55 protein-coding genes and 1 tRNA gene (2 of these 56 running past the window's edge) are annotated in these 57671 nt (G+C 39.1%); 37 read left to right on the top strand and 19 right to left on the bottom strand.

Annotated elements, in window-relative coordinates; all coding sequences use genetic code 11:
• The 16 genes in view from B4B65_RS02470 to B4B65_RS02395 are tightly spaced (at most 48 nt apart) and all read left to right on the top strand, a layout consistent with a single transcriptional unit that may run on beyond the window.
• Positions 1–93 carry the final stretch of a hypothetical protein gene (locus B4B65_RS02470; RefSeq protein WP_293913102.1) on the top strand. Its footprint begins 333 nt before the window's first position, so only the last 93 of its 426 coding nucleotides appear in the window; its start codon lies off the left edge, out of view; its stop codon occupies positions 91–93.
• A gap of 12 nt (positions 94–105) precedes the next feature.
• Positions 106–462: a hypothetical protein gene (locus tag B4B65_RS02465; protein ID WP_293913100.1), complete on the top strand. Its 357-nt coding sequence runs from the start codon at positions 106–108 to the stop codon at positions 460–462.
• A 26-nt stretch (positions 463–488) separates the two neighbouring features.
• Positions 489–632 (top strand): hypothetical protein, encoded by a 144-nt coding sequence (locus B4B65_RS02460; protein ID WP_293913098.1) that lies wholly within the window; start codon positions 489–491, stop codon positions 630–632.
• Positions 619–1254 carry a DUF6046 domain-containing protein gene (locus B4B65_RS02455; RefSeq protein ID WP_293913096.1) on the top strand — a complete coding sequence of 212 codons (636 nt, stop codon included), beginning with the start codon at positions 619–621 and terminating at the stop codon, positions 1252–1254. The genes B4B65_RS02460 and B4B65_RS02455 overlap by 14 nt, the downstream gene beginning before the upstream one ends.
• Entirely contained in the window at positions 1251–1550 is a 300-nt protein-coding gene (locus B4B65_RS02450) for a hypothetical protein (RefSeq protein WP_293913094.1), read from the top strand. Before B4B65_RS02455 ends, B4B65_RS02450 begins: the two co-directional genes overlap by 4 nt.
• The gene (locus B4B65_RS02445) at positions 1547–2134 is read left to right on the top strand and encodes a collagen-like protein (protein ID WP_293913092.1); all 588 of its coding nucleotides are present in this window, start codon (positions 1547–1549) and stop codon (positions 2132–2134) included. The genes B4B65_RS02450 and B4B65_RS02445 overlap by 4 nt, the downstream gene beginning before the upstream one ends.
• A 20-nt stretch (positions 2135–2154) precedes the next feature.
• Positions 2155–4923: a hypothetical protein gene (locus B4B65_RS02440; RefSeq protein ID WP_293913090.1), complete on the top strand. Its 2769-nt coding sequence runs from the start codon at positions 2155–2157 to the stop codon at positions 4921–4923.
• Positions 4923–5225 carry a hypothetical protein gene (locus B4B65_RS02435; RefSeq protein ID WP_293913088.1) on the top strand — a complete coding sequence of 101 codons (303 nt, stop codon included), beginning with the start codon at positions 4923–4925 and terminating at the stop codon, positions 5223–5225. Before B4B65_RS02440 ends, B4B65_RS02435 begins: the two co-directional genes overlap by 1 nt.
• Entirely contained in the window at positions 5225–6196 is a 972-nt protein-coding gene (locus B4B65_RS02430) for a hypothetical protein (protein ID WP_293913086.1), read from the top strand. Before B4B65_RS02435 ends, B4B65_RS02430 begins: the two co-directional genes overlap by 1 nt.
• A gap of 1 nt (position 6197) precedes the next feature.
• Complete coding sequence (locus B4B65_RS02425; protein ID WP_293913084.1) at positions 6198–6656, top strand: hypothetical protein; 459 nt, start codon at positions 6198–6200, stop codon at positions 6654–6656.
• Positions 6657–6659: 3 nt separating this feature from the next.
• Positions 6660–6875, top strand: coding sequence for a hypothetical protein (locus B4B65_RS02420; RefSeq protein ID WP_293913082.1), 216 nt, complete (start codon positions 6660–6662; stop codon positions 6873–6875).
• The gene (locus B4B65_RS02415; RefSeq protein ID WP_293913080.1) at positions 6875–7180 is read left to right on the top strand and encodes a hypothetical protein; all 306 of its coding nucleotides are present in this window, start codon (positions 6875–6877) and stop codon (positions 7178–7180) included. Before B4B65_RS02420 ends, B4B65_RS02415 begins: the two co-directional genes overlap by 1 nt.
• Positions 7180–7986, top strand: coding sequence for a hypothetical protein (locus B4B65_RS02410; RefSeq protein ID WP_293913078.1), 807 nt, complete (start codon positions 7180–7182; stop codon positions 7984–7986). The genes B4B65_RS02415 and B4B65_RS02410 overlap by 1 nt, the downstream gene beginning before the upstream one ends.
• The gene (locus B4B65_RS02405) at positions 7983–8468 is read left to right on the top strand and encodes a hypothetical protein (RefSeq protein WP_293913076.1); all 486 of its coding nucleotides are present in this window, start codon (positions 7983–7985) and stop codon (positions 8466–8468) included. The genes B4B65_RS02410 and B4B65_RS02405 overlap by 4 nt, the downstream gene beginning before the upstream one ends.
• Position 8469: 1 nt before the next feature.
• On the top strand, positions 8470–9348 hold the full coding sequence (locus B4B65_RS02400) for a hypothetical protein (RefSeq protein ID WP_293913074.1): 879 nt from the start codon (positions 8470–8472) through the stop codon (positions 9346–9348).
• A gap of 48 nt (positions 9349–9396) precedes the next feature.
• Positions 9397–9603 carry a hypothetical protein gene (locus tag B4B65_RS02395; RefSeq protein WP_293913072.1) on the top strand — a complete coding sequence of 69 codons (207 nt, stop codon included), beginning with the start codon at positions 9397–9399 and terminating at the stop codon, positions 9601–9603.
• 215 nt (positions 9604–9818) lie between these two features.
• On the opposite strand, the gene B4B65_RS02390 is transcribed toward B4B65_RS02395, so the two are convergent.
• Entirely contained in the window at positions 9819–10184 is a 366-nt protein-coding gene (locus tag B4B65_RS02390) for a hypothetical protein (protein ID WP_293913070.1), read from the bottom strand.
• Positions 10185–10714: 530 nt separating this feature from the next.
• Positions 10715–12391, bottom strand: a complete 1677-nt coding sequence (locus tag B4B65_RS02385) for a SusC/RagA family TonB-linked outer membrane protein (RefSeq protein WP_293913068.1) — start codon at positions 12389–12391, stop codon at positions 10715–10717.
• A 338-nt stretch (positions 12392–12729) separates the two neighbouring features.
• Between B4B65_RS02385 and ggt the strand changes: the two genes are divergently transcribed.
• Positions 12730–14418, top strand: a complete 1689-nt coding sequence (gene ggt, locus B4B65_RS02380) for a gamma-glutamyltransferase (protein ID WP_293913066.1) — start codon at positions 12730–12732, stop codon at positions 14416–14418.
• Positions 14419–14483: 65 nt separating this feature from the next.
• Here the strand turns inward: ggt and rmuC are convergent, their stop codons facing one another.
• Positions 14484–15812, bottom strand: a complete 1329-nt coding sequence (rmuC, locus tag B4B65_RS02375) for a DNA recombination protein RmuC (RefSeq protein WP_293913064.1) — start codon at positions 15810–15812, stop codon at positions 14484–14486.
• A 66-nt stretch (positions 15813–15878) separates the two neighbouring features.
• The gene (locus tag B4B65_RS02370) at positions 15879–17063 is read right to left on the bottom strand and encodes a formimidoylglutamase (protein WP_293913062.1); all 1185 of its coding nucleotides are present in this window, start codon (positions 17061–17063) and stop codon (positions 15879–15881) included.
• Between the two features lie 120 nt (positions 17064–17183).
• On the opposite strand from B4B65_RS02370, the gene B4B65_RS02365 reads away from it, so the two are divergent.
• Positions 17184–18161 carry an SDR family NAD(P)-dependent oxidoreductase gene (locus B4B65_RS02365; protein ID WP_293913060.1) on the top strand — a complete coding sequence of 326 codons (978 nt, stop codon included), beginning with the start codon at positions 17184–17186 and terminating at the stop codon, positions 18159–18161.
• Between the two features lie 3 nt (positions 18162–18164).
• Entirely contained in the window at positions 18165–19457 is a 1293-nt protein-coding gene (locus B4B65_RS02360) for an HAD-IB family phosphatase (protein ID WP_201681367.1), read from the top strand.
• 97 nt (positions 19458–19554) lie between these two features.
• Here the strand turns inward: B4B65_RS02360 and B4B65_RS02355 are convergent, their stop codons facing one another.
• The 7 genes from B4B65_RS02355 to B4B65_RS02325 all read right to left on the bottom strand — a co-directional run bounded on the left by B4B65_RS02355 (position 19555) and on the right by B4B65_RS02325 (position 26136).
• Complete coding sequence (locus tag B4B65_RS02355) at positions 19555–20136, bottom strand: 5-formyltetrahydrofolate cyclo-ligase (protein WP_293913057.1); 582 nt, start codon at positions 20134–20136, stop codon at positions 19555–19557.
• 80 nt (positions 20137–20216) lie between these two features.
• On the bottom strand, positions 20217–20777 hold the full coding sequence (efp, locus tag B4B65_RS02350; RefSeq protein WP_293913055.1) for an elongation factor P: 561 nt from the start codon (positions 20775–20777) through the stop codon (positions 20217–20219).
• Positions 20778–20926: 149 nt separating this feature from the next.
• Positions 20927–21556 carry an ABC transporter ATP-binding protein gene (locus B4B65_RS02345; RefSeq protein WP_293913053.1) on the bottom strand — a complete coding sequence of 210 codons (630 nt, stop codon included), beginning with the start codon at positions 21554–21556 and terminating at the stop codon, positions 20927–20929.
• Positions 21557–21581: 25 nt separating this feature from the next.
• The gene (gene lpxA / locus B4B65_RS02340; RefSeq protein WP_201681363.1) at positions 21582–22376 is read right to left on the bottom strand and encodes an acyl-ACP--UDP-N-acetylglucosamine O-acyltransferase; all 795 of its coding nucleotides are present in this window, start codon (positions 22374–22376) and stop codon (positions 21582–21584) included.
• A gap of 1 nt (position 22377) precedes the next feature.
• Positions 22378–23772 (bottom strand): bifunctional UDP-3-O-[3-hydroxymyristoyl] N-acetylglucosamine deacetylase/3-hydroxyacyl-ACP dehydratase, encoded by a 1395-nt coding sequence (locus B4B65_RS02335; protein WP_201681362.1) that lies wholly within the window; start codon positions 23770–23772, stop codon positions 22378–22380.
• Positions 23773–23815: 43 nt separating this feature from the next.
• Positions 23816–24853 (bottom strand): UDP-3-O-(3-hydroxymyristoyl)glucosamine N-acyltransferase, encoded by a 1038-nt coding sequence (gene lpxD / locus B4B65_RS02330; RefSeq protein ID WP_293913050.1) that lies wholly within the window; start codon positions 24851–24853, stop codon positions 23816–23818.
• A 41-nt stretch (positions 24854–24894) separates the two neighbouring features.
• Positions 24895–26136 carry an HD domain-containing protein gene (locus B4B65_RS02325; RefSeq protein WP_293913048.1) on the bottom strand — a complete coding sequence of 414 codons (1242 nt, stop codon included), beginning with the start codon at positions 26134–26136 and terminating at the stop codon, positions 24895–24897.
• A gap of 311 nt (positions 26137–26447) precedes the next feature.
• Between B4B65_RS02325 and B4B65_RS21730 the strand changes: the two genes are divergently transcribed.
• The 6 genes from B4B65_RS21730 (at position 26448) to B4B65_RS02295 (ending at position 31764) form a co-directional block, all read left to right on the top strand.
• The gene (locus B4B65_RS21730) at positions 26448–28001 is read left to right on the top strand and encodes a PglZ domain-containing protein (protein WP_201681359.1); all 1554 of its coding nucleotides are present in this window, start codon (positions 26448–26450) and stop codon (positions 27999–28001) included.
• Positions 28002–28014: 13 nt separating this feature from the next.
• A complete protein-coding gene (gene tsaE / locus B4B65_RS02315) occupies positions 28015–28425 on the top strand; it encodes a tRNA (adenosine(37)-N6)-threonylcarbamoyltransferase complex ATPase subunit type 1 TsaE (RefSeq protein WP_293913045.1) in 411 nt (136 codons plus the stop codon).
• 105 nt (positions 28426–28530) lie between these two features.
• The gene (locus tag B4B65_RS02310) at positions 28531–29076 is read left to right on the top strand and encodes an RNA polymerase sigma factor (RefSeq protein WP_293913043.1); all 546 of its coding nucleotides are present in this window, start codon (positions 28531–28533) and stop codon (positions 29074–29076) included.
• Positions 29073–29822 (top strand): anti-sigma factor, encoded by a 750-nt coding sequence (locus tag B4B65_RS02305; protein WP_293913041.1) that lies wholly within the window; start codon positions 29073–29075, stop codon positions 29820–29822. Before B4B65_RS02310 ends, B4B65_RS02305 begins: the two co-directional genes overlap by 4 nt.
• A 28-nt stretch (positions 29823–29850) precedes the next feature.
• The gene (locus B4B65_RS02300) at positions 29851–30654 is read left to right on the top strand and encodes an outer membrane beta-barrel protein (RefSeq protein ID WP_293913039.1); all 804 of its coding nucleotides are present in this window, start codon (positions 29851–29853) and stop codon (positions 30652–30654) included.
• Between the two features lie 69 nt (positions 30655–30723).
• Positions 30724–31764, top strand: a complete 1041-nt coding sequence (locus B4B65_RS02295; protein ID WP_293913037.1) for an ABC transporter ATP-binding protein — start codon at positions 30724–30726, stop codon at positions 31762–31764.
• Positions 31765–32527: 763 nt separating this feature from the next.
• Here the strand turns inward: B4B65_RS02295 and B4B65_RS02290 are convergent.
• The 4 genes from B4B65_RS02290 to B4B65_RS02275 all read right to left on the bottom strand — a co-directional run bounded on the left by B4B65_RS02290 (position 32528) and on the right by B4B65_RS02275 (position 36545).
• Complete coding sequence (locus B4B65_RS02290; protein WP_293913036.1) at positions 32528–33292, bottom strand: hypothetical protein; 765 nt, start codon at positions 33290–33292, stop codon at positions 32528–32530.
• A gap of 668 nt (positions 33293–33960) precedes the next feature.
• Positions 33961–34461 (bottom strand): TlpA family protein disulfide reductase, encoded by a 501-nt coding sequence (locus B4B65_RS02285; RefSeq protein ID WP_293913034.1) that lies wholly within the window; start codon positions 34459–34461, stop codon positions 33961–33963.
• A gap of 1 nt (position 34462) precedes the next feature.
• On the bottom strand, positions 34463–35329 hold the full coding sequence (locus tag B4B65_RS02280) for an alpha/beta hydrolase (protein WP_293913032.1): 867 nt from the start codon (positions 35327–35329) through the stop codon (positions 34463–34465).
• A gap of 4 nt (positions 35330–35333) precedes the next feature.
• Positions 35334–36545, bottom strand: coding sequence for an alanine dehydrogenase (locus B4B65_RS02275; protein WP_002997700.1), 1212 nt, complete (start codon positions 36543–36545; stop codon positions 35334–35336).
• Positions 36546–36704: 159 nt separating this feature from the next.
• Between B4B65_RS02275 and B4B65_RS02270 the strand changes: the two genes are divergently transcribed.
• The 5 genes from B4B65_RS02270 (at position 36705) to ytxJ (ending at position 41287) form a co-directional block, all read left to right on the top strand.
• On the top strand, positions 36705–38621 hold the full coding sequence (locus tag B4B65_RS02270; RefSeq protein ID WP_201681352.1) for a polysaccharide biosynthesis protein: 1917 nt from the start codon (positions 36705–36707) through the stop codon (positions 38619–38621).
• Positions 38622–38710: 89 nt separating this feature from the next.
• Positions 38711–39391 carry a tetratricopeptide repeat protein gene (locus B4B65_RS02265; RefSeq protein ID WP_201681351.1) on the top strand — a complete coding sequence of 227 codons (681 nt, stop codon included), beginning with the start codon at positions 38711–38713 and terminating at the stop codon, positions 39389–39391.
• A 72-nt stretch (positions 39392–39463) separates the two neighbouring features.
• Positions 39464–39955 carry a 6,7-dimethyl-8-ribityllumazine synthase gene (ribH, locus tag B4B65_RS02260; RefSeq protein WP_201681350.1) on the top strand — a complete coding sequence of 164 codons (492 nt, stop codon included), beginning with the start codon at positions 39464–39466 and terminating at the stop codon, positions 39953–39955.
• A 228-nt stretch (positions 39956–40183) separates the two neighbouring features.
• Positions 40184–40942 (top strand): hypothetical protein, encoded by a 759-nt coding sequence (locus B4B65_RS02255; protein ID WP_293913028.1) that lies wholly within the window; start codon positions 40184–40186, stop codon positions 40940–40942.
• Between the two features lie 12 nt (positions 40943–40954).
• A complete protein-coding gene (gene ytxJ / locus B4B65_RS02250; RefSeq protein WP_293913026.1) occupies positions 40955–41287 on the top strand; it encodes a bacillithiol system redox-active protein YtxJ in 333 nt (110 codons plus the stop codon).
• 38 nt (positions 41288–41325) lie between these two features.
• Here ytxJ and B4B65_RS02245 read toward each other — a convergent pair whose 3' ends face one another.
• Positions 41326–43824, bottom strand: a complete 2499-nt coding sequence (locus tag B4B65_RS02245; protein ID WP_293913024.1) for a family 20 glycosylhydrolase — start codon at positions 43822–43824, stop codon at positions 41326–41328.
• Positions 43825–43976: 152 nt separating this feature from the next.
• Between B4B65_RS02245 and B4B65_RS02240 the strand changes: the two genes are divergently transcribed.
• From B4B65_RS02240 to B4B65_RS02225, 4 genes are all read left to right on the top strand, one after another.
• A tRNA-Glu gene (locus B4B65_RS02240) sits at positions 43977–44048 on the top strand.
• 265 nt (positions 44049–44313) lie between these two features.
• The gene (locus B4B65_RS02235) at positions 44314–46473 is read left to right on the top strand and encodes a TonB-dependent siderophore receptor (RefSeq protein WP_293913022.1); all 2160 of its coding nucleotides are present in this window, start codon (positions 44314–44316) and stop codon (positions 46471–46473) included.
• A 4-nt stretch (positions 46474–46477) separates the two neighbouring features.
• Positions 46478–47506 carry an ABC transporter substrate-binding protein gene (locus B4B65_RS02230; protein WP_293913020.1) on the top strand — a complete coding sequence of 343 codons (1029 nt, stop codon included), beginning with the start codon at positions 46478–46480 and terminating at the stop codon, positions 47504–47506.
• A gap of 2 nt (positions 47507–47508) precedes the next feature.
• Positions 47509–48207, top strand: coding sequence for a class I SAM-dependent methyltransferase (locus B4B65_RS02225; protein ID WP_293913018.1), 699 nt, complete (start codon positions 47509–47511; stop codon positions 48205–48207).
• 137 nt (positions 48208–48344) lie between these two features.
• Here the strand turns inward: B4B65_RS02225 and B4B65_RS02220 are convergent, their stop codons facing one another.
• Both B4B65_RS02220 and B4B65_RS02215 read right to left on the bottom strand, forming a co-directional pair.
• On the bottom strand, positions 48345–49091 hold the full coding sequence (locus B4B65_RS02220) for a LytR/AlgR family response regulator transcription factor (RefSeq protein WP_201681344.1): 747 nt from the start codon (positions 49089–49091) through the stop codon (positions 48345–48347).
• A gap of 18 nt (positions 49092–49109) precedes the next feature.
• Positions 49110–51023 carry a histidine kinase gene (locus tag B4B65_RS02215; protein WP_293913015.1) on the bottom strand — a complete coding sequence of 638 codons (1914 nt, stop codon included), beginning with the start codon at positions 51021–51023 and terminating at the stop codon, positions 49110–49112.
• A gap of 288 nt (positions 51024–51311) precedes the next feature.
• On the opposite strand from B4B65_RS02215, the gene B4B65_RS02210 reads away from it, so the two are divergent.
• The 3 genes from B4B65_RS02210 (at position 51312) to B4B65_RS02200 (ending at position 54429) form a co-directional block, all read left to right on the top strand.
• On the top strand, positions 51312–52601 hold the full coding sequence (locus B4B65_RS02210) for a tetratricopeptide repeat protein (RefSeq protein WP_293913013.1): 1290 nt from the start codon (positions 51312–51314) through the stop codon (positions 52599–52601).
• 7 nt (positions 52602–52608) lie between these two features.
• Entirely contained in the window at positions 52609–53511 is a 903-nt protein-coding gene (locus B4B65_RS02205) for a hypothetical protein (protein WP_293913011.1), read from the top strand.
• Between the two features lie 87 nt (positions 53512–53598).
• The gene (locus B4B65_RS02200) at positions 53599–54429 is read left to right on the top strand and encodes a hypothetical protein (protein ID WP_293913009.1); all 831 of its coding nucleotides are present in this window, start codon (positions 53599–53601) and stop codon (positions 54427–54429) included.
• A 7-nt stretch (positions 54430–54436) separates the two neighbouring features.
• Here B4B65_RS02200 and B4B65_RS02195 read toward each other — a convergent pair whose 3' ends face one another.
• Positions 54437–57671 carry the 3' portion of a hybrid sensor histidine kinase/response regulator transcription factor gene (locus B4B65_RS02195; protein ID WP_293913007.1) on the bottom strand. 749 nt of this gene lie beyond the right edge of the window, so only the last 3235 of its 3984 coding nucleotides appear in the window; the start codon falls outside the window, past its right edge — the gene reads right to left on this strand; the stop codon is at positions 54437–54439.

Here is a 57671-nt window from a genome sequence, read left to right as displayed (position 1 = left end):
GAATTCCTGGAAGCAGGAATCGAGACGGAACAAGGATCAACTAACATTCTGGTAACGCTTCCATTACTGCCAGGAGACATTAAAGGGCTTTAACAAATAAATATAATGGCAAAAACTAAAGAAAATCAAACATCCACAAATGTGATTGTATTAGGTGAGGTTTCGAAAGAGCAAATCGAAGCCTGGAAAAAAGAACATGGCGTTGTCATAGCCATTAAGGTTAAGAATGACGATGGTTCAATTTCTATCTGTTACTTGAAAGTTGCTGACAGAAATACGGCATCACTTGCTATGTCACACGTTGCAAACAAACGTACTATTGAAGCAGGGGCCGTTTTTTTGAGTAACTGCTGGTTGGCAGGTGACGAAACTATTAAAACAGTAGATAAGAAATATTTGGCTGCATGTCATCAGGCATATGACTGTTTGGATTTCGCTGAAGCGAGTTCGGAAAAGTTGTAGTCTATCCCATTAATGAACGGGAAGGGATGGACCAGATAAGAAAATGGAATGCCTTACTGGCATTCCATTTTAATATACCGTTCCCCGAAAAGCTTCCGAATGATGTCTATTATGAAAAAGTAGCACAGCTAAATTGGGTACTAAAGAATAACAAAAATGGCCATTATTAACATATCTGATATTTACCAAAAGGCTTTTAATATAATGCCACGTTATCTGATTCCTAATTATTCGGACGTTGATATCCTTCCCCCGGAGTATTCAGGAATTCAGGTTTGGCAGGAAGAAGAGTATGCAGAACTTTCCGAGCTTGGTACGCCAATTTTGGAAAAGATAATCCTGCGCCCTGGATCATACACAGATTTTGAAATCGTTGAAGGTTTGCCAAAAAAACGCACCATTAATTTTGATGGGTATACGTTTCCGATTTGGCCAATGGTAGACGTTTCGCAGAATAAAGTTATTGTCAAAACTGCTATTAATGGCCGTCCCAATACAGTTAAAGAATACATCTATACCGATGATCACCAGGTAACGATCAGAGGGATTATAACAGGCATAGGAAACGAATATCCACATCAGGAGAAACGCCAAATGTATAACATGTTTGCCGTGAATAGCAGTTATGAAGTGGAAGCCAGAGGATTAAACGACATTGGTGTACAATCCTTAGTTATTGAAAATATAGACTTCGGAGACATAGAAGGGTATAACAACGTATGCACGTTCACCATATCTGCAGTAAGTGATATCGGGGTTTTATTGTCAATTAAAGAAATCGCAAAATCATGAGAAATGTAATTGTTGAAAGTGGTCAGCACCTTGTAGATGTGGCCGTTCAGGAATTTGGATCTGCAGACGGATTGAAGATTATCTGCGAGTTGAACAATATGGAATATGACGATGATCTGCATCCGGGGCAATCCCTTATCCTTCCGGATCTGGATCCGGACAATCGTATTCAGGAATATTTCAATACCAAAAACATAGGGGTTAATAGTCATATCGAAGATAGCAGCCTTCAGGTTTTATCTACAAATGACGATCAGCCTATAGTTAATAATGATAATGAAGGGATTGGCGTATGAGTTTAGAGCTAAAAAAAATACATCAGTTACCTGCAGCTGATCAGATTAATAATGGTGATGAATTGCCTGTGTCCCAGGGACAGCAATCCGGAGAAACCCGGAAGATGTCACTGGCCATGATTACACAATTTATAATCTCTGCAGTACAGGACCTGATCAATCAGATCGCCAAAGGTCCCCAAGGTGATAAAGGCGTAAAGGGTGACAAAGGAGATAAGGGCGACAAAGGTGATAAGGGTGATAAGGGCGACAAAGGTGATGCAGGCTTAAAAGGCGACAACGGGCCAAAAGGTGACCAGGGAATTCAGGGACCAAAGGGCGATAAAGGTGATAAAGGCAATCAGGGAGACCAGGGAATTCAAGGAGGAAAAGGAGACCAGGGCGACAAAGGAGATCAGGGAGATCCCGGAGGATTATTAATTCGCCAGGACGATGATTTAAGTTTTGGTCTTACATCTGCGGATTTGAATGTAAGATATCCGGATGCACAATCAGGCGAAGTTTTTTTTAGTGAAATAAACGGTGTAGAGTACACCAAAATGAATGAAACAAAGTGGAAATTTCAAATTATAGAAATAGTATGATACGGTTTATCTTAACAACTATGATGCTGTGCGCAGTAGCGTTTGCACAGACACAACCAAACTTACCTACGGGATCAACTCCCTATTCAAGTAATTTATTTAGATCGCCGGACGGTTCTATATGGACAGGAAAATCCGGTAATTATACTGCATTGGCGACAAAAGCAAAGCTTGATAGCTTGTATAACCTGGGGTACACAAAAGCCCAGGTTGATGTACTAATCACCGGAGCAAAAAACAGATCTAATCACACCGGTACACAGTCAATCAGTACGATTGAGGATTTGCAAACCTTTTTAGATAGCAAAATCCCGGCTACTCAAAAAGGAGCTTCAAACGGAGTTGCTACTTTGGACGCAAATGCTAAAATCCCAATGTCACAGGTTCCTGATGCATTAATCGGATCGGTTAATTATCAGGGTAATTGGAACCCGGCCACTAATACTCCAACCTTGCCAGCAACCCCAGCAACTTCAACCAAGGGACATTATTACATTGGAAGCGTAACTGGCACATTCAATGGGGTTGAGTATAATAATGGGGATTGGATCATCTCGAACGGTTCTGTGTGGGGAAAGGTAGACAACACAAATAAGGTAGTGTCTGTAAATGGCAAACAGGGAGCGGTTGTGTTAACGTTATCAGATATTGCCGGAGGTGCGGACCTTGTTACGCTTAATACTGCTCAAAATATTACAGCAAAGAAAACCTTTAAAACAGCAAATGCAACCTCCGGTAACGGGATTGCACCAATTGAAGTTATTGGTGGTAATGGCGCACAAGTGATGGGAACATCGGGTTTTGCTATGGCCGGAAATGCTGCCCCTATTAATATTACTTCCGGAAGTGGTGGTTTTTCAAATGGAGTTAATCCAAGTGGAACTAATGCCGGGGGGTCCGGCGGTGAAATTAATATAGTTGCAGGTAATGCAGGACCCGCAATAGGTGCTGCAAATAATATCAATGGTTTTGGTGGTAATGTGATTCTGCAGGCCGGAACATCATTTGGGAACGGCAAGGCAGGAAATGTTCAGATAAAAGCAGGTAACAACGAAACGGGAATCGGTGGAGATATTTTTCTAACAACAGGATACGGTCAGAATGGTCCAAACGATGATGCTACGGCAGGGAACGTTTATATGGCTATCACAGCTGCTGAAAATTCCCGTGGTCATGTTATTGTTGGAGGTCTTCCTGCAGACAACAATGGTAATAAATTCCAGGTTGTCGGTAAAGCTTCCGTTTCGCAGGCTCCTACTGCACCTACAGATGTAGTGAGGTTAAGTGATCTACAAGGCTCTATAAGTAGCGAAACCTTGCAAAGCGTGACTGATAGATTTAATCGAGTAACTCCGGGCAAAGAAGTTGTGTTACCATGGAGCAATGATGAAGGATTTACCTTCATAGGAGGGAATCAAAACTATGGAAGACTAGGGTCATATAATGGCACAACTGGATGGGCCAAACTAATTATTAACGAAGGAGGAGGTAATGTAGGAATTGGAACTACTGTCCCATTGTATAAACTACATGTAAACGGTGACTTTGGCGTAGGCAATATGTATACTGAAGGTGCTTTGAGATTTTTTAATCCATCTTCACACCCAAGCGTACGCAGATATTGGCTTCAGCCAAATGCTAATACTAATGGGGATTTTTCTATTTATTCCCAAAATAATGACGGGTCAGGAAACAGATTTGATCTCTATATCTCACCTCTTGGTAATATTGGACTCGGTAATCTAGACCCAACCGCAAAACTAGAGGTCACAGGATCAATAAAATCATCTGACAAAACAGTCTCCAACATATTAAGCTACACAGGTACAAGTGGTGTTGTAGGAACGGAATCCAGTCATCCATTAGATTTTTGGACTGGATCCACTTCAAAAATGACAATTTTAACCAATGGTAATGTAGGTATAGGAACTCTCACACCATCAGCTAAATTGGCGGTTAATGGTGATGCTTTAGCGTCTAATTTAATTCTAAATAATTCATCTGGTACGTATAGGGAACTACAATTCAGAACAAACGGGGTGTTAAGATGGGATATGTTTGCATCACCAACAGCTGAAAGTGGTGGTAATTTAGGAAGTGACTTTGCGCTAACACGGTATGCAGATGACGGTAGTTATTTAGGCCAATCATTCAGTATCTCCCGGAGTACAGGTAATGCCACGTTTGGCAATAACTTAGATGTCAGCGGAGCTTTGACTGCCAATGGTACAATACGTTCTAATCAGGGGTTTTCTGCCTATGCATCTGTAAACAGTCAGGCCACGTATAGACCAACCGGAATCACCTTTAATCCTGCTGCTAATACATACGCTACTATTGACGCTAACACCAGTGGTGGGCTAACTATACGTACAGCTGATGGTTCCGCAACCGCACAGATTCGCATGACGTTCTTAACTCCTAATGGAGCGACCGCCAGATCAGTTATGCTTTCGGGGCGTGCATATTATGGAGGAGATTATACGGGCGCATTTGAAGCCAACGATTTGATTCCAAAAAAATATGTAGATGATAAAATTCAGCTCATGACTTTGCGTGCAACAATTAGCGGAGGTGTGGCCGTTTTGGATGGCGGAGCTGTTCAATCGGGATACCGATATATTGTTCAGGGAGCATCATTATATAACGGTACAACCCCTGAATTTTTATCGCTTTCAAAACTTGCTATTCAGGCAGGAACTACGGGGAATGTGGTGGCGCAATACGAAACCACATCCGTTGATAACGGGAAAGATGTTGAAGTGTTAATCCTTAAAATAAAACAATAATGTTATTAAATTTTATCGCAGGGCTATTAGGGATCATTCTCTACACCCTGATCAAAGCAAGACCCTATGTATTTAACAAAGAAATACGGACAGATTGGGGCAAATTATTAATGGAAAATGTTCCTGCCTGGTTATGGGCTATCCTGGTTCTTTTTACGGTTTCCATGATTCTGAATTATTCCCCTGAATCAAATGTTCTGATCGGTCAAGCCCTGGGCGGAATGGATCTTGCCAATAGCTTTACAGGATTTTTGGGTTTAGGTATGCTGCTATCATTCGGGACTAAAGAGATAACGAAATAATGTTGCTTAATCTACACTGCTATATTGTATTTACAGAGCCTTCAGGTAAAAAATACCTGGAATTTAACTTTGTTAATGCAGTTGAAATTCAGAGTTCCTGGCGTAAGCTTACATCGACATGTAAAATTACATTACCCCGTAAGCTAAACATTCTTAATGGGGATATTAATGATATCATTCGTAGAGGTTCTAAAGTCAGTGTATGGTTAGGTTACAATGGTGAGTTACGTCTTGAATATGTCGGGTATGTTGCCCGGATTGACGCAAAGGTTCCTTTTACCATTGAGTGTGAAGACGAAATGTGGAAACTGAAGCAACAAACATTTTCAAAAGCATACAGAAATGCATCCATTAAAGAGATCGTCTCTTTGATTTGGCCTGGTAAATCTAACATTATAGATTTTTCAATTGGTCAATACCGTATTGACCGTGCCAGTGGCGCAGCGGTTCTGGATGATCTTCAGAAAAATTACAATGTGTATTCATATTTCACATATAATAATGAGCCTATTTTAAATGTTTCCCTGGGCGGTTATGATTTCAAAAAATTAAGCACCCGGCATGTGTACAACCTTATGGTTAACGTAGCAGCTAATGATTTGGTTTACCGCCGGAAAGATGAAAATAAAATGAAGGTAGTTGCAACCAGTACAGGCAAAAAGGGTGTCGTGATCCGTACGGAAGTCGGAGACGCTGAAGGGGAAGAAATCAAACTGGATAAAAAGGGAATGACCATCACGGAACTGAACCGCCTGGCACAGTCAGAACTTAACAGATTGCAGTATGACGGCTATAAGGGGACAATTACGGGCTTTGGAATACCTTATTCAGAGCATAACGATATAGCCGTCATTCAGTCTCCGGAGTACCCAGAGCGAAACGGAGCCTACATGATAGATGAGGTCGTCAAAACCTTTGATACCTCGGGGTATAGAAGAAAAATAACACTTGGTGTGAAAATACAGGCATAACATGAAAGAGATATTTTTAAGGCTATTCAAAGAAATGCTTTCAACTGCAACAGCTGCACAGGTTATATCAGTTGATAAGTCTGAAAACACCTGTGATGTTAGTCCTATGGATGGGGGTGCAGATATACTTGATGTGCAGTTACGTGCTGCTGCTGAAGGAACATCCGGATGCGTTAATTACCCTTCTCCTGGAAGCATTGTTTTAGTCGCCCCGATTGATAACAGTAAATCGTCATTTGCTGTTATCATGTTTTCAGAGATGGAAGAGATACACACGGAAATTGATAAAACAAAGCTGATTATTAACAAAACAGGCGTAACGATATCAAAGGGTAATGATTCCCTGAAGGGAATTTTAACTGATCTCGTTGATCAGATGCTTGATATATATGCACCCAAAAATGCACCAGGAATAGCAGCTATAAAAATAAAGATTAACAACCTTTTAAAAACTGATTAAACGATGCTTAAACAGGAAGAATTAAAGGCAGATCTGAAGTCAGTTCTGCAGAAGACCAGGAACAATCAGGGTGATGCTGAAAGCAGCCTGGATATATTCGTTAATGAACTGGCCGGGGTGTTTATTAAACATATTAAAACTTTAGAAATTAAGTATGAGACAGGACTTAATGCACCTAATGGCCCGGTAACAGGAACAATTAAACACACGGTTATATAATGGGATATGTTAAAGATATATTGTTGAATGATGAGTTCGATTTACTAATCGAAAACGGGGATTTTGTGACCGGAGAAAGTGACGAACAGCATTTGCAGCTGATCGCTTTATTTGAGCCTGGGCAATTGAGATATTCGCCTTTGACTGGCTTATCGCTCTTTCAGCGATTGCAGTCACCGCTTAATAAAATACAGCAGGATAGACTTCGTAAGGATGTATATGAACAGGTTGAGTTTGACGGATATCGTCCAGGTACATCAAGCATATCATTTGATGGAGATATCGAAATTAAAGCAGATAGATAATGGCAAGAAATACAGAAGAAATATATCAGGAAATGCTTGCTGAAAAGCAAGCACGTCCCGAGCTTTCCGGGTTAGATAGCCCGAGTAATACAGCAATGTGGCAATATTGGTTAAGAATTTTTGCGCAGCTATTCCGTTGGTTCGAAGAGAAGCAGGACGATTTCAAAATAGAACTGCAGCAAGTCATTAATGATAACCAGTTCGGAACCTTCGAATGGTGGACCTCAAAAATTAAGGGGTTTCAATACGGTGATGTATTGCAATTCATTAACAATAAGTTTCAATATGCAACGGAAGATCCGTCTAAAAGAATTGTACACTTTGTTTCTGTAACAGATGAACGGGGACTGGTGAAGATTAAAGCAGCCAAAATAAATAATGATCGCCCTGAAGCACTTAACCCGGATCAAGCTGCAGCTCTACTTTCATATGTCCGGGAGATTCGCCCCCCGGGAACAAGGCTTGCAGTAGAATCTCTACCTGCAGATAAGTTAAAGACAAGGCTACGCATTCATTATAATGCACAGATTGGACTTGCTACTATTAAGGATCAGGTAGAAGCTGCGTATGTCAATTATGTTAATAATATCATTTTTGATGGGCTTTACTATGTCAATAGAATGATAGATAGCTTACAGGCTATTCCTGGTGTAATTGATGAACAGGTCGAAATTATTGAATTGGCAGTTAAGCAGGGTGCAGATCCTTATGTTCAATTCAGCTCTAAATACCAGGCTAAATCCGGATACTTTGAGGTTGATCCGGACTATCCATTATCAACCAATATTGAATACGTAGCAGTATGATGAAAATATCATTCAACATTAACAGGCTGATTGAGCAGTATCAACCGGAACTTCTGCGTAAGCCCCGGCACCTTGCCTGGCTGCAGTCGGTCGCAAAACCTTTGCACACACTGTATGGTTACTTTCTTTCCTTCAGGACAGATAAGCTTTATGAAGCTACAATTACAGGTGAAAAAAACAGACTGGAAAAAGCTTTGCAGGATCGATATCTAAATCCTGATATCTACATAATTCATCAGTTAGATTATCTGGACACTGCCTGGATCTGGCTGAAGGATGAACCGGTTAATCATGCCTGGGACTTCCTGAAGGATGAAGCAAATCCTAATCAGGAATATGATTATCTACGTGATGAGTACGATCCGGAATTTGATTTCATTGTCCGGGTTCCTATAGTATTGGGAGATAAAGTACCGGATCTTCGGGCCTGGATTAAAAGGTATGTAATGGCAGGAAAAAAGTATAAAATTGAATTGTATTAATATGAAAGAGTTGATTAAACAAACAGGCGGATATAAACGCCATATGGATTATCTTTTGACTTTACAGTCGGAAGTTATGGGCGTTCAAAATGCCATGTTCAAAAACCTGGGACATGACCTGGTATTATCAGGGTGTGAAATTACCGATCATCAAAATGGAACGGTGAGCATTGCGCCTGGTGTAGTTTATGTTTCTGGCCAAATAGTAAAATTTATTGGTGCAGCAAATATCACCAGTGACGGAAGTAAATGCTTGGTGTTATCTAATCCGGTACAAACAGATCCGGACGATTTCTTTGATGGCACAACCAAAAATACATACAAAGAAGTGTTTGCACAGGTTGGGGATACTTCAGATCTGACAAGGCAAATAATTATTTTACCACGTGAATTGTACGGGGTAAAACAATACATTCAGGATATCGTATTGTCATATGGACAAAAGGGAGAAACCAAATGGGTTATTGATCTGGATGGAACCTTTTTAGATAATTTCGATAGTTCCGGTTTGGGTAGTTCTGCCCGTTGGATGGGATGGGCTTTGATGAATGGCAATAATGGTACTCCACCAATGGCCGGGCGTTCTGCCATTGGTGTAGGAAGAGTTACCATACAGGGCCAGGAATTTATTTATAACCACAATGAAGCTGACGGAAATCCCATTCATCAATTGACAGTAGCTGAACTACCATCACATAACCACTCTTATACAGATGAATTTCCGGCTGATGACTACCAAACATGGGGCGATAATGCAAATTCCAGGCGGTTTGCAAAAAATCAAACAAAGACAAAAACTACACAGTCCGCAGGAAATAATCAGCCCCACAATAATATGCCACCTTACAGAGCCGGATATTGGGTAATAAAAATTGCGTAAAACAGGAAACCGTAAAATTGTTATTTTCTTTTCAGATATGTTTGTCTTATGAAAATAACAACATCATCAGAAGTGGTCAGAGCTATATTACAAGCGATTGACACTAATATCGCAAGTCAGGGAGTTGCATTGCGGTGCGAAATAACACACGAGTTTAAAGGCGATACTGCCTGGATTAAATTTAAACCTAAGAAAAAGATTAAGCCGGAAGACTGGTTTTGGTTAGGTTTTTTTGTCCGTGAGTACAAAGATTAATCAAAAAGCCCTTTAAAATTATCTAAAGGGCTTTTTAGATAACATTAATACTTATTTGTTCGAGCAAATCAATATATATTGATCTACATGTTTCATAATCTTCAATAGATTCAAAAAAAAGTAGTGCATTTATTAAACTATCGATGTCTGAATATGGTTTAATTATTGTACATCGACAATTCCAATGTTCTGTAAGAGGTGAATTATTCCATGATTCATTTTTCATGTGGTGTGAAAGTACATTTGAAAGTATCTACATCAAAAATAACAGTTCCAAGAAGCTCATGGTTATAACACAAACTATATCGATCAGCCGAACCGCTATATTGATACTTAACAATTGCTTTGAAATCTTCATCAACAGGCTTTCGATTAAGATATTCGTTCAAAACATTTGTAATCAGGCGATATTCAGCCAGTAAAAAATCATCTTTCCATTTATCATAAGAACTCTTTATTGGTTTTCCATTAATACTATAAGGATCTGGAATAAATGAAATATACGGTACAAATTCATTTAATTGTACGATTGAATCATCATCAAGCTCATTCAGGGGAGTAACTCTTTCGGGTGAGATCATGAAATAAAAGGGCTAACTTAATATATAAATATACGAAAAATCGATGTATTGGACAAATAAAATTTTAATATTTTTGATGTAAAATACAGTTTAGCTTCTTAAAAAGAATATTAAATAGTTCATAAAATACCTACTTTAGCAGGCATTGAAAAAAATAATCTCTCTAATGGACTAAAACTGGTCTTATATACTAATTTTGAAAAAACACCAATAAAATCACACCTGTTTTATTTTGCATTTTCACCTTGATGACCTTTTCTTAAATAGTGTTGTTGTTGTGTTTGAAAGCACCTATTATTTATCTCTCTTCCAAAATACTTACTTTAGTAAGGCTTTAAAAAAATAATGTCTGTATTGAGCTAAAATTGGTCTTATATGCTAATTTTGAAAAAACAGCAACAAAAACACACTTGTTTTATTTTGCATTTTCACTTTGATGACCTATGCTTAAATAGTGTTTTTATGCTGTTTAAATAGTGTTTTTTTACAGTTTAAAAATTGGGACATTTTAAAAATAAAATTGGGACATTTCAAAATTCGGCTTTTGTGTAGGTAATCTGTCTTTCTGTCAAACGATCATTTCCCAGGTAATTAATTACCCCCGGAAAAATCGACCACGGAACTTGCGTTCTTCTCGCAAATGTCTGAACAGGATTGTAATTGAATGTATAGTTTCCCGTCACTGTAAAACCATCCATAATCGTCGCCACACCTTCCAGATGATTGACAAACTCATGCTCTTTCTTACCTCCACGTGATTTACCATACAATAGGTCGGCAAAAATACCATCACCTACTGTATAATTATTCAGCTCCGTACGGTAGGTTGCCGTACCATCCGGATTGACCGGAACATAGGAAGGCAGAGCGTGTACAGTAGTCGAAATAAAATTGTTATTTGATTCTTCCGGTTTATCTCCGGAGTTCCAGCCCGGGAAGGTATAATTCTTATAATTCAACTGCGAATTATTGCTGACTCTAAGCCATTTGGAGAGCTGTGCACCGATCTTACTTCTGAGATTATAAGAATTGAACTTATCCTGATTAAACTGCATGATACCTTTTTTCTCATATAATCTTCCGGACAGATAAAAGTCAATCTTGTCCGTCCCTCCGGTCATCGTCAGAGCATGTTCCTGAGAAGGCTGTACATCACGATAGAAATAATCCCACCAGTCTGTATTTCCATAGTAAACGTACTGATCTTTGCCATTACGATTCTGAATAACCACACTCGGCAATGAAGGATCATTCTTACGTTTCAGCAATTCTGCATAGTCCGCTTCTGTATATCCGGTGTAGCTGTTTCCAGTAGCACGGATAAAAGCTTCATCATTCAGAATTGCGGCATCATATCCGGATGTTATAAAATCTGTACTTACTGTAAGTCCTGAAAAAGCAAAATTGTTACCGTAATTTATACTCATTTTTCCGGCTTTACCTTTTTTCGTGGTAATGAGCATCACACCAAACGCACCTCTGGCACCATAAATGGCCGCCGCAGCCGCATCCTTTAGGACAGTAATAGTCTCTACATCACGTGGATTGATATTATTGATACTGCCGGGTACTCCGTCAATAAGGATCAGCGGCGAAGCATTCTTGCTGTTGATCGAAGCAAATCCCCGGATATTTACTGTCCCTTCACTTCCGGGCCTTCCGTTAGAGAAGTTAACATTCACATTTGGCATAGCGCCCTGTAATGCCTGAGTCACATTGGAGACCGGGCGGTCTTCCAGGACTTTGGAATCAATCTGACTGACAGCTCCTGTCAGATTCACTTTCTTCTGCCGGCCATACCCCACGACGACGACATCTTCCAGTATCTGACTGTTGTCTTCAAGGGTAAATGTAACCGTTCGGCTCTCCCCTACAGTAATCTGTTGTCCGTCAAATCCGATGATAGATACTTTAAGCACATCTCCCGGGCGGGCATCAATTGAAAAGGTTCCACTTTCGTCTGTTTGAACAGACTTTTTGCTGTTTTGGTTTGTTACTGTTGCACCAACAAGCGGGTCTCCACTTTTATCTGCTACCGTACCCCGTACAGGTGTCTGCAAAACTGCAGAAGCACTGATAAAGGAGCTTGAAAAGGCTCTTTGCGGGTGAAATGATAAGCTTAGCAACAGAAAACAGGTGCTGGAGGCAACAGCGATCCTTGACCGATTCCAATATCGGTCAAGAGCTGGTTTAGGCTCGTTTTTCATAGTTTTTAAATTCTTTTAAATTTAACTGGTATAGTAATACTAAATATACAAACTAAATTTATGATTCTAACAATGTCACGAAGTAAAGAAGTTTATATTAACTAATTTTTTGGTACATGTTATCTTTTCATTTAGTTAAGATTAAGAAAGAAGAATAACTATAGATCTTTCATAGAAAATGAAAATAATAACATGCGTTTTAATGCATATTTTTGCACTTTTCTAACATCAACTCTTTTCCTATCGGATCAGTTCAAAAATTTCTTATCTTAGATCAGATTATCAATTATGGCGCATACGCACCACAACCTTTATCCTTTTTAAAACAAACCAAACGGATGAAAAAAAGTATACTTTATATTCTTATCCTGGGCTTTATCCTCACCTCCTGTAATGCCCCTCGTCAGGTCTATCGTGCAAATACATTTTCGAAAGCCGCTGTTGTAACGGCACACCCTCTTGCCTCCGGTGTAGGCGTAACGATCCTGAAAGCCGGTGGAAATGCCGTAGATGCAGCTGTAGCTGTGCAATTTGCACTAGCAGTGGTGTATCCCAATGCAGGTAATATCGGTGGAGGAGGTTTTATGGTCTACAGAGACCATAAAGGTGCTGCCAGTGCTTTGGATTTTCGGGAAAAAGCTCCTTCCAAAGCCACAGAAAAAATGTATCTGGATGCTAACGGCAATGTGATTGAAAATCTGAGTGTATACGGACATTTAGCGGCTGGCGTACCCGGATCTGTGGCAGGTATGGCAGAAGCCCATAAAAAATACGGTAAACTAGCATGGTCCGCTCTCTTAGCTCCGGCAATAGAACTTGCTGCGAAAGGTTTTCGTATTACTGAAAAACAAGCCAACGAATTCAATGAATATAAAAGCAGTTTTCAAACATACAATCCACAGGGTGCACCTATACTGAAAGAACAGACCTGGAAAAAGGGAGATCTTTTTGTACAGAAAGATCTGGGAGAAACATTACAACGTATATCAGATCTGGGACGTGATGGATTTTATAAAGGAAAAACTGCTGATCTGATTGTTTCTGAAATGGAGCGTGGCAAAGGAATAATAACGCATACCGATCTCCAGAATTATGAAGCCATCTGGCGCACTCCGGTTACAGGCTATTACAGAGGGAATAAGATTATCTGTATGCCTCCTCCATCCAGCGGAGGGCCGGCACTTGTCGCCTTATTACAATCGGTGGAACAGTTTCCGTTATCAAAATGGGGATTCCAATCCGACTCTGCGGTGCGGGTTATGGTAGAAGCCGAACGCAGGATATATGCGGACAGAGCGAGGTATCTCGGAGACCCTGATTTTATAAAGGTGCCAGTTGCAGAACTGACCGACAGTATATTCAATGCCGATCGTATGAAAAATGTTGACTTGTCAAAAGCTACATCCAGCTCCGCTGTCCGGGCCGCACAGTTTCCGGGTTATGAGTCTGAAGAAACGACGCACTTCAGTATTGTTGATAAAGATGGAAACGCTGTTTCGATTACCACCACACTCAATGCTTCGTACGGCTCACGCGTATTTGTTGCAGGAGCCGGATTTCTGCTAAATGATGAGATGGACGATTTTTCAGTCAAGCCGGGAGTTCCTAATATCTATGGCCTGGTAGGTGGAAAGGCGAATGCTGTACAGGCAAATAAAAGAATGCTGAGCTCCATGACACCGACTATCGTCGAAAAAGAGGGTAAATTGTATATGGTCGTCGGCACACCCGGCGGATCTACGATCATGACTTCTGTATTTCAAACTCTCCTGAATGTAATCGATTTTGGTCAGAATGCACAGCAATCGGTAAATTCTTCACGATTCCACCATCAGTGGCTACCCGATCAGATCGATGTCGAAAAAGATGCATTATCTCCTGCTGTACGTCAGAAACTGGAACTGGACGGATATAAAATTTCTCCACGGGGACGAATAGGACGTGTAGAAAATATTATTGTACTGCCTAACGGCAAACTCCAGACAGGAGCAGATCCCCGGGGAGATGATACGGCAATGGGCTACTAAAAACTATCCCCTTTACCACATAAGATGATAAAGGGGATAGCTATTTATAAAAAAATCCTCTTTTACTATTCCTCTTCATCCAGATACTTCTGATCAATCTGTTTATTTGCCTTTGCACCCAGTTCTTTCAGGTTCTCGACCCGTCTGATGATATTTCCGGCACCGGTACCTAATTTTTTTGTAGCCTCCTGGTGACGCTCCATTGCACGTTGCAATTGTCCTTCTACCTGTTGCATATCCTGCAGAAAACCAACAAACTTATCATATAATGCACCCGCTTCACGGGCTATTTCCAGGACATTCCGGGTCTGACGCTCCTGCTTCCACATACTGGCTATCGTTCGCAGCGTAGCAAGTAAGGTGGACGGACTCACAATGACAACTTTCCGGTCCCATGCGTCACTAAACAGATCCGGCTTTTCCCGCACAGACATACTCAATGCAGATTCTATCGGCATAAAGAGCAAAACAAAATCCGGCGACTGAATCCGGTATAACTCATGGTAGTTTTTGGCAGAAAGTTCCCGTACGTGATTTTCTACAGATTGTATATGCTGTCTGGCAAACACTTTTTGCTCCTCCTCTGTCTCCGCATTCACCCATTTCTCATAAGCGACCAGTGATATTTTAGCATCTACAATGAGGTGTTTATCATCGGGAAGATCAATAATAGCATCCGGCTGCAAGCGTTTTCCATCCTCATCGGTAACAGAGGCCTGCAACCGAAATTCCTGATCTTTGAGCAGACCGGAACGTTCCAGAACCCGCTCCAGAATCACCTCTCCCCAGTTACCCTGCTTTTTGCTATCCCCTTTCAACGCTCGTGTCAGGTTATTGGCTTCATTACGGATCTGCATACTCTGCTGCATCAACTGTTCAACCACTCCTTTGAGCACATTTCTTTCCGCAGATTCATGCTGATATGTCTTTTCCACTTTCTCTTCGAAGGTTTTGATTTTCTCTTTCAACGGATCAAGCAGGAGCGTGATACTGCTATGGTTCGTTTCTGTAAATTTTTTGGTCTTCTCTTCGAGAATCTGATTAGCAATATGCTGAAACTCCAGATTAAACTGTTTTTTCGTCTCTTCTATTTCTTTCTTCTGCCCTTCCAGCTTCTCCTGTTGTGCCTGCAAATAGGCATGAGCACCTTCCAGCGCACGGTCACTTTTCAGCCTTTCGCCACGCTCTTTCTCCAGTTCCTCTTTCAGGTCTGCACGCTCGCCGATAAGATTTTCTTCACGTTGCTGACTGCGGGCTAATTCCAGAGCCATTTCCTCCTTCTGATATCGTAACTGCTCATAATCTTCCTTCCCGGAACCCTCATTACGCTTCAAGAATAAAACCACAAGCACAATTGCCAACAGCACTATAATCGTCACTAACATCCACTCCATACTATTTCCTGATATAAAAAATGGCCTTTGCAGACCATCGATTTGTATATTATTTTTATAATTGAATTACTGCAATTTCTGATGAGTCCTCCACCACAGATCAGGCATCTCTCCGGATACGGCCAACTGATAATCCTCGTACCGGCAAGGAACCAGATAGTAGCGCTCGTTGACTGACTTGCTACCAAAGTAAGGCACCTGAATCCACCAACGGTCTGATTTCTTACTTTTCACAAATACCAGCTCGTGATCCATGGATTCCAATGTGGTCCGGTAGATTATATAAGATGCCTTAGGTACTAAAGGAGCGTCCTGCTTGCGGTTATAATAACCATCTACAAAACACCATATCATCTGAGAAACTAACATAGCAGTCTGCTCACGCGGGTCATACTTGGGATTAAACTCATAAAACCCTACAGAACTGCATTTGTCTGACATACCAGCATAGCGGGCCAACTGACAAGCCTCGTCCCCAAAGAGACCATTGGGATTGGTATTGGCATTTCCACAGGCCTCAGAAGAACGGATAGCACCGATATCAAAACTGACCATATCTGCTGCACGGATCAACGGCTCAGACTGATCCATTTTACCGGCTATAGCTCCTACACGCGTGGCATTAAAGAATAATTTGTCATACATATTGACAGATTCCTTACTGACCAGATATGTTTGGTATGCGATATTATTGAGGTTGAAAAGATAATCCGGCTGATGCAGAATAATATGATTCAAAAATGTCTGGGAATTAAGCGGAGTGTCCTCTACCTGTTCCTGATCGAGATCAAACCGGGGATCTATGACAGCCACTTCAACACGCTGTTCAAGATTCTCGTAAGCCATATACTGAGCATATGTAAGATCATGCCCGCCACCGATAATAATGGGTACAATCTCCATTTTCACCAGTTCTTCCACAACAGATTTAACAGCAAAATAAGTATCACGAATGGTATTACCTGCTTTAATATTGCCCAGATCCGCAATCTTTATTTTGTAATCACCCTGATAAAGCTGGTACAGGTGTTTACGTACTTCATCCGGAGCCTGGGCAGTTCCGGCATTGTTCACCGCTCCTCGTTCTTCCTCTACTCCGAAAATAACCAGTTGAGGTTTTTCGTCTCCTTCCAGCTCCGGAAAACTTTCTTCAAATGCGACAATACTGTCACCAAACTGAGACTTGTAAAAACCATCTTTCGCAGAGAATTGATTAACGGAAACAGGAGAAAAGAATACGGATAAAGACATAAAGTTATTATTTTACCTACAATATTTAACAAATTGTGTGAAACAATGTAGGGAGTATTTCGCAAATATCCATTTATTAGCTTACTTTTGAAAACATTATTTTATCAACACCCTTAAACCGTGATATTAGTAACCGGAGGAACAGGATTTTTAGGATCGACACTTATCAAGCAGCTCATCGACGAAGGTGTCGCTGTGGTGGCGACTAAAAGATCAGAATCTGTCATTCCCGAATACTTAAAATCATCTTCCCTTATTCAGTGGGTAGACGCTGATATTAATGACTATTTTGCACTTGAAGAAGCTTTTGAAGGCATTTCCTATGTATTTCATTGTGCAGCAATGATTTCTTATCAGCCAAAGGATGCTTCGCATATGATGAAAGTCAATATAGAAGGCACCCGCCATATCGTCAACCTCTGTCTGCAACATAGTGCCAGACTTGTGCATGTAAGCTCTATTGCAGCATTGGGCACAAGCAAATCAAAACAACCTGTAACAGAGCAGGACAAATGGGAATATGATTCCAAAATATCCAAGTATTCGCTTTCTAAATATGAAAGTGAACTTGAAGTATGGAGAGGTGTTGTAGAAGGACTGGATGCTGTCATTGTAAATCCTTCTGTAATTATAGGTGCTACCGCAGGCAAAAAAGGCTCTGGAGCGATTTTTTCGATGGTAGAGAAAGGTTTGAAAGTTTATCCAACCGGAAGTGTGGGAGTAGTCGATGTGGAAGATGTCGCAAAACTGATGATCATACTGATGAATAAAACCGACATCTCCGGAGAACGTTTTATTCTAAACACCGAGAACCTGACAAATAAAGCGCTGCTGGATCGTATCAGTATACTGATGCAGAAGCCGGAACCTACCATAGCTGCATCGCCAACGCTGCTGAGCATCGCATGGCGGGCGGCAAAATTCGTCTCCTTCTTTAACAATAAACCACCGGCAATCACCAAAGATTCTGCACGGGCTTCATCCGCAAAGCTGGCTTATTCCAATAAAAAAATTATTGAGGCTACTCAATACAGCTTCAAGCCGCTGGACGAAACACTCAAAGAAATTACCTCAACATATCAAACTAAAACCGAATAAACAGTGAAAAACTATTACATCATTGATTTTGACAGTACATTTACGCAAGTCGAAGCCTTGGATGAACTCGCTAGGATATCACTAGAAGGCCATCCTGATCAAGAAAAGATTTACCAGCAGATCGAAGGTTATACCAATCTGGCAATGGAAGGTAAAATCTCCTTCCGTGAAAGCCTTGCAGGAAGAATCAAACTACTGAAAGCAAACAAAAGTCATCTCGACAAACTTGTATCCCATCTTAAGAAGAAAGTTTCCCGTTCATTCAGCCGAAACCGTGAGTTTTTCAATCAAAATTCGGATACGGCATGGATCGTCTCAGGAGGCTTTAAAGAGTTTATTATACCCGTGGTCACACCTTACCATATCAAGAAGGAAAATATCTACGCAAACACGTTTAAATTTGATCAGGAAGGAAATATCATCGGCTATGATGAAAACAATCCGCTTTCAGATGAAGGTGGTAAGGTAAAATTATTGCAGGAATTAAAAATCGACGGACGTATTTTCGGTATCGGCGACGGTTATTCGGATTTTCAGCTGAAAGAATCAGGTCTGATTGAAAAATTCTTCGCATTCACTGAAAATATAGCCAGACAAAGTGTTACTGAAAAAGCAGATCATGTAACACCAAGTTTTGATGAATTTCTGTACGTGAATGATCTTCCCAGAGCAATATCATACCCTAAAAACAGGATTTTATGTCTTATTGTCGGTGATGTACCTGAAATAGCTGCACATATCCTGAAAAGAGACGGGTTTTCAATCCGTATAAAAGACAGTTTTGAGGAGAAATATACCAAAGATGTGGGTATGTTACTTTTGGGTCCGGATGTAGATGTATCCGATGAACAGTTGAGCCGGGCAGATAAGCTAAAGACAATAGGTTTTCTGGGTGACATCAGAGGGCACATCAGTAAAAATATCTGTAACGAAAAGGGAATTGTGGTATTTGATGATAAAAAAGGTAAAAAAAGAAATTCGGAGTTCATTCCAAGAAGAATGGCCGATTTCATTAATAACGGAGATACAGATCAGAGCCGTAATTTTCCAAACCTCATTTTACCGAAATTAAACAAAGCCCACCGTCTGCTCCATATTCACAAAAACGTGCCAGGTGTAATGGCCCAGATTAATAATATATATGCAGAAAACAACATTAACATTGTTGCTCAGTTTCTGATGACACGTGGGGAAATCGGATATGCGGTCACAGATCTGAATGTTGAATATGAAAAAGAGCTGATCAAACAGCTCAAAAAAATAGATAACACTATCAAATTCAGAATATTATATTAAAAAAAAGAGAGGGCTTCTAGAAGCCCTCTCTTTTTTTTAAACGAATAACTGACAGCTATATTATTAGATTCCTGCATCAGTTGGTCTTAGTTGCACATTATCTCCCGGACTCAAAATAAATAATATGCTGTGGTGTAATACAGCAATCCAGAGCGATATCATATGGATCTACATCTGTTATCTTTTCCACAGGCTCAAAAAAAGAAAGTCCTATTTTCTGCACATCGGGACGACACTTCTTCAGAAACCGATCATAAAATCCTTTACCATATCCGACCCTGTTTCCGGTCCGATCACAGATTAATAAAGGAATCAATACCATGTCGAGCAACTTTTCATCCACAGGAGTGCCGGAGACAGGTTCAGGAATGCCCCACTTATTTTCAACATAGGTCGTCGTATTATCTAATAAATAGTGAGACATCGAACGGTCCTCAGCATGGCTCTGTGAAATTACCAGCTTGATAGACGGGAAAGTATCCTGTATCCAGCTTATAAAAAGAAGTGTATCGGGTTCCTGATTACGGCTGATCGGTAAGTAGACATGACAATACTGACATTTTGACCAGTCCATTTTCTTTAAGTGTTCCAGAAGCTGATGATTAAACGCACGAAGTTCATCCACTGACAGATGCTTACGCTCCAAACGGTAAAGTTGTCTTAATTCTTGTTTAGTCATAATAGTTAAGTTCAAAAAAAACGGCCTTGCAGCTGGGAGCTAACAAGACCGAATAATCAACCTAAACCTAAAATCTTTATTTATTTGACACGCTCGATATAATCACCACTTTGCGTATCAACTTTTACTTTATCTCCCTGATTAATAAAAAGAGGAACTTTAATCTCTACTCCTGTCTCTACAGTTGCATTTTTCAAGGCATTGGTAGAAGTATCTCCTTTTACTGCAGGCTCTGTATATGTAATTTCTAATTCCACACTTTTTGGAGCCTGTGCCATAATTGCTTCATCACTTTCGAATGCCACAATTACACTCATACCTTCTTTCAAGAATCGTGCCGAAGTACCAAACAAAAATTTAGGAATATTAAATTGTTCGTATGTACTGTTATCCATGACCACATAAAATTCTCCGTCTTCATACAGATACTGGTAGTCGTTGGTTTCTACGCGTGCAATTTCTACAGCCTCATCCACCCGGAAACGGTATTCAACCAGTTTGCCGGTTTTCACATTACGCATTCTTGCCTGATAAAAAGCACGCAAGTTTCCCGGAGTACGGTGTATATATTCTTCAACAGCAACTAATTCACCATTGAAACGAAGGACATTTCCACTTTTTACGTCAGATGCTTTTGCCATGTTACTTCTTTTGTTTTTTAAGACGACAAAACTACAAAAATTCTTGCTGTTTATAAAAATTAAGGACAAGAAAAATAGTTTGAATTTTGAAAAGGGCTTTTCATGACACCCTCTGTACCATATACAAGGCTCAGACAACTTCTGTCTTTTTAAATATTATTTTTATAATCGCTTATGCTGATATACTGATCACAAAAACCGTATTCCTTTGCCTGATTAGAGCAGACAATTAACAGGCGATCCTCACTCATTGTTCTTTCTACCAGTTCCAGATACCAGGCTTCTCCCTTTTCATCCAAATTGCTGGTGGGTTCGTCCAGAAATACAAGTGCCGAATCTGAACAACACGCTAATGCCAGTTTAACCCGCTGCTTCATCCCGGAGGAGAAATAGCGAATTTCTTTATTTACAGATCCATTCAATCCCAACAGGTCTAACAGGGAATCCTGGTCAAATCCCTTTTGAAAATTTTTGAATTTGAAATGAAAGGCTATCATTTCATGAAGAGTGAGGTCTTCTATCAATTCTACATAAGGTGCCGCAATAGATAAATGCTGAAAAATCCGGTCTACTGCCACCTCTGCTCCCTCATGATGATAGGTAATCTTCCCTTCAGATGGAGTCAGATTACCACACAAAACTTTCAGTAAGGTAGACTTTCCGGATCCGTTAGGCCCAAGTACGGCATACTTATGTCCAACAGAAAAGGTATAATCGATATGCCTGAAAATCCAGTCACGATTATACCTTCTCCCGATGTCTTGCAGTGTTATCTTCAAAACACTTTTTACTTTGATTATACGATTATAAACTTGCTCTTCCCTGACCAAATCCTTTGATAATACCTCTATTCGAGTTACGAACGAACGTAAGGATTTCGTCTCGGGTTTCAGTAGCTTTAAATTCCGTTTCTACAATATCCAATGCTTTGGAAAGATTTCCGTTCTGGATAAAAAGAACCCGGTAAATACCCTGGATTTCGTTTATCTGCTCGTTTGAGAATCCTCTTCTTCGAAGTCCCACAGAATTAATACCAGCATAGGTAATAGGCTCACGTGCCGCTTTGATAAACGGTGGAACATCTTTACGTACCAATGAACCTCCTGAAACAAAGGCATGTGAACCAATTTTCACAAACTGATGTACAGCGACCATACCAGCCAGTACAACATGGTCTCCAATGGTAATATGACCAGCAAGCGTACTGGAATTGGAGAAAATACAGTTGTCACCGATTATACAATCATGGGCAATATGGCTATAGGCCTGTATCAGACAATTCTTGCCAATCACCGTTTTATACCGGTCTTTTGTTCCTCTGTTGATCGTGACACACTCTCTGATAGTTGTGTTATCGCCGATCTCAGCTACCGTAACTTCTCCTTCGAATTTGAGATCCTGCGGTTCTCCTGAGATAACAGCACCCGGATATATTTTACAGTTTTTTCCTATGCGTGCACCATTCATAATGGTCACATTAGACCCAATCCAGGTCCCCTCTCCTATTACGACATCCTTATGGATCGTAGTAAAAGGCTCTACAACAACATTTTGGGCTATCCGTGCCTCAGGATGTATATAAGCTAAAGGCTGTATCATCTTACTTTACTTTTACAATTTGAGCCATTAGCTCTGCCTCACTAACAATTTTCTCTCCTACCATTCCTATGCCCTTCATGCGCGCGATACCTCTGCGTATTGGTTCCATAAGGTCACAACGGAAAATAATAGTATCACCCGGAGCAACCTGGTTTTTGAATCTTGCATTTTCAATTTTCAGGAACAGCGTCAACCAGTTTTCAGGATCAGGAACAGTATTTAACACAAGGATTCCTCCTGTCTGTGCCATAGACTCGATCTGCAGAACACCCGGAAACACTGGTGATCCCGGAAAATGTCCCATAAACAAATCTTCGTTCATAGTTACATTCTTAAGCCCTACTACATGGTTTTCTGTCAATTCCAGAATTTTGTCAACCATCAAAAATGGCTGACGATGGGGTAATATATTCATAATCTGCACTGTATCGTATACAGGCGTCATATTCGGATCGTAAACCTTTACATGTTTACGGTTTTTCTCTTTATTAATAACGGCTCTGATCTTTTTTGCAAAAGCAACATTAGCGGCATGTCCGGGACGTGCTGCCATAATGTGTCCTTTCAGCGGGCGACCTACCAAAGCCAGATCACCGATCATATCCAAAAGTTTGTGTCGGGCCGGTTCGTTCTGATAACGAAGCTGAATATTATTCAGGATACCTTCATTTGCGACATCGATATCATCACGGTTGAATAAATGCGCAAGCTTATCAAGCTCTTCTTTATCGACATCTTTATCTACAATAACAATTGCATTGGAAAGATCTCCACCTTTAATAAGGCCGAGATTGACCAGTGTCTCTAACTCATGAAGAAAACAAAAGGTACGTGAAGCTGATATTTCTCTTACAAATTCACCGATATTACTAACAGAAGCATGCTGACTTCCAAGAACCGGCGAATTAAAATCAATCATACAGGTAAGACGGTAGCCATCAAGAGGCATCGCTACAATCTCAACCTTACGGTCTGTTTCTGAATAATGGATATTAGATTTGATCTCATAAAAATCTCTGTCTGCATCCTGTTCCTGAAAACCTACCTCTTCAAATAATTTGACAAACGGAGAAGAACTTCCATCCAGAATAGGCACTTCAGGTCCGTCAATATCAATCAAAACGTTGTCAATCTGTAAACCAACAAGGGCAGCCATCAGATGCTCAATGGTGCTGACACTAGCTCCATTCTGAGAAATGGTGGTACCACGAGAAGTATCTGTTACATTGTCCGCATCTACAGCGATAACGGGAGCACCTTCGACATCAACTCTTCTGAACTTATACCAATGGTATTCAGGAGCAGGCTTGATCGTAAGGGTAACAGATTTTCCAGTATGCAAACCAACACCTGAAATCGAGACTTCAGACTTGATGGTTCTTTGTTTTACATTCATATCTAACATTCGGTATTAAGCAATATTGAGTTTTCTTTTTTGTTTATTTTATATTTTGCATCTGCAGCAATTGCTCTAACTCTGAAATTCTTTTTTCCAGTTCAGGCAATCTTGCATAAATGACTTGTGAACGCAATTGAGATTGATAAGGAGTGGCTGGTGAACCTCCCCATTTTTTTCCAACCACTGTAATGGATCGATTAATTCCCGATTGTGCCTGCACCTGCGACCGGTCTGCAATAGTGATATGTCCCACCACACCAACCTGTCCGCCCAGTACGACATGTTCTCCTAACTTGGTACTTCCTGATACTCCTGTCTGTGCAGCAATAACGGTATTCTTGCCGATCTCCACATTATGAGCGATCTGAATCAGATTATCCAGTTTAACTCCCTGACGTATAATAGTAGATCCCATAGTCGCCCGGTCGACAACTGTATTAGCTCCTATCTCGACATCATCTTCAATGATTACATTTCCGATTTGTGGGACTTTACTATAGGTACCATCCTCCTGCGGGGCAAAACCAAATCCGTCACTCCCGATCACAACTCCGGCATGAATGACAACATTACTGCCAATAATACAGTCTGAATATATTTTTACTCCGGGAAAAAGTGTTACATTATCACCGATCCGTACATTATCTCCAATATAAACATGCGGATATACCTTAACCTTTTTACCTAAAGAAGTATCTTTTCCGATGTAAGAAAAAGCACCTAAATACTCATGCTCCCCAATACTGGCTGAATCATGTATAAAAACAGGCTCTTCTCTTCCCGAACGATCCTGCTTCATCAGATTGTAATAAGACAACAACTCAGAAAAAGAGGAATATGCATTCTTCACGCGTATCAATGTGCAGGAAACCTCACTTAAAGGTGCAAAATCTGCATTTACAATTACGATGGAAGCATTTGTCGTATAGATAAAGTTTTCGTACTTCGGATTCGCTAAAAAAGAGAGATCGCCGGACTGCGCCTCTTCAATTTTTGCCAATTGACTCACTACAACATCTGGATTACCTTCGATATTGCCTTTTAATAATGTTGCTATTTGTTGCGCAGAAAATTGCATTGTACAAATGTATGCCTTTTTGTTAATTTTTCTTTAAGTTTTTACTTTATCCGGGGATATCCAACCTCTTTTGGGTATGAAATCGCAAATTTTCGTACTTTCCGGGCCAAAGCTTCCAGGTTTGAAAGATCCGACGCCTCCGTTATATCTTTTAGCTCTCCTTGTTTATCCACAATCTTTATTCCGCCCTGTGAAGGGCTGTAAGCGCTATTCTCCACTTCCTGCATAAAAACAAAATACTCCAGTTCATCTTCTGTAATTCCAAAGTGATCAATCACAGCCTGATTCACAGCTTCCAGCGCCTGTTCTGAAAATGGTTCATTGCTCATCACTGTCCTGAACAGATCTCGGGCCATCAATTTCTTACACAGCATGCTCAAGATTCTATCTTCATGGTCTGCCCATGTTTTAATAGCCGACATAATATCGGTATCATCCAAACGAGTAAACCACTGTAAATGTGACTCGTCCAGCAAAAAATTATCTTTGGTTATTCTGTTTTTCAAAAAATGAGAGAATGCCGGTGTAGCAAATAAGTCTACTCCCTGATCACTCAAAGCCTTTGCTCTCTTCAATGCCTTAATAAGCATCTGCTCTGCACCGATAACAGTTTTGTGCAGATACACCTGCCAGTACATCAGCCTTCGGGCGATCAAAAACTTCTCTACCGAATAAATTCCCTTCAATTCCACAACCAGTTCATCATTATGCACATTCAGCATTTTGATAATCCGGTCAAAAGAGATAACTCCTTCAGATACTCCTGTAAAAAAACTATCCCTGTTCAGATAATCCATCCGGTCGGTATCCAGCTGACTGGAAACCAGTTGATGAAAAAACTTCCTTTCGTATTTATTATTGAAAATAGTAATCGCCAGATCCAGTTTGCATCCAAATTCGGCATTCATTCTATCCATCAACAAAGAAGAAAGCATCTCATGGGATACGCCTTCTATAATAGTATGTTCCAGAGAATGCGAGAAAGGACCATGCCCGATATCATGTAATAGGATTGCAACTAAAGCGGCCTCTTCCTCTTCGATAGAAATTTGGACTTCTTTACTTCTTAAGGTATCGATTGCCAGAGACATGAGGTGCATAGCCCCTATAGCATGCTGAAAACGGGTATGTAAAGCTCCGGGATAGACCAGATGAGTCATACTCACCTGCTTGATGTAGCGCAGTCTTTGAAAATAAGGATGCTGAATAAGGTCAAATACACATCCTGAAGGAATCGTAACAAATCCATAAACCGGATCATTGACTATTTTTCTCTTATTCAATGTAGATTGCACGTATATACTTACTTATTTAAAAAATAATCTGAGCGAAATAAAATTAACCCCTTCTGATGTGTATTAAGGAAGTGGTAAATACTATTATCTTACGAAGCTAAGATAGTGCAAAGATACGGAGTTGCCCGTTAAGAAATGTTAAAAAACAACAAATAAAGTCCCGAAAGCGGTAAGTTCGTAACTCTATGACAAATCGATTGTTATAATTTTGATTATATTCTACATACATTTGGAGTAATTTTGTATCCTTCACAGCATCCAATGTATTCGGTTTGTGATTATCAATTAAGAAAATTCTCATGCAAAAAACACATATACTTTGGGCAGATGATGAAATTGAATTTCTGAAGCCCCATATTCTGTTATTAGAAGAAAAGGATTATAAGGTAAAAACCGTCAACAACGGTCACGATGCTGTCGAGGCTTTTAAAAATGAACCCTTCGACCTGGTATTTCTCGATGAAAACATGCCCGGACTTACGGGGTTAGAAACATTAGCCATATTAAAGTCCATCAATCCTTCCATCCCTACCGTACTTGTTACCAAAAATGAGGAAGAGCACCTCATGGAAGATGCTATAGGCAGCAAGATTGATGATTATCTGATCAAACCGGTCAACCCGAAGCAGATACTTATGACGATCAAAAAGTTCACAGAGAACAAAAGACTTGTAAGCGAAAAAACATCTATGGCCTATCAGCAGGATTTTCGGAATCTGGGTATGATCCTCAATGATAATCTGGATGTACACCAATGGACAGATGTGTATAAAAAACTGATATACTGGGAACTTTCTCTCGAAAAACTGGAAGATTCCAATATGCACGAAATTCTGACTATGCAGAAATCCGAGGCAAATGCTTTGTTTTCAAAATTTATTGAGAAAAACTATATCAACTGGATCAAAAATCCGGATGAAGGACCTGTATTCTCACACCAGTTGTTTAAGAAAAAAGTATTTCCCGGAATGCAGGAGAACAAGCCTACTTTCTTTTTCCTGATTGACAACTTACGCTATGATCAATGGAAGATCATTAATGATATCATTACAGATTATTTCCGCCTGGATGAAGAAGACCACTACCTCAGCATTCTGCCAACTGCCACCCAATATGCACGAAATGCAATATTCAGCGGATTAACACCACTTGAGATGGAAAAGAGATTTCCAAATCTTTGGCAAAATGACGAAGACGAGGGAGGAAAAAATCTGCATGAAGACAAATTTCTGGCAGATCAGATAAAAAGACTTTACCGCAGGGAGATCAAACATACCTATCATAAGATATTAACATTGGAACAGGGGAAAGATATTTATGAAAATGTCAACAACCTGATGCAAAATGATCTAAACGTATTGGTTTATAACTTTGTGGATATGCTTTCCCATGCGCGTACAGATATGGCTATGATCCGCGAACTGGCTAATGATGAGGCGGCATACCGCTCTCTTACGCTTTCCTGGTTTGAACACTCGCCGTTGCTGGAAACACTGAAATGGTTGTCTCAACGCAATGTAAGAGTTATCATCACCACAGATCACGGAACTATCCGGGTCAAAAAGCCAAGTAAAATAATCGGAGACCGTAATACGAATACCAACCTGAGATATAAACAGGGGAAAAACCTGAATTATCAGGACAAAGATGTATTCGTGATCAAAAATCCCCATGATGCTCAATTGCCAAAATTACATGTAAGCTCAACTTTTGTATTTGCAAAGGAGGATATCTACTTTGTATATCCTAACAATTACAATCAGTTTGTCAATTACTTTCACGGCACATTCCAGCATGGAGGCATCTCTCTGGAGGAAATGATTATCCCGTTTGCAACCTATTCGTCCAAATAAGTATTTTTGAAACATGAAATTGCATGTTCAAAATTTATCTGAATTACCCGGAGCCGCCAGCGAATTACTTTCTGTATTTGCGGATACCCGGGTGTTTCTTTTGTATGGAAGTATGGGAGCCGGGAAGACAACCTTTGTGAAGGCTATCTGCGAGCAACTCGGCGTCACAGACAGTACTTCCAGCCCCACATTTTCTATAGTAAACCAATACAGTTATCCCCAGGGCAATGTTTATCATTTTGATTTCTACCGAATAAAAGATGAGCAGGAAGCCTTTGATATGGGATATGAAGAATACTTTTATTCCGGTGATTACTGCTTCATCGAATGGCCGGAAAAGATTCCCAATCTGCTGCCGGAAGAAGCCAAAGCTATCTATATTGAGGCCATCGACGAACATACGCGCAGTATTGAGATAAAATAAAACATTAAAAATCAGGTTATTAAATTAATTTCCTGATTTTTTTATATCCTGACGCAACCCTTTAATCCTAATCCACGTCTTCTTTATAACAAACCGATAACAACCTTGAAACAACATGACATTGATGAAGTATGGAAAAAATGTAAAACGGGAGAACGAAAGTCGCAATCATTGCTATATCAACACTTTGCTCCCAGAATGTATGCCGTATGTCTACGCTACGCCGTAGATACTTTAGAAGCTGAAGATATGTTGCAGACAGGATTTATAAAAGTATTTGCCAAACATCAGCTCTTTGACGAAAGAGGGTCACTAGAAGGCTGGATACGACGGGTAATGGTAAATACGGCTATAGAGATTCACCGGAAAAACAAAGTCAGCTTTTGTGACATTGATGATAATCTGCAGGCGCACATGCTTAAGAGTTCTATCGGAACAGATCAATCCGCTTATCAGGATCTTATGCAGCTGATCAAACAATTACCTGTGGGGTACAGAACGGTATTTAATCTTTACGCTATAGAGGGCTACACACATCAGGAGATTGCAAAATCTCTCCATATAAGTGAAGGAAATTCAAAATCGCAGCTATCAAGAGCCCGCACATGGCTTAAAGATAAACTGCAAAAACTGGAGGAAACAGAAAGATGACAGATAAAGAACTGGATAAACTCTTCAGGGACCAGCTTGAGAACATGGAGTCAACACCAAGTCCGGATATATGGGACAGGATAGAACAACAGCTGCCCAAAGAAGAAGTTACGATCAAAAAAAGAAATATTTATCCGCTTTGGAGATGGTCAGCCGCAGCCGCAATTGTAGCGACAGGGATATTTTCGACCTGGTATTTTCAGCAAAATGAACAAAAGGCTGAACGTCTTACTCAGCATAGCGCTATACCCCAGCAGCAAAAAGAACGAAGTACGTCAGACGTTGAATCTATTGCATCAGATCCGATTCTGGCAGAGAGAAAGGATAATGACAGGTTAGCAGTTGTGCAGGAGAAACCAAGTGAAAAAAAGGGAGATGTACCAAGAGAGGTTGCTGAGCGCCCGGAGCAGATGGAAGTAAGTACAGCACATGAAAATTCTCAGCTGCTGACTTTAAGTCTGCAGCAGATGGACACCGTACCTCATCAAATTTCGTTACCGGATCCGACAAACAGTGTAACGGATGTACCGCCACTGAAAGCATTAATAGAAAGTCCGGAAGTAGAGGAAACGATGATGGCAAACCATGAACCCGAGAAGCAGAAAACATTTGGTATCGGAACTATCCTCAATTCATTGATAGGGAAGGCGGACAGATCAGATGGCAAAAAGCTACACTTTGATACAGATGAAGAAGGATCTCTGAGTATTCAATACATCACAAAGAACAGAAAGAAAAATAAATAATAACAATTAAAGAAAAATCACATACTATATGAAACCAATCCATATCTTAACCATTAGCTGCCTGCTTTTATTTTCAGGCATGCAGGCGCTAGCACAAGAAGCTGACTCTACAAAAACTGAAGAAGCACGCCCGTCAGCTAAAACACACAAACATTCCTATACCTTAGGAAAAGGGGATAAAGAAACACATATTGTATATCCCAGAACTTTTTATGGAATTACTTTCGCACGGGTAGACTGGGGATTCTCCAGAATGATAGATAACGGCAGTTTTACACTCTCAGATGACAACCAGTTTCTGAATTATAAAAAAGGGAAAACGACTAATTTCGGCTTTGATATTGCCCAGTTCGGCGTAAGGATGAATGACAATTTCAGAATGTATATTTCTACTGGTTTTGAATGGAATTACACACGACTAAAAGAAAACGTCATATTGAAAAAGAATACTACACCTCTGGATTATGAAATACTGGATAGAAATGAGGTGAATATTGAGAAAAACAGATTAACATCTACTTATCTACGCATTCCATTAACCTTTGAGTTGCGAAGCAGAAAAATGGCTAACGGAGACCGGTTAAAAGTAGCATTCGGTCCTATAGGTGGAGTTTTACTGAAAGGATCTCAACGTCTTAAAAGTGAAGAAAACGGAAAGCAGAAATTCAGAGACGATTATAATCTTCAATCCTTTCAGTATGGAGCTTTCGTAAGAGCCGGGTTCCGTGATGTTGGTTTCTTCACCAAGTATTATTTCAATGATGTTTTTGAAAACAGTCCGAACCAGAAAGGTCTTAATAATTTCACATTTGGCTTAACCTTGTTCCTATAATTGATTACCCCATAAATAAAACGTAATTTTGTGTCGGATTTTAAATTAAGATCCGACACTTTTATTTTTATGCAAGAGCTCTCATCCTGTCAATTTATCCCTTCAGATGTACAACAGCCCGGATTACCTTTGGTATATGGGGAAAATGTTTCCTGTATTTTTGAGAACAAAGAAAAGATTGTTGCGGTAGATCACGTCAGCTTCAGTGTTAACGAAGGGGAGATCACTTCTATCATCGGGGAATCGGGAAGCGGAAAGAGTACATTGCTTAAACTAATATACGGTCTACTCGAACCACAATCCGGATCGATTCGTTACCGGGGGTGGCTAGTACCTACACGAAAAGACAAATTAATACCGGGACATCCGGCTATGAAGCTGGTCTCGCAGGGTTTTGATGATCTTAATCTATATGCTAAAGTATGGGATAATGTGGCTTCGCAACTTTCCAATACCAATCTTCAACGTAAACAGGATAAAACACAGGAAGTACTCGAAAAATTAAATATCGCCCATCTGGCAAATCAGCGTGTAGCGGATCTTAGCGGTGGAGAAAAACAAAGAGTAGCCATTTCTAGAGCCTTGATTAACGAGCCGGAGGTGCTGTTGATGGACGAACCGTTCAATCAGGTAGATGCCGCTTTCAGAGACAATCTGCAGCAGGATATCAAACAGATTGTAAAAGAGACCGGACTTACCGTTATCCTTATTTCACATGATCCTGCAGAAGTACTTTCGCTATCAGACAGATTAATGGTCATGAAAAAAGGTAAGATTGTAGATCAGGGAAGTCCGGAAGAATTATATTATCATCCTACACATTCTTACACAGCGCAATTGCTGGCAAAGAGTAATCTCCTGTCTCCTGAACAGGCGGCGATATTAGGCATTCAAACGACACAGCAAATCGCAATCCATCAGGAATGGATCAAAGTCCAAAGAAATGCTTCCGGTTCGCTGCAGATTAAAGATGTGCGCTTCCGAGGATTCTATAATGAACTTACGGTAGGCAATGATCAATTGTCCCTGCACCTCATTGATCACCCTATTTCTGCTATTGAAAGAGGTACAACCGTTGAGATAGCTATTGACAAGTATATCAGTTTCTGATTATTTGGCTAATTCGAAAATAGTTTCATTGGCAAGTTTTTTTATGTCTTCTGGCGAAAGTTTATGAAGCATAAAACGGCTCTGTAACTGACGGTTTACTTCGTCCTAATATCTTTCTATAGCAGTCTAATCAATGATCTTGTCTTGTTCGGCTTTGTAATAGCCTTCAGAGCGTAGTATTATATCATAATTCTTCCTCAAATCTGAACAATCTTCTTGAAGCTTTAAAATCTTACTTGTGCTTTTGAGCCAATTTTAAGCCTCTGATAAAACTTCTATCTATTTTGCTATATAACAACTTTCTGATAGGTACTTTACTTTTGAGCCAACAAAGCCCTCGTATTACCGTTTTGTCAAAGTCCAACCACCACTTTGAAGCCTTCTATAAAAGAGGCTGTATCAAAAGTCTATTTTACCAACTTGGTAGCGAATAAAATTTTGAAACTTTATTAAGCGTACATGAAAAGGCACCAAATTTAATTCTGATTTAAATAGTAATTTTCATTTATGATACAGCCTCACTTTCTACTGCTGATAATTATTTTTTTATTTACACCTGATAGAAAATAAGAAATAATATAAATTATTGGACCGAATATCGGGGCAATAAAAACGAAAAAAAACCATAAAATCCTTGTAGCACCTTTTTCGTTATTTATGATGAGATAAAGAGCACTAATAAGAGTTGCTACCAATATTACGATTAATATAGTTGATTCTTTAAAACCAATATTAATAAATAGAGTATTCATTTTTATTTATTTTAGCAAGTTTTACAATAGAACGTTTGTGTGGCTACACATAAGTGTTTGTCAGTATAACAAGATACTTCTATAGGGGTTACAACAACACATCCTTCATAAAACCTAGTTTGACTTAATTGAGTTTTGAGAGATGATTCCGCAGATGAAGCGCTAAAACCGAATTCTATGGCATGGTTCATTCCACAATCTCGAGTAATAAACGGAATTCCAGCTTTTTGACCGGAAGATTTTAATGTAATATTTTGAACTTCTCTATCAAATTGATTTAAAAATACTGAGTATGTTTTCTTTTCAATGTTTTTCGAATTTTCCGATATTTCATTATAGAATAGAATCAAAGCTGCCGTTTTAGAGTCTATAAGTTTATCATCGTTACCATCTTTCATGAAACCATTATAGAGAGGCGTGCTCAAGAACAAATCACCATCAACTCGAAAAATTGAATAGTCATTATCTAAGATCAATTTACCATCACTTAATTCAATAACAAAGTTTGAAAAATCCACTTTATTTCCATTTAACATTGAAGTGTGTGCAATTTTTGTGGTATATATAATTTTATTATCATATGATTCGGCATCAATTTGATATATACCTGCTTTTAAAGATTCTTGTAGCAGTGATGTTTTGCTTCCAGACTTAAAAGAAATTTCGTTTGCAAATTTATTTAAAGAATTGTCTATATCCTTTTGGCAAGCCATAAGAAATAAACAAATTGTCACAACTTGAAGAGTTGTTTTTAATAAAAAAATAGACTTATTCATAATTTAAAATTTATTGAGTTTATATAATTGATCAAATATAAATAAATTTTAAAAAACATTTAATTTTTTTAAAAAAACTTAAACAAAATCAGTAATTCGATTTATTTTTTTTCCACAACACATTCACATAACATGATCTGCGCAACCAATAGCCATTTTGATATCATATACATCCGTAGGAGATAGCCTTTTCTTAACCATTGTAAAAAGTCATTGAGAAGTCGTTTTTAAGTCCTTTCATTGTATATTTTTTCTCATATACTTACAATAAAGAAGCATTAGAGCTGGGCTTTTTGTTCCATCAGCTTCATATTTCAATAATTAATCATAAATTTTTTAATATCATTCCAATTACAACGAGCGAATAAATGAGGGTCAACCAAATATAAACCCCTCCCGTATTCATTCATAGGAATTAAAGTATTAACCTTTCTAAAGTAATTTATCTGATTGTTTAATGTGTTTATTAGGTTTATACACTTGGAGCAAGTTATTATATCCAATATGCTTAACAATTAACATTAATATTTTTTTGCTTCCGAGGATTCTATAATGAACTCACGGTTGGCAATGATCAATTGTCCCTGCACCTCATTGATCATCCTATTTCTGCTATTGAAAGAGGTACAACCGTTGAGATAGCTATTGACAAGTATATCAGTTTCTGATTATTTGGCTAATTCGGATTCCAAAACAGTCAGCAGATGCTTAAACTCTTCTTCGGTATAGCCGATTGACTGATACACTACTTCTCCTTTTTTATTTAGGATGACATTACGCGGAATCCCTGTATCTGCATATTTGGAAAAGATCTCTCTTTTCAGATCCGGAAAAACAGGAAACGTATACTGCTGTTTGCTCATAAAGGGATCTAACTTATCCCAACCTTCTTCTCTGGCAAATACCAATAAGGAAAAATCTGTACGAGCCTTGTACTTCGCCCATATTTCTTTCTCCACTCTGGGCAATTCTTGTCTGCAGGGAGGACACCAGGTAGCAAAAAAATTGATCAGAACAACTTTGCCTTTCAGCATGCTTATGTCTTTCCGTTCTTCTTTTTTATCTTTCCATTCAAAAGCCGGAGTTTGTTCTCCAACCTTTACTTTCCATTCCTGTCCGAATACAGGAACATATATTGTCAATATCAATAATAGAATAAGTTGCTTCATGTTATTTTAATTTTTCCAGCCAGGCCAGGCAGGAAACTAACCACTTTACTTCACTTGTTTTATTGTTCAGTCCGAATCCATGTCCCCCATTTTCGTAAGTAAACACTTCATTGGGAATCTTATATTTTTGTAATGCCCGCTGATAGCGATACATATTTTCAACAGGTACTGCCTTATCATCTTTTGCGCTCATCAGAAAAGCGGGAGCTGTATTTTTATCAACCTGAAGCTCATTGGAAAATAAGATCTCATCTTCTTTTTCAGGGTTCTGACCTATCAGATTTTTACGGGATCCCGCATGTGTAATGGTGGTATCCATAGAGATCACAGGATAACACAGAATCGAAAAGTCCGGCCTGAGATCTGTATGCATATCATTTGTAATATATGCCTTTCTGTAATGTGTGGACAATGTAGAAGCTAAATGACCGCCTGCAGAGAAGCCCATTACACCTAGCTTGTGAATATCTACTCCCAGTACCTGCTGGTTCTCCCGGATCAGTTGCATAGCGCGTTGTGCATCCTGTAGCGGCCCGATCTTCTTATCTTCCATAATCTGATCACTGGGTAACCGATACTTTAATACAAAAGCTGTATAGCCATTCTTATTCAATTCACGCGCCACATCATGACCCTCATGCCCGATGGCCACATGGGCATATCCACCTCCGGGTATGACTAATATTCCGACGTGCTTATCTGCGACAGTGGGTTTATAGATAAATAATTCAGGAATATTTTTTTGATATTCTTCACTATTTTCCCCTTTACTGTTTGGAATTCCGTCCGGATAAAGGGGAATTTTTTCCTGAGCTACAGCACGCAAAGCAATCATCAATACAAGATTTATTACCATTAAGATTTTCATAGACTTACAGATTGGAAACAATAATAAGATCCAGATCTTTGGCAGGGAGATTAAATTTATTTGCCATATCCTTATTCGTCAGGTTGCCCTGATACAGATATATGGCACTGCGGATTCCCTGATTAGCCCAGATCATTTTATTCATCCCCCCTGCCTCACCAATCTGCAGTAAGATCGGTGAAAAAATATTTGTAAGTGCGTATGTCGCTGTACGGGCAACCCGGGAAGCAATATTAGGCACACAGTAATGAATCACATCATATTTACGAAAGACCGGCTTATCGTGGCTGGTTACTTCTGAAGTTTCAAAACATCCTCCCTGATCTATACTCACATCAATCAGTACGGAATTGGGTTTCATCTGCGAAACAGTCTCTTCTGAAATTATGCAGGGTGAGCGACCGTTTACAGCTCTTAATGCTCCAATGACGACATCGCAGGATCGTACAGCTTTGTTCAACACGATGGGTTGGATAACTGAAGTAAACACTCTGCTGCCTACGTTATTCTGTAGTCTTCTGAGGCGGTACACGGAACTATCAAATACTTTGACCTGTGCCCCAAGTGCTATTGCTGTACGTGCCGCAAATTCACCCACAGTACCTGCTCCGATAATAACCATTTCTGTGGGCGGAACACCCGTAACGCCACCAAGCATCAGTCCTTTACCATCAAACACATTACTCAGGTACTCTGCTGCTATAAGGACGGCTGTAGCTCCTACAATCTCGCTCATCGCACGTACCACGGTCAGATGACAACCTTCGTCCTGTAAATACTCATAGGACAATGCCGTAACTTTCTTTTTAATCAGAGACTGCAAGACCGCCAGATCCATCATAGAAGGCTGTTGCGAAGAGAATAATACCTGCCCCGTTTTCATAAGACTGACCTCTTCTAAGGTCGGACTGGCAACTTTAATGATCAGATCCGCCTTATACACTTCCTCACTGCTATAGACGATCAATGCGCCCTGTTCGCTATAATGTTGGTCTAAAAAATTAGATCCTGCACCGGCATTCGATTCTAAAATGACCTTATGTCCGTTTTCAATCAATAAAGCCACAGACAGCGGAGTCAGGGCGATCCTGTTCTCCTGAAAGGATACTTCTTTCGGAATGCCTATGGTAAGACTGTTTTTTGATTTGCCAACAGCCATTAATGCCTCCTGAGGCTGCATCATTGCCTGTTGAGCGATCTTGGAAATACTACCCATTTATTCAAAAATTATCTGTCACTAATTTAGGCATTTATTAAGCTTTATTATAATAAATATGCTCGCTTTTCATAATATGGTACAATATTAGCATATAAAATGTAATTTGGATATTAAAAAAAATTAGATTTGTATAAATTTTTACCCACCCTATAACACATGAAAATTTTAAATTCAGTCAATCAACTGAGCATTGTCCCTCGTTGGATAATTTTTCTTTTTGATATTGCCTGTGCTTCATTTGCCTTTTTTTTAGCCTATTCTGTCTTTTATAACTTCTCTCTGGAAGCATTTTACAGACCGGCTCTGGCCATGGAGTTTCTGTATTGCATGTCAATAACGGCTGTTGCTTTTTTGATTTTCAAAACACATACGGGCATTATCCGCTACACCAGCGCTGTAGATTCCATCAGATTCTTATCAACAGTATTGTTTATTGTAATTGTACTCTTTGCAATCAAATTATTCCTGATTGCCATGCGTATTCCGACAATATTACCGACTAATCTTATTATTCTGTATTCGTTATTCGCTTTTGTCTGTCTTTTTATCTACAGAACATCTATAAAGGTATTTTTTCAATACACAAAAGTAGCGCAGGACAGCAAAAAGAATACATTGGTATTCGGAGCAGGTGATCTGGGTATCGCAGTCAAAAGAACAATGGATCATGATCTGAGAGCAGCAAATGCTATTATCGGCTATCTGGACGACAGTGATCAGAAAATCGGAAAATCAATTGATGGCGTCAAGATTTATTCACCTGATGATTTAGACAAGCTGATCCCGAAACTAAATGTGGAAGAGCTTATTATTGCATCTCATAACATCCCTGCTACCCGCAAGAATGAAATCACGGATATCTGCCTGGAGCATAATGTTAATGTATTAACGTTGCCTCCTGTACAAAAAATCATCAACGGAGACCTTAATCCTAATCAGATTCAAAAAATAAAAATAGAAGATTTGTTAGAACGTGATTCTATCAAAATATCAAACAATAATATTCTGGAGCAGCTGAAGGGCAAACGTGTACTGGTAACCGGAGCAGCTGGGTCTATAGGGAGTGAAATTTCAAAACAACTTGGAAAATACGATCCGCAAATGATTATTCTTTGCGACCAGGCCGAATCTCCTCTTCATAATCTGCAGCTGGATCTTCAGGATCTCTATAAAAATCAGGTATATCACAGCTTTATAGCGGATGTGAAAAATTATGAACGTATGAAGAATCTGTTCGACACGTTCAAACCACATGTTGTCTATCACGCTGCAGCATACAAGCATGTACCTATGATGGAAAACCATCCTATTGAGGGAGTTCGAACAAATGTATTGGGCACTTTTAATCTGGCAAATCTTGCTGTAGATTTCGGAGTTGATAAATTTGTATTTGTATCGACTGATAAAGCAGTCAATCCAACAAATATTATGGGTGCTACAAAACGGATAGCTGAAATATATGTACAATCCCTGAATAACCATCTGGAGAAATCAGAGAAGAAACATACCCGTTTTATTACAACCAGATTTGGAAATGTTCTGGGATCTAACGGGTCCGTTATTCCACGGTTTAAAGATCAGATCGAAAAAGGAGGCCCTGTAACGGTAACTCATCCGGAAATTACCCGATATTTTATGACTATTCCGGAAGCCTGTCAGCTTGTTATTGAGGCGGGTAATATGGGTAACGGCGGTGAGATTTTTGTATTTGACATGGGAAAATCTGTAAAAATCGTTGAACTGGCTGAAAAAATGATCAAATTATCGGGATTTGTCCCCAATCAGGATATTGAAATCAAATTTACAGGCTTACGTCCGGGAGAAAAACTCTATGAAGAGCTTCTGAATGACCTTGAAAATACGATGGCTACACATCATGAAAAGATTATGATTGCCAAAGTCCGGGAAAATGACTTTTCTTTTGTACAGAGTGAGTTAGATACTCTTTTCACGATTATTAAAACACAAAACGAGACCAATATTGTCAAACAAATGAAGCAAATTGTGCCGGAATTCAAGAGTCAGAACTCCATTTATGAGGCTTTAGACAAAAAGGACATTCAGATTCAATAACTTAATCATCCTTAATAATTTAAATCTAAAACACTTGCAAATAATTTTTAAAAGTGTAATTTTGCGTTCCGAATTTTTATTTTTTGAAAATGTCAAATAATCAAACCCGTGCAGCGGAAACTGCATATAAACCTCAAAAAGGTTCATTTTTCGTTGAAAACCAAAAAAGCATTACTTTCATAATCGGAGGTATCCTTGTATTGGTAGTGTTATATTTTGGATATCAAAAACTTTATTTGGCTCCTCGTGCCGAAAAAGCTGCTAACCAAATCTTCAAAGCAGAAGAATATGCTGCTTCTACAGATGATTCGTTACAGAAAAGAGCAATTTCCGGAGACGGAGCTTATCCGGGATTCAAAGAAATTGCTGAAGAATATTCGAACACCAAATCTGCTAATATTGCAAATGCATACCTTGGAGGTCTGTATTTGAGAGAAGGCAAATTTGCAGAAGCGATCGAAGCGCTTGAAAAATATTCTGACACAGGTAGTCAGATTCTGGATCCGCTTGTTGTTGGAATGTTAGGTGATGCCTATTCAGAGCAAAAAGACTATAATAAAGCGGCTACTTTCTACAAAAAAGCGGCTGATAAAGCTGATAACTCATACACAGCTCCCCTGTTTCTTAAAAAACTAGGACTGGTATATGAGCAATTAAAAGAAAATAAAAAAGCGGAAGAAGCTTATACCAAGATTAAAAGCAATTACCCTGAAAGCCAGGAAGCAGCTATGATCGAAGGTCTGATCGCTCGTGTAAAAGCTGAGCAATAAGAAGCTTTAAACTCCGGTACTAAAAATTTAAAGGCTGCTAATAGCAGCCTTTTTCATTATATTTGTATTTATATGGCAAGTAATCTTAAAAATTTATCCGATTTTTCTCATATACAGGTCGGTGACGCAAAGCAATTCAAATTCGGAATCGTAGTGTCTCAGTGGAACGCTCAGGTAACCGGAGCGCTCTTAAATGGAGCCGTTGAAGGACTGTTGAAACATAATGCTTTAGAAAGCAATATTGAGATTGTAGAAGTACCCGGAAGCTACGAGCTTATATCCGGTGCGGATATAGTATTGAGAAACAAAGATTTTGACGCTGTAATCTGCCTAGGTTGTGTTATTCAGGGAGAAACCAGACATTTTGATTTTATATGCGACGCAGTGGCTAATGGTGTGGCTAATGCCTCTTTAAAATATGGGAAACCGGTTATCTTTGGTGTATTGACTACGGATAATTTACAGCAGGCCCTGGATCGTGCTGGCGGTATTCATGGAAATAAAGGTGAAGAAGCTGCAATTACAGCTATACAGATGGCTCATATCAGTGCAAAGTATGCCTAATGAATTAAAAGATTAAAAACGATGAAACGTTATTTTATTTTAGTAGTTGGGATTCTCTTTATCGGATCCACTATCCTATCTTCCTGTTCATCGACACAGCAATGTGCCGCATATAGTTCTTACCCTAAGAAAAAGCACAGAACAAGATAATCACTTTGCTGTGGTTATGCGAATGTGTTATTAATTGTTACAATGATTAATAACGCATCTACTCAATTTGAATATAATATGAAAACATTCAGAATATTATTATACTTCACCCTTCTTTTATCATCTGCTTTATTTCCCAAACTTAGCTCCGGACAGGATACTACTCCTACTGTAAATAAATTGTGGGAAGGAATCGGAGGAAAAAGCAAATGGGATGATACACATTTTATTTTATTTTCGGCAGCGGGCAATAACGCCTCAACATTTATTGAAAATCCACGGAAATTTTTAATCAACAGACAGAACGGAGATTGCCGGTTTGAAGGCGCTACTTCTTCAGGTGATGAAATTACACTCTTATTTAATTATAAGACGAATAAGATACGTAAGCTTTATGTCAATGAAGTAGAACAGACCAATCTGGACAATTTTTCAGCTAAAAATTTCCCTTTGATCACCAAGCAGTTTAAACAAGATGTATCATTGCTGTTTCTGCCTACTGTATTAGGAAGTAAGCAATTCAAAACCGGAGATGCTCAACAAAAAATAGTCGATGCGGAAAAGTTAACCGTTGTAACAGTAAATTCTACAACAGATCTTAATGTAAGGCTGAATGGCAAACTTTTCTTTAATTCTGAAAGCGGTAAAATTCGCCGTTGGGAGCTTAATACAGAGGATGATAGTGTACAATATCTGATAGATAATTTTAAAGATATAGGTGACGGACTGATTCTTCCCACGACTTTTAAATCACTCAATGATAACAGCAAAAGTGTCATATTCAGCACCGTAGCTGCTTTTGTTGATATGGAATTAACAAAGTTTACAACTCTTTAGATTTTTTGTAATATGAACTGGAAAAACATAACATCAATACCCCAATTAGATGAAATCATAGCGGATAATCAGATTCATGCTATATTCAAACATAGTACACGATGCCCGGTAAGCAGCATGGCAAAAAGATCTCTGGAATTTAATGAAGATTTACTGCCTGAAGGTGCGAGCATTTTTTATCTGGATCTGATTGCACACCGAGATGTTTCTAATGCAATTGCAGAGAAATGGAACATCAGACATGAATCTCCTCAGGTACTGATTGTAAAAGGAACTGAAGCCTTATATAATGCCTCACATGAGGATATAGATATGGCGGATATTGCTAAATTCTTTACATCATAAAAAAATGGCTCTNNAGAGCCATTTTTTTATGATGTAAGTTAGTAAGTAAACCGGATTACTTTTCCTTCCCGTCCGGTAGAACTAAAGACTCGTAAAGAATAGGTTTTCCCCTTCTCCAGTTTGAGCATTCCATTTTCCACTAGGGAAGCCGTCTTTGTAGGCACTGTGCCATCTGTGGTATAACGAACACTTCCTGTAGGGTATTCTATATTTATCAATGCATTACTATTCTCAATCCTGACACCTACAGCAGGCAGGCGATATTGATAACCTCCGTTTAATTTATCCAATTTCGGTAACTCTACAGTACCCAGCTTTTTTGAAAACGAAGCATAGTCCTTGTCAAAATCTTTGACATCATAAGTATCTGTTACTTCCCATTTCTTTTCCGGTGACCAGGCTCTTTCAGCTACCGCCATAAAACGTGGGAAAATCAGGTATTCCAGATGCGCAGGACTTTCGACGGTCTCCGCCCAAAGAGCGCCCTTTACACCCAGAAAATTCTTTCTTCCGACTGCAGTAAGCCTTTCTTTGGGTTTAAAATATGCTGCACCTTTTGCTTTTCCCTTTGCGATCTCCAATACATTTAAAAAGAAGTTTTCGGGAGCAAATGAATAGGCTTCTCTCAGATTGATATACGCTGCCCAGTTCAGTCCCGGTTCTTCAAATAACGGTGCCCAGGCCATATCCAGATAGAAATTACTGGCGCTGGCAAATATAACTTTATAACCTGCATTGGCTAATTTATACGCCAGATCTTCCTGCCCTCCGCCGATAAGATTATTCCAGACATCTACCTGAATACGCTGATCTGCCAATTTAGGATTGACGACCATTCCCTTTCCTTCATTATGCATCCCCATTTCTTCCCAACCTTCCATGATCAATCCTTTTTCATGTGCCAGATTATTGATCTTGTTGACGTAATATGGCCAAACCTGATTGACAGATTTAAACCCTTCCCGACTCATCAATTCAGCAATTTTCGGAGACTTCTCCCAAACACCTACAGGAACCTCATCTCCTCCGAGATGAATGGTTTTTAATTCCACCCCGGCAGCTTTATGCATAGCTTTGAGTTCATCCACGACTTTTCCGATAAACGTGTAGGTCGACGTTAAAGCCGGATTCATGACATTATCGTTCCAGTTTTGTGCAGAATTGTATTCTGATTTATCCTGTAAGTCATACAGCAGATATTTTTCTGCTTCTGCCTGATTGCCTTGCTTCATGTATTTTTCATAACGTGCCTGCATAGACTTGATCGCAGCACGTGCATGACCAGGAGTTTCGATTTCCGGCACCACTGTGATGTGTCTGGCCTTGGCATACTGAAGAATCTCAATGTAATCTTTTGTCGTATAATATTGTCTCCCTTTACCTGCAGCTCCGGATCTGTATGCAGGTTGTAAAGAACGTCCATCCGCAAAAGATGCTGACCGCTGACTTCCGACTTCAGTAAGTTCGGGCAGTCCCGGGATCTCAATGCGCCAGGCTTCATCTTCTGTAAAGTGAAAATGAAAAACATTCAGTTTATACATAGCCATTGCATCCAGCATCTTCAGTACCGTTTTTTTATCCTGAAAATTTCGGGATACATCCATCATAAATCCGCGATACTTAAATCGGGGCTTATCCTTTACCTGGAGATGTGTTAACGTAATGTCAGCACTATTCGAAACCACTGGAAGTACAGACTTCAGTGACTGTAAACCATAGAATGCTCCAGCAGCAGATGAAGCCCGGATAAGAATTCCACTTCCGTCAATAGTCAATGTATATTCTTCTTCCTCCATGCCCTGTGCTTTCTCCACGCGGACTGTAGCATCGTTTGCTGAGGATAATGATGATTTATAGCCCAGGTTTTTCAAATCGTTAACGAAAATGCTACTTTCTGCCCGGAAAGCAGGATCCGCCTTTACAGCCAGTTTTGAAGGTATGGCAAATGTCTTATCTGCATTTCTGCTTAAAGATAAAGGAGTCGGCAGGATCAGTTGCCCTTGTTGGGTATTGCCTTTCGTATTGAACTCATATTGTTTAGCTAATATTTCCAGTACCTCACTGTTAGCACGCTTAGGCACTAACACTGTATATTGAGGGACATCATATATTTTACCCTTCTGATTAATAAAATAAAGACCTCCCGGTGCTTTACTTGTGTTCCTTAACGGAGCAATAGCATCGAAAGATAATATTAAGGAGTCATTCGGATTTATTTCCTGATAAGAGGACTGAAGAAACTGTAAAGCATAAAGATCTCCGTTACGGTGCTCTATCCTGTAATTTGTATTTCCTTTGTCTTCTTTTACCAAAAACAAGTAATTGAACATTAATGTCCAATCCTTAAGATTCACAGGTTTCTTACCTATATTTTTGACAATAAACATGGATCTGGAAGATTCATCAATAGATTTGGTATCATCAATCTTCCAATTCACCTGCAAGGATTTATTTAAGGCAATATCCTGCGCCTGTACCTGATAGGAACATCCCATCAATATACTTACAGCCAGACTTGCCCAATTTTTATTTCTCATATTTCTATATCGCTATGATCTTTGATTTTTAACGCATTAAAATACACAAAATTGGTTAAAGACCTTGCAATTAAAAAAAATAGTAAGATATTTTCAATTTTATTTGGCATAATAAAATGATGTTTCTATATTTGCACACCGAAACACAAAAAGGCCCGTTCGTCTAGGGGTTAGGACGCAAGATTTTCATTCTTGAAACAGGGGTTCGATTCCCCTACGGGCTACAGAAAAAGCATCAATCTTATCAGATTGGTGCTTTTTTCTTTTACAATCAAAAATGGATTTTCCTTTAAGCATCCACGTCATTATCTATTTTACTAATCTATACTTTATTTTTTCTTATTCGTAAATAAGTAAAGTTGAACTCCCAAAAGTTATCTCACCCCCCCTTTCATTCTCTAATTCTATTCTAATATTAAACTTAGAAGATTCTAATGTCATACTTTTATTTTTGACTCTGTCTCTATTGCTTTATTAAGACCTTTTTTTATGTTGAAAACTCAAAAATTAATTGCTGGTATTTTTCTGATATTCCCATATTTTCTTTCTGCACAAACGCTTCCTACCGACTCCCTTAAATCCCTGCATATTGATGAAATCGAAATATCATCTAAATATTATAAGCGCTATAATGCTAAACAGCTATCTGAGGGATTAAGGCTGGAAGCCTTGCTACTGAAAGCGCCACAAAATATTCAGGTAATAAACAGTGAGGTATTCAAGGATCAGGGGATTAGCAATCTGAATGAAGCGGCGACAAGGAATGTAAGCGGAACTCTCCGTGAAGAATTGCATAATGGCATATCTCCTGACATCTATTCGAGAGGGGGATATATCAGCGCACAACGCAATGGTGTGGATATGCGTCCTTTAGGAAAAGGCCCGATCGGGGACGATATTTCGATTATAGAGCGTGTTGAATTTTTAAAAGGACCTAGTGGATTTATGCATGCCATCAGCGATCCTTCCGGTTCCTATAATGTTGTAACAAAAAAACCCCGCGGAGAAACCAGAAGAAGTGTTGACTTGTTAACAGGAAGCTTCGGGCTATTACGGGCAGCAGTTGATCTGGATGGAAAACTGGATAAGGATAACAAGATTCAATATCGTATAAATACTATGGCGATGCGGGCCAATGGTTTTCTTAAGTATGATCGTAACAACAGGATGATATTTGCGCCATCACTAACCTACAAATTCAGTGAACGGTCTTCACTGACTGCCGAATATATTTACCAGCAACTAAACTATCTGCTCCTGAGTGAAGCCCAGATGTCTCCCTACGGTTTCGGAACACTTCCCATTGATTTCACCATTACCGATCCCAGTATCAGACCATTTATTGGAAATGATCATAATGCATTCCTGACCTATCAAAACAGATTTAGAAAAGAGTGGGAGTTTACAGCAAAACTTGCCTATATAAATAGTGGATACAATGGTACATTATTTTGGGTAAATAGTGCCAATAAAGATAATATAGATATACTGGACCGCAATCTGGTATATGACTCAAACAAGTATCGTGTACTTTCTTCACAACTCTATATAAACGGGCATTTCAGAACAGGATCCGTAGGTCATCATATTATTACAGGAATTGATGTGAACAGTAAATTGTCAAGAAATTGGGATACATGGGGAACCGCAAGTACAGTATATCCCCTCTCCATATCCAATCCTGTATATACCCAGACGATTCTAAATAATGGAAAGGGCGGAGATTTTGATTCCGAAAATATAATTTCATCCGAAGGGAACAAAATACGTCGTCAGCTTTCATACGCCTCCGCATACTTTATGGATGAACTGATGTTTCTGGATGATAAACTACTTGTTTCTCTTGGATTGCGACTGACAGTCTCTAACGGAAAAACCAACGATTATGGAACAAAGGGCGATTCAGAAGATTTGGTACTGACGCCGAGGATAGGAATTAATTATTCACTTGATGCTAACACCTCATTATATGCGCTCTATGATCAAAGTTTTTTACCGCAAGTGGGGCTCGCAGTAGATGGTAATGCACTGAAGCCACTACAAGGTGTGAACTATGAACTGGGAATCAAGCGGGATTGGATGGAAGGCAGATGGAATACAAGTCTTTCTGTATACCATATCGAGCGAAACAGGCTGATCACACCTGACCCAACTTCCAATTTGATCTATCAGACTGGCGAGAGCCAGTCCAGAGGGATAGAATTTGACTTGAAAGGGCGCCTGGCAAGAGGGTTAAATGCTATTATCAACTATGCCTATACAGATTCCAAAATTACAGCTGATGAAATAAATCCAACTGCCATAGGACTGGCTACCCCCAACAGAGTCAGACACATACAAAACACTTGGATTAACTACTTGTTGCCAATGCAACATATAAAAGGTTTCACCGTATCAGTGGGTTATCAGCTATTGTCCGGCAGGACAGAGCGCTTTAGCAGTGTTGCACCTGCTGATCTGAAAGATATCTTCAGGCTAGATGCCGGTGCAGGCTGGAGTAATGAAAAATACCGGGTCAACCTGATTGTAAATAATGTATTGAACGACAAGATGTATTCTACAGCATGGCGTAACGGTGCAAGAGATATGTATTACTGGGTTCAGGTGGCTCCTATACATGCCCGTCTTTCTCTGGGCGTAAATCTATAAAATGATGAATAAATATATAATCTGTCTCTCTATTCTTATCACTTGCAGCCTTTTTTTATTCAGCTGCGATAATCCATCTTCCAGGCAAACAAAGGAAGTACAGACTAACAATATTAAGGTGACTGATGCTCTGAATAATGAGGTTGTACTGGAAAAACCAGTTGAAAAGATTATCTGCCTCTATGAACCCGGACTCGACGCCTTGTATATGCTGCATGCAGAAAGTAAACTAACCGGTATTTATAATGACGTTTATACAAGCAATGAACTTTTTCCATTTTATTCTAAAATGGACGACAGGATTGCAAAAAAGCAGCTTCCGGAAGCCGGCATAAACAATGGCGCCAGTATAGAGCGCGTAATTCAATTGGCACCAGACCTGGTTTTAATGCATGCCGGACAGGAGGATGCTATCAAAACACTAAAAAATGCGGGAATACAAGTATATGCAATCAATGCAAACTCAAAGAAAGAAGTCATTAAAACAGTAACAGATATCGCTGCCCTGACCGGAAAGAAAGAGAGAGGTGAAGAACTGCTTGCATATGTTGAAAAGAAAGTGGACGAAATGAAGAAACATTCCGAGAAAGTTGAAAAAAGAAGACGTGTATATTTTGCCTGGGCATATGGCCGGGTCTTTTCAACAACAGGAACCAACAGCATGATGCATGCGTGTCTTGAAATGGCAGGTGTAGAAAATGTCTGTCCTTTTGAGGTAGATCAACCAAATATTAATGCGGAAACTTTAATTGGCTGGAATCCTGATATGATTGTCATGTGGAATGACAGCCCTGATCTTTTCTACGGGAGAAAAGAATTTAGCGACATCTTAGCAATAAAAGAGCGTCAGATCTTTAATCTTTTACCTATGTTTTTTTATAACCCGCACACGTTAAAGGCACTTTGTACAGCGACAGCAATACATCAATGGGCATATCCTAACAAAGAAGGAAACTCTGTGCAACAGGTAGAACAGGTTTTTATTCAATTATACGGAAAAGAAAAAACGGATAAAATTATAGCTTTATTATGAAGATGAAAAATATTGCGTCTTATTGGGACAAACAAAGTGTGCTATGGCGGGAAGAAAAAGAAGAAGCATGGAATACTCCTGTAATGAATCGGTGGGTTGATTTTTTCAGATCTTTGCGTACGCAGGAAATACATATGGGAAATAAGATGCTTGAAATAGGTACTGCATCTGGATATTTTGCCAATATTATAACAAAAGCTGAATTTGATGTGACTGCGATAGATCTTTCTCCACTGATGATTAGAGAGGCTGAAGCTGTATCCAACCAATTAAAACTGTCGGTAAATTACAAAATAATGGATGCACAACAATTAACATTTGCTGACGGAGAATTCGATTTCATTTTCACCCGGCTTATGACCTGGACAATTCCCGATCTTCTGAAGTGTTATCAGGAGGCATTCCGTGTGTTGAAACCAGGAGGTGTGTTCCTCAACTTTGATGGTGACTTCGGTCAAACTATTTTTACACAGGAGGGACACGAAAGATACCCTGCAGCCATTATGGAAGAAGCAAACACAATCAAATCCAAGTTAGATATCAGTAAATATAAACGTCCTGAGAAAGATATAGAGCTGTTGCAAAAAGCAGGCTTTAGCACTATACGTACAGACTGGAAAACCCAGCAATACATAGAGACCGGAAAAGATGATGCCGATTCTACACTTTTTTATATACACGCAATCAAAACAGTTCAATAATTATAAATTATCATGGAAAATTATGAACATATAACCAGATAGACCTTTAATATCCACAAAAAACTATCCCATACGATAGATTATTACAAACCGGGAATGCGGGTCATACGCTGAATATCTATACTATAAATATCATTTTACAGGATATTCTCCAGATATTTCAGTACTTCTTCCTTTTTACGGCTAGACACTGGTATCTGTTGATTATTTTGCATCTGCAAAAATCCTTCTCTGTAATATTTGATCACATAATGGAAATTGACCAGATAAGACTGGTGACAACGGAGAAAACCAAAAGGGACCAATATACCTTCGTACTCAATCAGTCCTTTAGAAACCAGGATTTCGCGTTTATCCTTCAGGAAAAAAGTGGTATATCCTTTATCACTTTTACAATACATGATGTCTTCAATGGGCACTACTTCAATATATTCCACGCTTTTCAATGCAATACGTTTTGTACTGGCAACGCCTTGATTAGTATAATGATGTCTTGCAATTTCCAGTTGCTGCCGATCGAAATGTTCCTGTGTACGGTGATGATAACATCTATCCAGAATTTCTTCCAGAGCCGTCTCATCTATAGGTTTGAGCAGGTAACCAAAAGCTCCCATATTAAGCGCCTGAATAGCATACTGATCATAAGCGGTCAAGAAAACCACCTGAAAATTTTCATTTCCAATTTCATCAAACAACTGAAAGCTATCGCCGTCCTTCAGTCTTATATCTGCCAGAATGATGTCCGGTTTCAGTTCTGGTATCTCTTTGGCGGCTTTGGAAACTTCAGCAGAAGTTCCTACAACTTGTACATAAGAGATGTTCCGGACAACTTTTAAAAGATGTTGCAGAATTCGTGTTTCGTCTTCAAGAATATAAAGCTTCATATATTTTTAGTTTTCAGATTAATCTTTCATTTCAGGAATTACAATATGTACTACTACTCCATTTTCTCCAAATTGTTTTTTATCCTGTGTTTCAAATTTTGCTTCTTCTCCTTTGGATTTAAAGAGTACCTCTAATCTTTCTTTAAGGATAATACTCGCAAGAGACTGTTTCTTATGCTCGCTTTTACCTTTTTCCGTAAATCCTGTACCGTTATCATCCACAACAATCTGCATCTGCTGATCTCTGACACTAAAGGATAACTTCAATAAGCCTTTGTATGGAATGTTTCTGAAACCATGCTCTATTGCATTTTCAACAAATGGCTGAATCAACATCGGAGGAATAAAGGTACTTTCGGCAGCAGTATCTTCATCAACACTAATCTCGTAGTCGAAAAGCCCTACAAATCTCATCTGTTGCAATTCAAGATAATTTCGTAGCGATGTGATTTCTTCTTCCAGACTAATAAAGTCTTGTCTGTTTTGTTCCAGCACATTACGAAGCAGTCTTGAAAAAGCCGTTAGATAACGCACAGATTCCTTGGAGTCTCCGGTCGCAATAAGACTCTGTAAATTGGCAATGGCATTGAAAATAAAATGAGGGTTAAGCTGTACCTGAAGCAACTTTTGTTCAATATTCAATCGCTGATTTTCTGATTGCAAAAGTTTATTTTTTTCTTTCAGGCGATACTGACGCTGGATAATATACAGGAATGACAATATACCGATGAAAACAAGGGATGCCAGTACAAGCGTCCACCGTTGTTGCTGAATGATCTTTTCATTGAGCACATTCCGGTTACTCAGCTCTGCGATATTACGGTCCTTTTTCTCCGCTTCATACTTTTCATGTATTTCTGCAACTTTCACCGCATCAATCTCTTTCAGGTTACTCAATTCCAGATCATAAGCCTGTTCAGCCACTTCCAGTGCTTCTACATGAGCCTCCACCATCTTATATGCATTAATCAACCCTCTGTAATAAACAGGTTTTTGTTTTCCGGCGGGATTCTTTTTAGCAAATGCAATCGCTTCTTTATAATAATAGATTGCGGAGTCTGCCTGCCTGTTATGAATAAAGCTGGTGGCCAGATTATTATAAGCAATATCATTCAGGTTATTCGTCTTTTTCAGGTAATTAAAATAAGTCCGGCTACTCGCCAGTGCCTTATCATATTTCATCTGGCGCACGTATACCTGGGCTTCATTATCGTATGTGCGGGCTATAGCCAGACTATCATGTATGCTTTTGGCGAGCTTGCGGGCCTTGTCATTATACAACTTCATTTTTTCATAATCTCCCAAACGGGAGGCCAGCAAAAATGAAATATCATAATAGCGCTGTTCAATCACAGGGTGTGATTTATACGGATGTTTTTCATAATAACTTTCCGCATATCCTAAGGAAACCTTTTCATTATCATTCTGAAAATATGCCTTGGCTAGCAGATCGTAAAAACGGTATATAAAACGACTCTGACGGCGCTCCGCTGTTTCCAGTCCATTAACAATCTTTTTCATCACAGATGCACTCACTGTCACCCCGTTATTGATTGTATAATCCAGCATATTAACTGTTTTCAATAATTCAATATCATCATCCGGACTTTTTCCTTTCATTTTTTCATATTCCATCAATGCACTGTCCCGCAGCTTGTCCTGCATGTACATTCTTGCTTTGAAATAATGGTAAAATGGATTATTAGCAGTATCTGTATTGTGATTCAGCAGGTTGTATTCACGGTTAAGCACTTTTTTATAGGCTCCTGAAGATAACGTATCCATAGAAATGATCAGAGACAGATAATCCTTTTGAGTGGTTACGTTGGATTTTGTTTTCTGATCCTGATTTCTTTCTTCCTTTTGCCTGCAGGAAAAGAAAAACAGCAAAGACAAAATCAGAAAAATAAAATATGCTTTTCTTGCAATCATAAGTACTACAATTATAACTAAAGCTAAAAACAGCTCTACCAGACTATTTCGCTTTCTGTGCCGAATTTATATGGAATTGATCTAAAGGTAAAAATAGAAAACTTCTGAAAAAATAGCGGGTAAATATTTGATGGCTTTCACCCTATATATGTGCAGGATGCTGTCATATTTGTATACTACAACAAATAAAGGACAGATTACAACAGATATAGATCCGAAGGCAACAGATATGGATCGTCCCATTTCACGACACAGAGACGGCTTTATATTTGTTTTATCATGTATAATATGAAATTGATCCTTACGTGTATACTAATCATGACGCTGTCCACTTCCTTTGCCCAATACAGCAAGGAAGACAGTATACGTATGGAGACACTGGAAGATCAGATAGAAGAAGCATCCCGGCAAGATGACAATGTTCTAAAAGCCAGTCTGTATGAGGAACTGCTACAGATCGCTCCCAAAAACGGCCGGTATCTTAACAATGCAGGGACTTCATATTTCTACCTGAAAGATTATCAGAAAGCAAAAGAAAAATTCAGACTGGCAGTATTATACGCTCCGGAAAAGCAAGCACTGTATTTCACAAACCTGAGTGCTGCCTTTGCGAAGCTGGAAGACTGGGAAAGGGCATACGACTATGCCCGAAGAGCTCTGGAAACTGAAGAAACAGATCTCACGCTATTTAATGCAGCTTCTCATGCAAATAATGCTGGAAAAACAAATGCCTGTCTTCAGATACTCGACAACGCAACTATTCCTTTAACGGCAGACGTACAAAGTTTATATGCCAGAAGCTACATGACTCTGGGAGATCCGACTAAAGCTATTGAACACTATGAATTATTCTTCAGATCGTATGATATAACATCGGCAGTTGCTAAGGATATCAATATGGACGATGAACGCAGCAATCTGTATCAATCTTATTTATACGAACTCTCCCTGAAAGCATATCAGAATATTCCTATGGATCCTGACTGGCAACGCATGACAAATCTGTATATCACACTCATGAATACAGCACATAAAAGAGCGGTAACATGGACTGGTACATTGAGTCGTATGAATGAAATATTGCCGTTACAACCTGCTTATAAAAAGAATTTTAAGGTTCTGATTTATGCATATAAAGGTTTGAATGAGGAAGAAAAAATCTGGAGCAGATATATGCTGAAGGATTCGGCTGAGGCAAAAGTGATGGCTCAAAAGTGGATTCATGATCATCAGAATACGCAGGATTACAGGCAAAATCAACGAATAAGAAGAATAATCTTTTATCTTGCTCTGGATGAGTATCTCTGCCAATGGAGTAAGTCCAAACAGCATGACACATCAGTACTTAAAGAGTTGACAGGGATATTTTCAACACTATTTGATAAAGAGAAGCTTCATACAAGTACCTCAAATCTGCTCCAGGACGATTTCTTACCTCCTACATTTCAGGAGATAGCAAAAAAACTTAAACAAACATTTGCAAACAGGAAAGATGCTTTGCCCCTGATAGAAGGATTTATATATGCACTTCCAGACAGTCAGGTCAAGACAGAGATGATCAAAGAAATACCTAAGTAAAAAAATTATGGAACATCAGAAACCTCTACTAACATATAAGAACCGTCGTAAACAAAGGATTGTTATTCTTATAACTTTACTCCTGCTAGCCGGTGCCTCTACCTGTTATTTTTTCTATAAAAAGGACGCAAAGAAGCCTTTAACAGAAGTGAAAAAAGAAAAAACTGACAGTTTAAGCAGAGATTCACTACACGCTGACAGTACCCAAAAAAATATTATCAGACAACATCCGTCTCCTTCTGACATTGATGAAGAACCGACAGCATACAGTGAGCGCTACCTTATCCAACCCGTAACAGTTAACGGACGCCATTTCAGATTCGGCGATAAAGTATTTGTAAATGAGGATCGCTCAGATGCGGAGAAATCCTTTATCTATCTTCGATCTTCTTCCGGTTCCTTTTCCAAAACACCTCTGCTCATCAGCAGCGAAATACTCGTCCCGGAATCTCAATATGAAGAATACAGACAGTACTTCTCTCTTTCACCATTTAGTGAGCTTGATTTGAAAACTAAAAAGCTATTGCTATCCGAAAATTACAGCAATGGTACAACCTATAGCATTACACAAAATGCAGAAAGGGCAAAGTCAACAATTTGCTTTGGAGATTTTGATGCAGATGGAAAAAAGGATGTAGCCGTTATCACGGATAATAATGAAAAGCAAAAAAGCAGATTGCTTATTATTTGTACCAACACGGCAACGCAGGAAAAGTACCTGGCATTTTCAGAAAATTATTCCGACAAAATGAAGATCAATTCTTTCAAAAAAGATGCAAAAGTAATCATGAATACTGCAGAACTTACCCTTGCTCCTGTAGATGGAATCATTCTCCGGGGTGAAGATGTAAAGCTGGCGATTATGTACGATGTGAAATTACAGAAATTCAAAACCTACTATCAGGAATAGTAGAAAATAGAAAATGAAAGCAGTAAATTTATAGATTGAATTCTTTATTTGTGATACTGCGACCACATATTCATACATCATAACGAGATGAACAAAAAACGACTGTTTACGATTCTGTTTGCATTGACTTTTGTCTTGCTCACTTCCTGTATTTCCAGATTAAGAAGACCGGAGATTACAGGGAAAGTCCTGGATTACAATAATAATCCGATACCGGATTGTCATGTCGGAGAAGCTGTAACAGATAGCCTGGGAAATTTTGTTTTACCGGAGCAGAGATATAATGCCTTTCTTCTTACTGAAATATTTTACATGGAAGCCCCACCTATGCATGTAGGTGAAATCATAGAAAAACCCGGATATGAGTCTGATGAGATTGAAATGTTCAGCAGATACGGAGGCGGCAGGGGCAAAGGCGCAAAAATGGATGTAGGAAATATCTATCTGAGGAAAATAAATGAAAAGATAAACATACCTCAAGTATTACAAGGGGAATGGTTACTAAGTGCAAATAAGCAACTGGACACCTTATATCTGGTGCATTCAAAAATGAGAGAGTTGTATACAACCTCAAAATTTCAGAATTTTTACAGCTTGTATGAACAATACACGGACAACTACCTCCGCAGTTTCGGTCCCGATAATTTACCTGAAGGGACAATTCGTAAATTCAATTATCTGGAATTCTGTAATGATCGAAAGATCAGACTGACAAAGATCATTCAACATGGAAATAAAGATGGAAGGCCATCCATTGGTGAAAAGAACATACCCAATGATACCCTGCAATTTTCCGGCACGTGGAACATGGTCAATGATACTACTTTACACTTTGCAACAGATGATAAAGAGTTGAACAGTACTTATCAGATTCTTCAATCGGACAAATCATTTTTCCAACTCCGAAAATCAAAATAATATCTGTTTATGATCCGGAGTATTCCGAGCCATTGGTCGCAATATAAACACTGGGTGTCACACCATAATGCTTATGAAAATCACGCGAGAAATTAGATTGTATGCTGTAACCCACCATTGTTGCTATCTGAGTGATATTATATTCTTTTTGTAGAAGCAGTTCAGCAGCTCTTTTTAATCTGGATATGTTGATCAGTTCATTAGGCGTAAGATCAGACAGGCCCTTAATCTTGCGATATAAAGTAGGCCGGCTCATATTCATTAACTTAGCCAGTTCTTCTACATTCAGATCGATATCCGAAATGTTGTCGTAAATAACAGTATTGAGCTGGCTGATAAAATCTTTATCCTTCGCTGAAACATTGATATCCGTTAACTTTGAGGCTGGAGAATTGGTAAAATATGCTCGGATAATCTTTCGGTTTTTTAGTGTATTACGTATTTGTACAAGTAAATACTCCATTGAAAACGGTTTTTCAATATAAGCATCTGCGCCTGTTTTTATTCCTTCAATTTTGGCATCTAAAGCATTTTTAGCTGTAAGAAAGATCACCGGAATATGGCTGTACAGAAGATCTGTCTTGATTCGTTTACACAGAGCCAATCCATCCATGACCGGCATCATAATATCAGTCAGCACCAACTGCACATTGCTACTATCGAGAATATCAAGAGCTTCCGCCCCGTTGGTAGCTCTCAGGATAGTGTAGTTCACCTTTAATTCCTTATTGAGATAGGCCAGTATTTCCTTATTATCTTCTACAAGCAGAATAACCGGTTTATCAGTGTCTTCGCTATTGTATTCATTTTCTGATGTATTATCTTCTGTATCTCCGGAGTCCTCATCGAGAGCTTTTATATCTAACGACTGCTCCTGTAAAATAGGGCAGGAAAGCAGAAAGAGATTTAGGGATTCTTCTGTATGAACCAGAGACAACACTCCTTTATGCAACTCCACCAATGAACGGGAAAGTGGCAGACCAATACCCGTCCCCGTACCTTTTTGTGTGTCGTTAATCCTGTAAAAAGGCTCAAATATTTTTTCCTTTTTATCTGATGGTATTATTTTACCATCATTTCTAAACTCAATGTTAAACATGATATCGTCACTATTGAAAGGCAGAAGCTTTACCCTAACCTCATGATCGGCATATTTAATAGCATTATGAATCAGATTCGTGAGTATTTTTCTAAATGCTTCTTCATCTACATAAGCTGTCAGACTTATACGGGGTAAAGCAAGTTCATATTGTAATGATCTGTCTTTTGCCAGATAGTTCAGATCATTGAATACTTCGGACAATAGTGCATTTATATCCGTTTTGGTGAAAGTAAGGCTCATATTATTGTTTTCTGCTTTTCTAAAGTCTAATAACTGATTGGTCAGGCGTATAAGTCGCAGGGTGTTTTTTTCGATCAGACTCAAATCCCTGACAGTCTCGTTATCTGTAAATTTTTGTGTACGTATGATTTTTTCCAATGGCATCCTGATCAACGTGAGCGGTGTCCGGATCTCATGTGCCAGATTGGTAAAAAACTCCAGTTTAAGATTGTAAATCTCCTGTTCTTTTCTCCGCTCATAGATATCCATTTTACGGGTATTATTGGACTTGATCCATAAAAAATAATACCTTAAAATGAGAAAAATGATCGTTCCAATTGTCAATGAATACAGCAGGTAGGCCCAGGTAGAAAACCACCAGGGAGGGGAAACAATAATTCGTAATTCTTTTATTTCCTTATTCCACACCCCATTATTATTGGCACCGGTGAACTTAAATGTATACGACCCCGGAGGTAATTTGTTGTAATAAATCTTCTGATTCCCGGTGGTCTCTGTCCATCCTTTATCATATCCCTCCATGATATACCGGTACGCATTGCTCTCAGGAGACACATAACTTAATGCTGCAATGTTAAAGTTGATATTTGAATGATCATAGGTAAGTCTGATTAGTCCGGACATAGAGATAGATTGTCTCAGGAATCCATCTGACCTGACAGGTACATCAGCATTGTTAATTTGTATATCGCTGATAAATATGGGAGGTACGAAATGATTTTTAATGGATCTTGCAGGATTAAAACTGACCATGCCCTTAATCGTACCAAAATATAATGTTCCGTCTGTATCTTTAAATGCAGAGTTGTAATTAAATTGGTCTGTAGGCAGGCCATCTCTTGCCGTATAGGTAACGCTTTTGGAATTATTCTCTTCCAGTCTGACCAAACCTTTACCTGTAGATATCCATATCGTATGGTTATCATCTTCCAGAGCTTTGAACACCTGATTGGAAGACAATCCTGCCACAGCAGGATAATTGGTAAAATGTCCGTTTCTGTTATACTTTGAAAGTCCACCTTCTGTACAAAGCCAGATATTTTTTTTGCTATCCTCAAATAATCCGTTTACATAATTATTGATTAATGTATTTGATTTGCCCTGCTCACTATACAACTCATGTACAACTCCTGATGTCCGGTTATAGATCAACACACCACTTCCATATGTATTGATCCAAAGTATTCCGTCTGTATCTTCATGTATCCCCTGTATCCAGGCAGATTTGACGGGTAACAATTTAAAGCTATTCTTCTTTTTATCATATGCATACAAGCCGCGGTCAGTCCCGACCAACATCGTGTTATCTTTCGTTCTATACAGACAAACAACAAACTTACTTTGCAAAACTCCCTCTCCTATTGCATTATAGTGGCGCTTCAGTTTGCCAGTCTTGATATCCAGAATATCGAGCCCGTGTGATGTCGAACCCACCCACAATTCATCGTCCATAGTTGTCAGCCCATGGATATTCGTCAGCGTGATACTTCCCGGTTTTCCATCAGCAATAAAATGCTGAATCAGGCCAGATTGGGAATTGATCTTGTTCAGTCCGCCATCTTCTGTCCCAATCCAGAAATTACCAAATTTATCCTTAATAATCTCATGTACTATATTTCCCGAAAGAGCCGATTTCCCGGAACCGGATAAATATTTCTTAAAATTGTCAAACTGATTGATATACTGATTCAATCCCCCGAAAAAAGTGCCTGTCCAGATGCTACCTTCCTTATCTCTGTAGAAATCTACAATAACGTTATCAGATATCGTAAATGGGTTAAGAAGATCCTTTTTTATATGATGTATACTTCCCGTCTCCATATCATAAGTATAAATTCCGGTTTCCGTTCCGAGCCAGAATACGGATGCCGATTGCTGAATAATACTATTGATCTGAATT

This window comes from Sphingobacterium sp. UBA5789, assembly GCF_002418355.1.
Classification (GTDB): Bacteria; Bacteroidota; Bacteroidia; order Sphingobacteriales; family Sphingobacteriaceae; genus Sphingobacterium.
Note: the sequence above shows the minus strand (reverse complement) of the source record. Positions and strands in the feature narration are given on the sequence as shown.

Bases quoted from the DNA above. Each gene is read 5' to 3' on its own strand.
- B4B65_RS02465 (WP_293913100.1), top strand. From the start codon at position 106: ATGGCAAAAACTAAAGAAAATCAAACATCCACAAATGTGATTGTATTA.
- B4B65_RS02460 (WP_293913098.1), top strand. From the start codon at position 489: ATGGACCAGATAAGAAAATGGAATGCCTTACTGGCATTCCATTTTAAT.
- B4B65_RS02455 (WP_293913096.1), top strand. From the start codon at position 619: ATGGCCATTATTAACATATCTGATATTTACCAAAAGGCTTTTAATATA.
- B4B65_RS02450 (WP_293913094.1), top strand. From the start codon at position 1,251: ATGAGAAATGTAATTGTTGAAAGTGGTCAGCACCTTGTAGATGTGGCC.
- B4B65_RS02445 (WP_293913092.1), top strand. From the start codon at position 1,547: ATGAGTTTAGAGCTAAAAAAAATACATCAGTTACCTGCAGCTGATCAG.
- B4B65_RS02440 (WP_293913090.1), top strand. From the start codon at position 2,155: ATGATGCTGTGCGCAGTAGCGTTTGCACAGACACAACCAAACTTACCT.
- B4B65_RS02435 (WP_293913088.1), top strand. From the start codon at position 4,923: ATGTTATTAAATTTTATCGCAGGGCTATTAGGGATCATTCTCTACACC.
- B4B65_RS02430 (WP_293913086.1), top strand. From the start codon at position 5,225: ATGTTGCTTAATCTACACTGCTATATTGTATTTACAGAGCCTTCAGGT.
- B4B65_RS02425 (WP_293913084.1), top strand. From the start codon at position 6,198: ATGAAAGAGATATTTTTAAGGCTATTCAAAGAAATGCTTTCAACTGCA.
- B4B65_RS02420 (WP_293913082.1), top strand. From the start codon at position 6,660: ATGCTTAAACAGGAAGAATTAAAGGCAGATCTGAAGTCAGTTCTGCAG.
- B4B65_RS02415 (WP_293913080.1), top strand. From the start codon at position 6,875: ATGGGATATGTTAAAGATATATTGTTGAATGATGAGTTCGATTTACTA.
- B4B65_RS02410 (WP_293913078.1), top strand. From the start codon at position 7,180: ATGGCAAGAAATACAGAAGAAATATATCAGGAAATGCTTGCTGAAAAG.
- B4B65_RS02405 (WP_293913076.1), top strand. From the start codon at position 7,983: ATGATGAAAATATCATTCAACATTAACAGGCTGATTGAGCAGTATCAA.
- B4B65_RS02400 (WP_293913074.1), top strand. From the start codon at position 8,470: ATGAAAGAGTTGATTAAACAAACAGGCGGATATAAACGCCATATGGAT.
- B4B65_RS02395 (WP_293913072.1), top strand. From the start codon at position 9,397: ATGAAAATAACAACATCATCAGAAGTGGTCAGAGCTATATTACAAGCG.
- B4B65_RS02390 (WP_293913070.1), bottom strand. From the start codon at position 10,184: ATGATCTCACCCGAAAGAGTTACTCCCCTGAATGAGCTTGATGATGAT.
- B4B65_RS02385 (WP_293913068.1), bottom strand. From the start codon at position 12,391: ATGAAAAACGAGCCTAAACCAGCTCTTGACCGATATTGGAATCGGTCA.
- ggt (WP_293913066.1), top strand. From the start codon at position 12,730: ATGAAAAAAAGTATACTTTATATTCTTATCCTGGGCTTTATCCTCACC.
- rmuC (WP_293913064.1), bottom strand. From the start codon at position 15,812: ATGGAGTGGATGTTAGTGACGATTATAGTGCTGTTGGCAATTGTGCTT.
- B4B65_RS02370 (WP_293913062.1), bottom strand. From the start codon at position 17,063: ATGTCTTTATCCGTATTCTTTTCTCCTGTTTCCGTTAATCAATTCTCT.
- B4B65_RS02355 (WP_293913057.1), bottom strand. From the start codon at position 20,136: ATGACTAAACAAGAATTAAGACAACTTTACCGTTTGGAGCGTAAGCAT.
- efp (WP_293913055.1), bottom strand. From the start codon at position 20,777: ATGGCAAAAGCATCTGACGTAAAAAGTGGAAATGTCCTTCGTTTCAAT.
- lpxA (WP_201681363.1), bottom strand. From the start codon at position 22,376: ATGATACAGCCTTTAGCTTATATACATCCTGAGGCACGGATAGCCCAA.
- B4B65_RS02335 (WP_201681362.1), bottom strand. From the start codon at position 23,772: ATGAATGTAAAACAAAGAACCATCAAGTCTGAAGTCTCGATTTCAGGT.
- lpxD (WP_293913050.1), bottom strand. From the start codon at position 24,853: ATGCAATTTTCTGCGCAACAAATAGCAACATTATTAAAAGGCAATATC.
- B4B65_RS21730 (WP_201681359.1), top strand. From the start codon at position 26,448: ATGCAAAAAACACATATACTTTGGGCAGATGATGAAATTGAATTTCTG.
- tsaE (WP_293913045.1), top strand. From the start codon at position 28,015: ATGAAATTGCATGTTCAAAATTTATCTGAATTACCCGGAGCCGCCAGC.
- B4B65_RS02305 (WP_293913041.1), top strand. From the start codon at position 29,073: ATGACAGATAAAGAACTGGATAAACTCTTCAGGGACCAGCTTGAGAAC.
- B4B65_RS02300 (WP_293913039.1), top strand. From the start codon at position 29,851: ATGAAACCAATCCATATCTTAACCATTAGCTGCCTGCTTTTATTTTCA.
- B4B65_RS02295 (WP_293913037.1), top strand. From the start codon at position 30,724: ATGCAAGAGCTCTCATCCTGTCAATTTATCCCTTCAGATGTACAACAG.
- B4B65_RS02290 (WP_293913036.1), bottom strand. From the start codon at position 33,292: ATGAATAAGTCTATTTTTTTATTAAAAACAACTCTTCAAGTTGTGACA.
- B4B65_RS02285 (WP_293913034.1), bottom strand. From the start codon at position 34,461: ATGAAGCAACTTATTCTATTATTGATATTGACAATATATGTTCCTGTA.
- B4B65_RS02280 (WP_293913032.1), bottom strand. From the start codon at position 35,329: ATGAAAATCTTAATGGTAATAAATCTTGTATTGATGATTGCTTTGCGT.
- B4B65_RS02275 (WP_002997700.1), bottom strand. From the start codon at position 36,545: ATGGGTAGTATTTCCAAGATCGCTCAACAGGCAATGATGCAGCCTCAG.
- B4B65_RS02270 (WP_201681352.1), top strand. From the start codon at position 36,705: ATGAAAATTTTAAATTCAGTCAATCAACTGAGCATTGTCCCTCGTTGG.
- B4B65_RS02265 (WP_201681351.1), top strand. From the start codon at position 38,711: ATGTCAAATAATCAAACCCGTGCAGCGGAAACTGCATATAAACCTCAA.
- ribH (WP_201681350.1), top strand. From the start codon at position 39,464: ATGGCAAGTAATCTTAAAAATTTATCCGATTTTTCTCATATACAGGTC.
- B4B65_RS02255 (WP_293913028.1), top strand. From the start codon at position 40,184: ATGAAAACATTCAGAATATTATTATACTTCACCCTTCTTTTATCATCT.
- ytxJ (WP_293913026.1), top strand. From the start codon at position 40,955: ATGAACTGGAAAAACATAACATCAATACCCCAATTAGATGAAATCATA.
- B4B65_RS02245 (WP_293913024.1), bottom strand. From the start codon at position 43,824: ATGAGAAATAAAAATTGGGCAAGTCTGGCTGTAAGTATATTGATGGGA.
- B4B65_RS02235 (WP_293913022.1), top strand. From the start codon at position 44,314: ATGTTGAAAACTCAAAAATTAATTGCTGGTATTTTTCTGATATTCCCA.
- B4B65_RS02230 (WP_293913020.1), top strand. From the start codon at position 46,478: ATGAATAAATATATAATCTGTCTCTCTATTCTTATCACTTGCAGCCTT.
- B4B65_RS02225 (WP_293913018.1), top strand. From the start codon at position 47,509: ATGAAAAATATTGCGTCTTATTGGGACAAACAAAGTGTGCTATGGCGG.
- B4B65_RS02220 (WP_201681344.1), bottom strand. From the start codon at position 49,091: ATGAAGCTTTATATTCTTGAAGACGAAACACGAATTCTGCAACATCTT.
- B4B65_RS02215 (WP_293913015.1), bottom strand. From the start codon at position 51,023: ATGATTGCAAGAAAAGCATATTTTATTTTTCTGATTTTGTCTTTGCTG.
- B4B65_RS02210 (WP_293913013.1), top strand. From the start codon at position 51,312: ATGAAATTGATCCTTACGTGTATACTAATCATGACGCTGTCCACTTCC.
- B4B65_RS02205 (WP_293913011.1), top strand. From the start codon at position 52,609: ATGGAACATCAGAAACCTCTACTAACATATAAGAACCGTCGTAAACAA.
- B4B65_RS02200 (WP_293913009.1), top strand. From the start codon at position 53,599: ATGAACAAAAAACGACTGTTTACGATTCTGTTTGCATTGACTTTTGTC.